A 57,671-nucleotide genomic window follows, 5' to 3' on the forward strand; every position below is an offset into this window, starting at 1 on the left:
GCGCCTGACGGCGCTGTGTCTGGCATGCCTGCAATCCGGGAAACCGGACCAGGAAAAAACTTGCAGGCCATAACAGTATCTACACCGCTCCTGCAATACATTGAATTCTTGCGGTTTCGTAGGCCGGATAAGGCGGTCACGCCGCATCCGGCATGAACAACGCGCACTTTGTCAGTAATCTCGGGGCAACTAAATGTCGCCCCCTGTGGTTATTACCCTACCGCTGGCGTCGGGTCATCGCCTTTGTAGTCGCGTTTGACTTCCGTCACCTCATCGCCCTTCTCGTTGTGCAGATGCACTTCAAGCTGGTTAAAGGCAATGTTGATGTCGTTTTCACGGCACAGCTGATCGATAGTACGGTTCAGCTCATCGACAGTACGACTACGGTCACGCAGTTCACGCACATACAGACGCAGCTCATGATCCAACGTGCTGGCACCAAACGCCGTAAAGAAGACTTCCGGCATTGGTTCGTGCATCACCCTTGGGTGCTCAGTCGCCGCCTTCAGTAACACTTTACGCACTTTTTCCAGATCGGAGCCATAGGCCACGCCGAGACGGATCACCAGACGCGTAGTAGTGTCAGTCAACGACCAGTTGATCAGACGCTCGGTAACAAACGCTTTGTTCGGGATGATCACTTCTTTGCGATCGAAATCGGTAATCGTTGTCGCACGAATACGGATCTTACTTACCGTCCCCGAGAAGCTACCAATGGTTACCGTATCGCCAATACGCACCGGACGTTCGAACAGAATGATCAAACCGGAGACGAAGTTACCGAAAATTTCTTGTAAACCAAAACCAAGACCTACGGATAATGCTGCGGCCAGCCACTGGAGTTTATCCCAAGAGACGCCCAGCGATCCGAACACCGTCATCGCACCAACGGCAATAATGATGTAGTTAAGGATGGTAGTAATGGCATACGACGCGCCCTGACGCATATTCAGTCGCGAGAGCACCAGCACTTCCAGTAAACCAGGCAGGTTGCGAATCAACGCCCAGGCCACCATTGAGGCGATAATCGCAAACAACAGACTGCCCATGGTGACGTTTTTCACCACCGCAGCGCCAGCTTCAGTGCCGTTGTAATGCCAGAGCGTGATGCTGTCGAGATAGCTGAACACGGTGATCAAATCGGACCAAATTGCCCAGAACATGACACCGAACAGCGCAAACATCAGCAACATGGTAATACGCAGCGTCTGCTGGTTAACCTGTTCCAGTGCAATGGTGGGTTCTTCCGGCGGTTCGGCACCTTCTGCGCCCTCTTTCACCAGATTCTGCCGACGCGCCAGCGCACGACGCCAGGCGATACGCCGCGCCGCTACGCTTAAGCCGCGCAATACCGTCTGGTAGAGCAAGTTCCAGATGATCACCAGATAAACGGTTTCAATCCAACGCCCGGAGAGGCGCAGCGTGGTGTAGAAATAACCCGTGGCAGTCAGCACCATCAATGCAATCGGGATAATCGACAGCACGGTAATGGTGACCAGTCGCATGGTGTGCGACTCTTTATCACGCCAGCTTTCGCGGCACATTGGCCATACCAGGAAGGCAATCAGCAGCAGGTTGAAGAAAATCATCGCCTGCCCCAGCACATCATCCATCAGATGCAGCGGGGAAAGTTCTGCCACCACAGACCAGAAATGGATAGGCAGCAACGCGAGACTGATGCGGACAATTTGCCGACGCCAGTGGCTGGTCTGCTGCTCCGGCATGCCGAAGTGACGCACGGCAACGCCATTTTTCTCCAGTACCTTCCAGCACAGGCCAAACACCAGCCAGAAAATCGCCAGTTTTTTACTGAACGACCATAGCAGTTCGCTGATGTTGAGCTGCATGGTCAACAGAATCAGGCCAACCGCGAGAATAATCAGGCACACCGGCAGCGCGCGGATCAGGTCGATAAGGATCGCTTTTGGTGTGTTGAGCTGGCTATCGTTACGCAGGGAACCCACAGCGGAAGCCAGTTTCTGTTGATACGCTTTCAGCCAGCCCAGACGCCAGTGGATCAGCCCGGCAATCAACAGCAGCGGCAAACCGGCGAGGAAAGCGATAAAAACGGCAGGCCAGGCTTTTTCCCAGTTCACCGTGATTTTCATCGACTTAAATTCATCTTTCAGGCTTTGCGGGAACGCTTTGATCCAGTCCCAGTCCATTGGACGGTTACTGTTCACCCAAAAGATTTGCTGAGTCAGGATGGATTTCAGGTTTTTCGATACGCTCATTAACTGCTGCTGGTTGATTTGCAGGTTAATGGCCATCATCAGCTGGTTACCCAACTGTTTGTTGAGTTGATCCAGCAATTCGCGACGCATATCAACCACTTGCAATAACGCATCGTGAACTTCGCTGTTGACTTCGTTGGTGTGACCTTCTTCCAGTTTGTTGACGAATGCATCGCTCTGGAAGAGTGCATCACGCTGCTGGTTAACTTCAAACTGTTCGAGACGCAAATCCGCAATGCGGTTGGTCATGTTTTCCAGTTCATCCGCCGAGGGCAGCGTTTGTTGTTGCTGGTAAAGGATACGAGACAACAGCAGGCTGCCCTTCAGGACGGCAATCTGCTCTTTAATATTGCGTTCCGATTGCAGCGCCCGCTCCAGCCAGTTTTTGACTTTAATGTTTTGCTGCATCAACTGATTACCGTTTTCAGTCGCGGTAATCAGACGCTGACTTAACTGCTGGTTAATTTCCAGTTCCTGTTTCACCAGCGGATTAGCCTGAATACGCGCGGCTTCATCCGGGGAGACGGCTTCCTGCGCCGTTTTTTCAGTTAAAGTCAGGCGCTTGCTGTTTACCGCTTCTTGCAACAGCTGCAACTGGTGCTCCAGACGGGCGCTGTTCGCCGTCACGTAATCACGTTGCTTTTGCAAGGTATCCTGCAAGACGGTGTTCCCTTCCAGGCTTTTACGCTGCTGGTCAATCTCCGCATTCAGCAACGCCTGCTGAGCCTGCATTAACACTTTCTGGCTGGGACGTAAGGCAGTCTCGCCGACATCAGTCCCATCCAGACGACTGCGAATTTGTTGCAGCTGCTGCGAAGCATTATACATCGCATTTTGCACGCGTTCGGGCTGCGTCTGTAACGAAACCAGCTGGCTGTTATAAGACGCCAGATCGTTTTGTGCGTTTTGCAAATCGTCCAGCGCCTGGGCAACGCGAGTTTCCAGCTGGCGCAACGACAGCGTACTCAGAATTTTGCGCGTTTCTTCGTCATTATCGATATCGCTAAGTGCAGTTAACGCCGCGGTCGCCTGGCGCATTTTTTCCGGCGCTTCAGCAACCTTTTGCCGTAGCTGAACTGTCTCTTCTTTTATGCGATCGATTTTATCGAGGGTGGCTAATGTATCTGTCAGATCCTGCTGCACCAGTTTGTCCTGAGCAGAAAGATCTTTTTGTTTATTCAGTGAGTCAAGTTGTGCCTGCAGGTCCGCTTTTGTCGGCAGATCACCATTCGATGACGCCCGCGCAAACGCCGTGTTCTGGCATAACAAGACAAAAACAAAAGCAATAAATGCTGAAAAAACAAAATGCCGTGATCGTTTGTAATACTGGAACATAGTCATGATGAATGAAGGTTTCTGAACCTGAAGAACGACCTGAAAAAGTCAAACCGCAAGAATATCACGACGCAGTGAACCAGAATAGCAACGACGAAAATGTCCAGGAAAAATCCTGGAGTCAGATTCAGGGTTATTCGTTAGTGGCAGGATTACGAAGCGTGGGGCACAGGAGATACATCTCCAGTAAGATGGCGACGTAATCGCGTGCTTCTTTTTTAAGATCAAAAGATTGCGGGGCAAAGAGCCAGTTTTCCATCAGGCCGGAAATATAGCCGCGCATAATAATTGCTGCCCGACGCGTCATTAAATCCGCAGGCAACATTTTCGCTTCAATACAATGTTTTAACGTTTGTTCTATACGGTCATAACTTTCCAGACAGAGATTACGTTGTGCCTGTTGCACAACAGCCATTTCTCCGACAAATTCGCATTTGTGGAATATAATCTCCATCAATAATCGACGCCGTTCTTCTGTCACCGTGGATTCAAGAACATGAATTAATATCTCTCTTAATACTGAGAGTGGATCGCCAGGGAATTTTGCCTGATACTCAAGCTCTAGTTCACCAATATTGGATTCTGACAGTTCCCAGATCTCACTGAACAAATCCGACTTGTCTTTAAAATGCCAGTAGATTGCACCGCGCGTAACGCCAGCTGCTTTTGCAATCTCACCCAGCGAGGTGGATGATACCCCCTGCTGTGAGAAAAGACGTAGAGCCACATCGAGGATGTGTTGGCGCGTTTCTTGCGCTTCTTGTTTGGTTTTTCGTGCCATATGTTCGTGAATTTACAGGCGTTAGATTTACATACATTTGTGAATGTATGTACCATAGCACGACGATAATATAAACGCAGCAATGGGTTTATTAACTTTTGACCATTGACCAATTTGAAATCGGACACTCGAGGTTTACATATGAACAAAAACAGAGGGTTTACGCCTCTGGCGGTCGTTCTGATGCTCTCAGGCAGCTTAGCCCTAACAGGATGTGACGACAAACAGGCCCAACAAGGTGGCCAGCAGATGCCCGCCGTTGGCGTAGTAACAGTCAAAACTGAACCTCTGCAGATCACAACCGAGCTTCCGGGTCGCACCAGTGCCTACCGGATCGCAGAAGTTCGTCCTCAAGTTAGCGGGATTATCCTGAAGCGTAATTTCAAAGAAGGTAGCGACATCGAAGCTGGTGTCTCTCTCTATCAGATTGATCCTGCGACCTATCAGGCGACATACGACAGTGCGAAAGGTGATCTGGCGAAAGCCCAGGCTGCAGCCAATATCGCGCAATTGACGGTGAATCGTTATCAGAAACTGCTCGGTACTCAGTACATCAGTAAGCAAGAGTACGATCAGGCTCTGGCTGATGCGCAACAGGCGAATGCTGCGGTAACTGCGGCGAAAGCTGCCGTTGAAACTGCGCGGATCAATCTGGCTTACACCAAAGTCACCTCTCCGATTAGCGGTCGCATTGGTAAGTCGAACGTGACGGAAGGCGCATTGGTACAGAACGGTCAGGCGACTGCGCTGGCAACCGTGCAGCAACTTGATCCGATCTACGTTGATGTGACCCAGTCCAGCAACGACTTCCTGCGCCTGAAACAGGAACTGGCGAATGGCACGCTGAAACAAGAGAACGGCAAAGCCAAAGTGTCGCTGATCACCAGTGACGGCATTAAGTTCCCGCAGGACGGTACGCTGGAATTCTCTGACGTTACCGTTGATCAGACCACTGGGTCTATCACCCTACGCGCTATCTTCCCGAACCCGGATCACACTCTGCTGCCGGGTATGTTCGTGCGCGCACGTCTGGAAGAAGGGCTTAATCCAAACGCTATTTTAGTCCCGCAACAGGGCGTAACCCGTACGCCGCGTGGTGATGCCACCGTACTGGTAGTTGGCGCGGATGACAAAGTGGAAACCCGTCCGATCGTTGCAAGCCAGGCTATTGGCGATAAGTGGCTGGTGACAGAAGGTCTGAAAGCAGGCGATCGCGTAGTAATAAGTGGGCTGCAGAAAGTGCGTCCTGGTGTCCAGGTAAAAGCACAAGAAGTTACCGCTGATAATAACCAGCAAGCCGCAAGCGGTGCTCAGCCTGAACAGTCCAAGTCTTAACTTAAACAGGAGCCGTTAAGACATGCCTAATTTCTTTATCGATCGCCCGATTTTTGCGTGGGTGATCGCCATTATCATCATGTTGGCAGGGGGGCTGGCGATCCTCAAACTGCCGGTGGCGCAATATCCTACGATTGCACCGCCGGCAGTAACGATCTCCGCCTCCTACCCCGGCGCTGATGCGAAAACAGTGCAGGACACGGTGACACAGGTTATCGAACAGAATATGAACGGTATCGATAACCTGATGTACATGTCCTCTAACAGTGACTCCACGGGTACCGTGCAGATCACCCTGACCTTTGAGTCTGGTACTGATGCGGATATCGCGCAGGTTCAGGTGCAGAACAAACTGCAGCTGGCGATGCCGTTGCTGCCGCAAGAAGTTCAGCAGCAAGGGGTGAGCGTTGAGAAATCATCCAGCAGCTTCCTGATGGTTGTCGGCGTTATCAACACCGATGGCACCATGACGCAGGAGGATATCTCTGACTACGTAGCGGCGAATATGAAAGATGCCATCAGCCGTACGTCGGGCGTGGGTGATGTTCAGTTGTTCGGTTCACAGTACGCGATGCGTATCTGGATGAACCCGAATGAGCTGAACAAATTCCAGCTAACGCCGGTTGATGTCATTACCGCCATCAAAGCGCAGAACGCCCAGGTTGCGGCGGGTCAGCTCGGTGGTACGCCGCCGGTGAAAGGCCAACAGCTTAACGCCTCTATTATTGCTCAGACGCGTCTGACCTCTACTGAAGAGTTCGGCAAAATCCTGCTGAAAGTGAATCAGGATGGTTCCCGCGTACTGCTGCGTGATGTGGCGAAGATTGAGCTGGGTGGTGAGAACTACGACATCATCGCAGAGTTTAACGGCCAACCGGCTTCCGGTCTGGGGATCAAGCTGGCGACCGGTGCAAACGCGCTGGATACCGCTGCGGCAATCCGTGCTGAACTGGCGAAGATGGAACCGTTCTTCCCGTCAGGTCTGAAAATTGTTTACCCGTACGACACCACGCCGTTCGTGAAAATCTCTATTCACGAAGTGGTTAAAACGCTGGTCGAAGCGATCATCCTCGTGTTCCTGGTGATGTATCTGTTCCTGCAGAACTTCCGCGCGACGTTGATTCCGACCATTGCCGTACCGGTGGTATTGCTCGGGACCTTTGCCGTCCTTGCCGCCTTTGGCTTCTCGATAAACACGCTAACAATGTTCGGGATGGTGCTCGCCATCGGCTTGTTGGTGGATGACGCTATCGTTGTGGTAGAAAACGTGGAGCGTGTTATGGCGGAAGAAGGTTTGCCGCCAAAAGAAGCTACCCGTAAGTCGATGGGGCAGATTCAGGGCGCTCTGGTCGGTATCGCGATGGTACTGTCAGCGGTATTCGTACCGATGGCCTTCTTTGGCGGTTCTACTGGTGCTATCTATCGTCAGTTCTCTATTACCATTGTTTCAGCAATGGCGCTGTCGGTACTGGTAGCGTTGATCCTGACTCCGGCTCTTTGTGCCACCATGCTGAAACCGATTGCCAAAGGCGATCACGGGGAAGGTAAAAAAGGCTTCTTCGGCTGGTTTAACCGCATGTTCGAGAAGAGCACGCACCACTACACCGACAGCGTAGGCGGTATTCTGCGCAGTACGGGGCGTTACCTGGTGCTGTATCTGATCATCGTGGTCGGCATGGCCTATCTGTTCGTGCGTCTGCCAAGCTCCTTCTTGCCAGATGAGGACCAGGGCGTATTTATGACCATGGTTCAGCTGCCAGCAGGTGCAACGCAGGAACGTACGCAGAAAGTGCTCAATGAGGTAACGCATTACTATCTGACCAAAGAAAAGAACAACGTTGAGTCGGTGTTCGCCGTTAACGGCTTCGGCTTTGCGGGACGTGGTCAGAATACCGGTATTGCGTTCGTTTCCTTGAAGGACTGGGCCGATCGTCCGGGCGAAGAAAACAAAGTTGAAGCGATTACCATGCGTGCAACACGCGCTTTCTCGCAAATCAAAGATGCGATGGTTTTCGCCTTTAACCTGCCCGCAATCGTGGAACTGGGTACTGCAACCGGCTTTGACTTTGAGCTGATTGACCAGGCTGGCCTTGGTCACGAAAAACTGACTCAGGCGCGTAACCAGTTGCTTGCAGAAGCAGCGAAGCACCCTGATATGTTGACCAGCGTACGTCCAAACGGTCTGGAAGATACCCCGCAGTTTAAGATTGATATCGACCAGGAAAAAGCGCAGGCGCTGGGTGTTTCTATCAATGACATTAACACCACTCTGGGCGCTGCATGGGGCGGTAGCTATGTGAACGACTTTATCGACCGCGGTCGTGTGAAGAAAGTTTACGTCATGTCAGAAGCGAAATACCGTATGCTGCCGGATGATATCGGCGACTGGTATGTTCGTGCTGCTGATGGTCAGATGGTGCCGTTCTCGGCATTCTCCTCTTCTCGTTGGGAGTACGGTTCGCCGCGTCTGGAACGTTACAATGGCCTGCCATCCATGGAAATCTTAGGCCAGGCGGCACCGGGTAAAAGTACCGGTGAAGCAATGGAGCTAATGGAACAACTGGCGAGCAAACTGCCTACCGGTGTTGGCTATGACTGGACGGGGATGTCCTATCAGGAACGCCTCTCCGGCAACCAGGCACCTTCACTGTACGCGATTTCGTTGATTGTCGTATTCCTGTGTCTGGCGGCGCTGTACGAGAGCTGGTCGATTCCGTTCTCCGTTATGCTGGTCGTTCCGCTGGGGGTTATCGGTGCGTTGCTGGCTGCCACCTTCCGTGGCCTGACCAATGACGTTTACTTCCAGGTAGGCCTGCTCACAACCATTGGGTTGTCGGCGAAGAACGCGATACTTATCGTCGAATTCGCCAAAGACTTGATGGATAAAGAAGGTAAAGGTCTGATTGAAGCGACGCTTGATGCAGTGCGGATGCGTTTACGTCCGATCCTGATGACCTCGCTGGCGTTTATCCTCGGCGTTATGCCGCTGGTTATCAGTACTGGTGCTGGTTCCGGCGCGCAGAACGCAGTAGGTACCGGTGTAATGGGCGGGATGGTGACCGCAACGGTACTGGCAATCTTCTTCGTTCCGGTATTCTTTGTGGTGGTTCGCCGCCGCTTTAGCCGCAAGAATGAAGATATCGAGCACAGCCATACTGTCGATCATCATTGATACAACGTGTAATCACTAAGGCCGCGCAAGCGGCCTTTTTTATGCATAACCTACGAACATTAAGGAGTAATTGAACCACCAACTCAGGATCTCATACGAAAACCAGTATTAACCACGGATAAAATTCATAAAAAATACTGATTGTTAGTTAATTTATATTAAGTAGCGCTAATAGATTTAATAATCCATAATCATTTAGAGGCTATTCTTAATTATTTGCGGTAATTCTTTATTCATTCCTCGGTTATTACGTCATATTCAGAGCAATCCTGGTATTAGTGTCACCAATTTCATCTGGCGATAATCCTGAAATGTTATGAACAGTTCGAGCAAACTGCTTTTACCTGCTGCGGGTTAGTGCTAGTATGAAAAAGTGAGTCCTGTCCCGATTCCTTCCTAATTGTAATTTTTCGTAATAATGCGATGAAAACCTGCAAAGAGTGGCTTATAGTTAAGCTAACAAACGAGAGGGCAAGTCCAGGTCAGTAAGTTTTTTCCATCCCGAAAGGTGTCCGTTAGTTCAACCGCTAAGAAGGGGACGCGTTATGGATGAATACTCACCCAAAAGACATGATATCGCACAGCTTAAGTTTCTCTGTGAAACCCTGTATCATGACTGTCTTGCAAACCTTGAAGAAAGCAATCATGGCTGGGTTAACGACCCAACCTCGGCGATCAACCTCCAGTTGAATGAACTGATTGAGCATATTGCGACCTTCGCACTTAATTACAAAATTAAGTATAATGAAGACAATAAGCTCATTGAGCAGATCGACGAATATCTGGATGACACCTTTATGTTGTTCAGCAGTTATGGTATTAATATGCAGGATCTTCAGAAATGGCGGAAGTCAGGTAATCGACTATTCCGTTGTTTTGTCAATGCGACGAAAGAGAATCCTGCGAGTTTATCTTGTTAGAATTATTACAACCATGGGTAGAAGTATGTCCGAAAAACCTTTAACGAAAACCGATTATTTAATGCGTTTACGTCGTTGCCAGACAATTGACACGCTGGAGCGTGTTATCGAGAAAAATAAATACGAATTATCAGATAATGAACTGGCGGTATTTTACTCAGCCGCAGATCACCGCCTCGCCGAATTGACCATGAATAAACTATACGACAAGATCCCTTCCTCAGTATGGAAATTTATTCGCTAATAAATAATTCGCTTTCGGAGCTATAACCGGCTGTTTATTAAGAATTTTATACTTTTTCACCATGAAGACATACCCTATGTGATCTTTATCACACAGATGTAATGGGAACGTTCTCTTCACTGACTTTTCGTCTTACTGTGTTGCCGCATTTTCAGCAACCGGAGGTCAGTAATGAGCACAGAAAAAGAAAAGATGATTGCTGGTGAGTTGTATCGCTCGGCAGATGAGACGTTATCTCGCGATCGCCTGCGCGCTCGTCAGCTTATTCACCGATACAATCATTCCCTGGCGGAAGAGCACACATTACGCCAGCAAATTCTCGCTGATCTATTCGGTCAGGTGACAGAGGCTTATATTGAGCCAACGTTTCGCTGTGACTATGGCTATAACATTTTTCTCGGTAATAATTTTTTCGCCAACTTCGATTGCGTGATGCTTGATGTCTGCCCTATTCGCATCGGTGATAACTGTATGTTGGCACCAGGCGTTCATATCTACACGGCAACACATCCCATCGACCCTGTAGCACGTAATAGCGGTGCTGAACTGGGGAAACCCGTCACCATCGGTAATAACGTCTGGATTGGCGGACGCGCGGTCATTAACCCTGGTGTGACCATTGGTGATAACGTCGTGGTAGCCTCAGGTGCAGTTGTCACAAAAGATGTCCCGGACAACGTTGTCGTGGGCGGTAATCCAGCCAGAATAATTAAAAAATTGTAATCGGTTTTTCGCAACTGTTATGCAAAATTGTGGTAAATCTGTTACTTCCCCTCTACTATTCCCACGTTAAAATAGGGTGTTCCCTGGAAAGTTGCAGATACCACGAAGGCAAACGATGACCGAAATACAACGCCTGCTGACCGAAACGATTGAGTCTCTGAATACCCGCGAAAAACGCGACAACAAACCCCGCTTTAGTATCAGTTTTATCCGTAAACATCCGGGGCTGTTTATCGGTATGTACGTTGCTTTTTTTGCCACCCTGGCGGTGATGTTGCAGTCCGAAACGCTGTCAGGCTCTGTCTGGCTACTGGTTGTATTATTTATCCTGCTTAATGGTTTCTTCTTTTTCGATGTCTACCCACGCTACCGCTATGAAGATATCGACGTGCTGGATTTCCGCGTTTGCTATAACGGCGAATGGTACAACACGCGCTTTGTACCTGCCGCGCTGGTTGAAGCCATCTTGAACTCTCCGCGTGTCGCGGATGTTCATAAGGAACAACTGCAAAAAATGATCGTCCGTAAAGGTGAACTGTCTTTTTACGATATTTTTACCCTCGCTCGCGCCGAATCAACATCTTAAGTTAGGGTTACATACCAGGCGTAAAGCTCTGCGCCTGGTCAAATGACAATGATCGTTTCCACCCATCACTTCATGAAATACCAGCTCTACCTCCTTATCTCCTGCCAGCCTTTTTCCACAATCAGATATACTTTCCCTACACTGTGTTAATAAGGATATGCTGGTGAGAACACGACATCTGGTCGGCCTTATTTCGGGAGTACTGATTCTTTCAGTATTGCTGCCTGTCGGCTTAAGCATCTGGCTGGCCCATCAGCAGGTAGAAACATCGTTTATTGAAGAGCTGGATACCTATTCCTCCCGCGTCGCTATTCGGGCCAATAAGGTGGCGACACAAGGGAAAGATGCGCTGCAAGAGCTGGAAAGATGGCAAGGCGCTGCCTGTAGCGAAGCCCATCTCATGGAAATGCGTCGGGTATCTTACAGTTATCGCTATATTCAGGAAGTGGTTTATATCGATAACAACGTTCCCCAGTGTTCGTCTCTGGAGCATGAAAGTCCGCCCGATACCTTCCCCGAGCCAGGTAAAATTTCGAAAGATGGTTATCGTGTCTGGTTAACATCGCATAACGATTTAGGCATTATCCGTTACATGGTCGCCATGGGAACGGCACATTATGTCGTCATGATCGACCCCGCTTCCTTTATTGATGTCATTCCCTATAGCTCATGGCAAATTGATGCCGCCATTATTGGCAATGCCCATAACGTTGTCATAACCAGCAGCGATGAAATTGCTCAGGGAATTATTACCAGGCTACAAAAAACACCCGGTGAGCATATCGAAAATAATGGAATCATTTACGATATCCTGCCCTTCCCGGAGATGAATATTTCGATCATCACCTGGGCTTCAACGAAAATGTTGCAGAAAGGCTGGCATCGGCAAGTCTTTATTTGGTTACCGCTCGGGTTGGTGATTGGCCTGCTGGCAGCGATGTTTGTGCTGCGTATTTTGCGCCGTATCCAGTCACCGCATCATCGGCTGCAGGATGCTATCGAAAATCGTGATATTTGCGTGCACTATCAGCCGATTGTCTCCTTAGCCAATGGCAAAATTGTCGGTGCTGAGGCACTGGCGCGCTGGCCGCAGACAGACGGTAGTTGGTTGTCACCAGATAGTTTTATTCCGCTGGCACAGCAAACGGGCCTTTCTGAGCCATTGACGCTACTGATTATAAGAAGCGTCTTTGAAGATATGGGCGACTGGCTGCGTCAGCATCCACAGCAGCATATTTCGATCAATCTTGAATCCACCGTGCTCACCTCGGAAAAAATCCCGCAATTGCTGCGTGAAATGATCAATCACTATCAGGTTAATCCCAGACAGATCGCGCTTGAACTCACTGAACGCGAGTTTGCCGATCCGAAAACCAGCGCCCCGATAATTTCTCGCTACCGGGAGGCGGGCCATGAAATTTATCTTGATGATTTTGGTACGGGATATTCAAGTTTAAGTTATTTACAGGATCTGGATGTCGACATTCTGAAGATCGATAAATCTTTCGTTGATGCGCTGGAATATAAAAATGTCACGCCGCATATCATCGAAATGGCAAAAACACTGAAACTGAAAATGGTAGCGGAGGGAATCGAAACCAGTAAACAAGAAGAGTGGCTACGCCAGCATGGCGTGCACTACGGTCAGGGCTGGCTCTACAGCAAGGCATTACCGAAAGAAGATTTCTTACGCTGGGCCGAGCAACATTTGTGAATTTTTGGGCTGACGGCACGCCGCACAGCCCGTCACGCTACCTATTCGTCGATGATTGACTCGAATCCGCCATAGATCATTCGCTTGCCGTCAAACGGCATGGACTCGCCGAACTCTTTCATCCGTGGGTCCGACATCATCTTTTGAGTAGCAGCGTCGCGGACCTCTTTTGAAGGGTATTCAATCCAGCTAAAGACAACCTCTTCATTCTCTTCCGCTTTCACCGCCATACGAAAATCGGTCACTTTGCCATCCGGTACATCGCTGGCCCAGCATTCGACAATACGAAGCGCGCCAAACTCTTTAAACAATGGCGCAGCCTTAGCGGCCATTTCCCGATAGGCATCCTTTTTATCGGCAGGAACGGCAACCACAAAACCATCAACATACTTCATCAGACATACCTCCGAAGCGTACTGCGCAGCCAGACAATTCTTGCGACGTCAGTTGTGGTTAAAGTTTAGCCATGTTGGGGTTTTTTGACGAAACGGTGGGAGGCAGAAATGGGTGGGGGCCCTGCCAGCTACATCCCGGCACACGCGTCATCTGCCTTGGCTGCTTCCTTCCGGACCTGACCTGGTAAACAGAGTAGCGTTGCGGGAGAACCAACAGAGCCCCCATTGAGAGCGTTGAGAACCAACGCGCAGGCGCATTATCACTGCTGCCCCGGCTAATTGCAACCCATCGCGTGCCAGATGCTGGTTTCTTGCGCAATGCGACTTCACTCGGGCGTTTTTCCAGATTATGCTGAAAAATTACCTCAGGAAGAAAAGATGGAAAAAGAAGATTCATTTCCCCAACGCGTCTGGCAAATCGTCGCCGCTATTCCCGAAGGCTATGTCACCACTTACGGTGATGTGGCGAAACTGGCGGGATCGCCCCGCGCCGCGCGCCAGGTGGGCGGTGTGTTAAAGCGTCTCCCTGAAGGCAGCACCTTACCCTGGCACCGGGTGGTTAATCGCCACGGCACAATTTCGCTAACCGGACCGGATTTACAGCGTCAGCGACAGGCATTACTGGCAGAAGGTGTGATGGTATCGGGAAGCGGGCAAATCGACTTGCAGCGTTATCGCTGGAACTACTAACCCTCTCCGGGCGGAGAGGGTTAACGTCGCTTAATATTGCGTAGGAGCTGGAACTGCCGAAGACGGATTCACCTGAGTTGGTGAAGTCGAAGGTACGGTAGTCGTTGCACCACCGCTGGCCTGAACCGGCACGGCGGTTTGCTGCACCGGCACCAATGTCAGGTCGGCTTTAGTTCCGCCCTTGTTGATCACCGGCTGAACGGTATCGGTAATAAATACCACTTTGTCATTCACGGTAATCGCCGCACTCAACAGAATACGCGCGTTCGGCTGAACATCTGCCGGGTTAAATGGCAGAACAAAGCTGAATGGTGACTGTTTACCTTCAGTACGCACCGCTTTCTGCGCCAGCACTTTTGACGGTGCATCGGCTAACGACGCGTCAGAAAGTGTCACGGTCAGCACAGCATCAGGCGGCAGTGCGACTTTCTGACGGATCCAGACGGTACCGGAGACATTCGGTTGCTGGATAGCAGGTTGTTGTGTTGCTGAAATAGACGTATTTGCAGCCGGGGCTGGCGTCTGAATATCCGCGCTTTTATCTGCGCAAGCCGCCAACGCAATCGCAACCGCTAAACCACTGGCCATGTGCACGAGTTTCATTCATTTCTCCTTATTATCAATGCACCAGCGGGCTAACTTTCCTCGCCGGAAGAGTGGTTAACAAAATAGTAACGTCAACAAGTGTGGCACACATCACGCATTTCTGCCTGTAATTAGCCCGTAATTCAGACCATTGCACCCATCGGACCAGTAGCAAATTTGCGTTATACTCAACTCACTTTGGCTTGCTGCGGCAGCTTTGTTACTGGAGAGTTATATGAGTCAGGCGCTAAAAAATTTACTGACATTGTTAAATCTGGAAAAAATTGAGGAAGGACTCTTTCGCGGCCAGAGTGAAGATTTAGGTTTACGCCAGGTGTTTGGCGGCCAGGTCGTGGGTCAGGCCTTGTATGCTGCAAAAGAGACCGTCCCTGAAGAGCGGCTGGTACATTCGTTTCACAGCTACTTTCTTCGCCCTGGCGATAGTAAGAAGCCGATTATTTATGATGTCGAAACGCTGCGTGACGGTAACAGCTTCAGCGCCCGCCGGGTTGCTGCTATTCAAAACGGCAAACCGATTTTTTATATGACGGCCTCTTTCCAGGCACCAGAAGCGGGTTTCGAACATCAAAAAACAATGCCGTCCGCGCCAGCGCCTGATGGCCTGCCTTCGGAAACGCAAATCGCCCAATCGCTGGCGCACCTGCTGCCGCCAGTGCTTAAAGATAAATTCATCTGCGATCGTCCGCTGGAAGTCCGTCCGGTGGAGTTTCATAACCCACTGAAAGGTCACGTCGCAGAACCACATCGTCAGGTGTGGATCCGCGCAAATGGTAGCGTGCCGGATGACCTGCGCGTTCATCAGTATCTGCTCGGTTACGCTTCTGATCTTAACTTCCTGCCGGTAGCTCTACAGCCGCACGGCATCGGTTTTCTCGAACCGGGGATTCAGATTGCCACCATTGACCATTCCATGTGGTTCCATCGCCCGTTTAATTTGAATGAATGGCTGCTGTATAGCGTGGAGAGCACCTCGGCGTCCAGCGCACGCGGCTTTGTGCGCGGTGAGTTTTATACCCAGGACGGCGTGCTGGTTGCCTCGACCGTTCAGGAAGGGGTGATGCGTAATCACAATTAAAAAAATAGCCGGAGGTAAAACCGTCCGGCTATTTTTTGCAGTGCTTGTTACGCGTTATAGGCATTCTCGCCGTGACTGTTGACATCCAGCCCTTCTCGCTCCTGCTCTTCCGGTACACGCAGACCAACCGTCAGATCCGCCAGTTTGTAGCCAATAAATGCCACCACACCGGACCAGACGATCGTAATGGCGATGCTTTCCAGCTGTACCAGCAACTGATGGCCCATCGTCACACCTTCAGCGAAGCCCACGCCACCCAGCGAACTGGCGGCAAAAATCCCAGTCATGATACAGCCGACAATGCCACAAACGCCGTGCACACCGAAGACATCGCAGGGATCATCCACCCGCAGCAAGCGTTTGAGCATAGTAACGCCCCACAAGCCCGCCAGACCAGCTACCACGCCGATAATCAACGCGCCGCCAACCCCAATGTAGCCACACGCTGGCGTCACGCCGACCAGACCGGCAATCGCGCCAGAACACGCTCCCAGCAGAGAAGGCTTACCACGCAGCGCCCATTCACCGAAGATCCAGCCAAGAATTGCCGCCGCCGTTGCGACCACAGTATTCACAAATGCCAGTGCCGCGATTTCATTCGCCGTGCCCGCTGACCCGGCGTTAAAGCCAAACCAACCAATATAGAGAATGGCAGTACCGGTGAAGACCATTGGCAGGTTGTGCGGTTTAAACGCCTCTTTGCCGAAGCCCACGCGTTTGCCTATCAGATACGCGCCCACCAGACCGGCGATTGCGGCGTTAATATGCACCACCGTGCCACCCGCGAAATCCAGCGCACCGTGAGAAGCCAGCAAACCACCGCCCCACACCATATGCGCAATCGGAATGTAAGAGAGCGTCAGCCATACCACCACGAAAATCAACACAGCTGAGAAGCGGATTCGTTCCGCCAGCGCCCCAACGATCAAGCCGACGGTAATGCAGGCAAACGAGCCCTGAAACGCCACGTGGATATACTGATAAATGCTGCCCATCACCGCCGTCAGTTCGATGTTTTTTAGCATCAACCAGTTAATGTTGCCGAAGAAGTTGTTGCCCTCACCAAACGCCAGCGAGTAACCGTAAACCACCCAGAGAATACAGACCAGTGCAAACGTCACCGTCACCTGCGTCAGCATCGACAGCACGTTTTTGCCGCGAATCAACCCACCGTAAAACAGGGCAATCCCCGGAATAGTCATAAACAGCACCAGCGCAGTACAAATCATCATAAACGCATTGTCGGCTTTATCGGCCACCGCAGGTGCAGCCATTACCAGTCCCGGCAGCATCGCCAGTGAAGCAAGCCCAGTTTTTATCGTCGCTATCTTCATTTTTCGTTCCTGTTGCTGTGTGCCAGAGATTACAGCGCCGCTTCGTCGGCTTCGCCGGTACGAATACGAATGACGCGTTGCAATTCAGCGACGAAGATTTTGCCGTCGCCAATTTTTCCGGTGTAAGCCGCCTTACTGACGATATCGATCACTTCATCGAGTTGGTCATCAGCAATTGCCACATCAATTTTTACTTTTGGCAGGAAGTTGACGCTGTATTCCGCCCCCCGGTACAGCTCGGCATGCCCTTTCTGACGCCCGAAACCTTTCACTTCGGTGACGGTCAGGCCCTGAATACCAATGGAAGATAACGCTTCACGAACGTCTTCCAGCTTGAATGGTTTGATTATCACGGTCACCAGCTTCATAGATCCCCTCCGGTCAGAATTCGGTAATGGTTCTGCTACACGAAGAAGGTATTGCAAGCGGTGTGCCAGAAATGAAAAACGAGAAAGAGAGCAGGAAGTTAAGAAGATTGAAAATGAAAACGCACTATGACAGTGCACAGTGCGTTACATTTTTGCACCAACGATGAAATATTGCGCTATTCAGGCGCTCAATGATTCTTCTTCACGCACGCTGGCTGCCAGCTCTTCGCCCGCAAGTTGCAGTTGATACATCTGCCAGTAGCGTCCCTGGGCCGCCAGCAGTTGCTGGTGAGTGCCCTGCTCCACGGCTTGCCCACGATGAAGCACCAGAATGGTGTCGGCATCAACAATGGTCGATAAGCGGTGAGCAATCACCACCAGCGTGGTATGTTCACGCACAGCCGCCAGAGCATGTTGAATCGCCTGTTCAGTACCGGAGTCAATGCTGGCGGTTGCCTCATCAAGGATCAGGATTTGCGGCGTCTCCACCAACACGCGTGCCAGTGCCAGCAGTTGCTTTTGCCCGACGGAGAGATTATTCCCCTGCTCGCCCAGCGGCGTATAAATACCATCACTCATGCTGCGCGCCAGCTCCGCCAGTTGCACGGTTTCCAGCGCCTGCCAGACGCGTTCTTCGGAGATATCACGCCCCAGCGTCACGTTGGCGAGGAAGGTATCCGCCAGCACCACCGGATCTTGCTGCACCATTGCCACGCCCTGGCGCAGCGCGCTGTGACTTAGCGAACTTAATGGACGACCATCAAGGCGAATCTCACCTTCCGTTAGCGGGTAATAGCCCATCAATAAACTGGCGAGGGTGCTTTTGCCACTGCCGGTATGCCCGACCAGTGCCACAAAGTTACGCGAAGGCACAGAGAGATTAATGTTCTTTAGCACCAGATTGTCATCGCGATAAGCAAATGACACGTTATCGACTTCGATGGTGCCACTCTGTAACGGGCGATCATCATTGCCATATTGCTGGCGCGGTCCGTCCATCAGTTCAAACACGCGCTCACCAGCAACAACAGCCTGTTGCAGCATCGCCTGTTGCGTGGTCAGTTCGATTAATGGTTCGTTAAGTCGCCCAAGATAGCTGATAAACGCATACAGCACGCCCACTTCAATGGTGCCGCTAGCGGAGAAGCCAAACAGCATCAACAAGCCACAAAGAATGAGCGATGAAAACAGACTCAGCAGCGGACGCAGCAGAAAACCGTCGAGGCGCAGGGTTTGCATCCTGGCCATATAGTGTGAACGACTGGCCTCCCCCATACGTTCGCCAAATCGCGCCTGCTGACGGAACTGCTGGATAACGCTCATGCCATTGATGATTTCGTTAAAGCCGTCGTTGATATCCGCTAGATAGGCGCGCACACGACGGACAATCGGCGTGCTGTAACGCTGGTATATCACCATTACCACCAGCACCACCGGGAAAATCATTATCGCCACCAGCGCCATTCGCCAGTCGAGGCTGAACATCGCCACCAGCATCGCGCCCACCAGTGCGGCGCTACGCAGGACAGTTGCCACTACGGTAACGTAGAGATCGCGGATCACTTCAGTGTCATTAGTGACGCGGGAAATCACCTGCCCGACGGGTTGGGTATCAAACTCGCTTAATGGCTGGCGCAATGCGGCATCCATCACGTCGGTACGCAACTGTTGCACTACGCCTACTGCCGCCCGATTAAACAGCAGCGACTGCGCGTAATGTAGCCCGGCGGCAAACAGTTGTAGCCCAACATACGCCGCAGCCAGCCCTGCAACCATTTTCAACGGCAGGTTATTTTTCGCTACCATATTGTCGATAAAATAGCTGATAAGCAGCGGCCCACTGACTTCTGCCGCTGCCGCAACCCACATCATCAGGACCGCAATCCCCAGCGGTTTACGCCACGGCGAACCGTACGCTAACAGACGCTTGAGAGTCGGCCACAGTTGGCTAAAACTACGCATCGACGGCCTCCTCGCGAATTTCCGGAGCGTCGTCGAGCGCCGCCTCCAGTTGTTGATAGCGATACATATCGCGATACCAGCCGCTTTGTTGCGCCAGCTCATCATGATTGCCACGCTGGGCGATATGTCCGTGCTGCATCACAATAATTTCACTGGCTTCCGTCAGTGCCGAAAGGCGATGGGCACTGATGATTACCGTTCTTCCCTGTCCCCACTGACGCAGGTTATGCAGGATCTGGTGCTCTGTGCGTCCGTCCACCGCCGAAAGCGCATCATCAAGGATGAGGATTTCCGCGTTGACTAATAACGCACGAGCAATAGAGATACGCTGTTTTTGCCCGCCGGAAAGCATCACGCCGCGCTCGCCCACCTCTGTATCGTAACCTTGCGGTAAACGCAAAATATCGTCATGTACGCTGGCTAACCGCGCGACATGCTCAATCTCTTGCTGGGTGGCATTCGGGCAACCCAACGCGATGTTGTTCGCTACGGTGTCGGAAAAAAGGAACGGTGTCTGGCTAACTACCGCCAGGCGGCTACGCCAGCTATCGAGTTGTAACTTCGTCAGAGGAATATCATGAAAGCGAATATCCCCCTCGCTGACGTCGAAATGACGCTGAATGAGCGACAACAGGGTACTTTTGCCGGAACCAGTCGGCCCGCAGATACCCAGCATCTGACCGGGTTTCAGGGCGAAATTGACGTTTTCCAGCGCAGGATGGTCAGTCTGCGGATACGTGAACTGGTGAATATTTACATCAAGTTCGCCACGCCCTTCCGGCACGGGTTCGCTACCATCGTTCACCACCGGCGCTTCCGCCAGCATCGCACGAATACGGCTGTACGCAGCACTACCACGTTCCACAATGTTAAACATCCATGCCAGCGCCAGCATTGGCCAAATCATCAGACCTAAATACATCATAAAACTGGTGAGCTGGCCCAGCGTTAAACTGCCCTGCACCACCATCCAACTACCGCCGCCAATCGCCAGCAAGTTCGCCATACCAATCGCGATATAGATTGTCGGGTCGAAACGAGCATCAATACGCGCCACCCGCATGTTTTTTTTGCCGGTATCTTCGGCATCCGCGGCAAATAACGCCGACTGGCGATCTTCCAGACCAAAGGCTTTGATCATGCGGATACTGGTGAGGCTTTCCTGGGTGCGGTCATTAAGACTGGAAAACGCCGCCTGTGCCAGCTTAAAGCGTTCATGCAAGGCATCGCCGTTGCGCTTAATCATGATCGCCATCACTGGCATCGGCAACAGGGCAAATAAGGTCAACTGCCAGCTAATTTGCGTAGACATCATAATCAACACAGCGCAGCCCATCACCAGTGAATCCACCAGCGTCAGCACCCCTTCTCCGGCGGCAAACACGACGCGATCGACGTCATTGGTCGCACGAGCCATGAGGTCACCCGTGCGATGACGCAGGTAAAACTCAGGATGCTGCCGGCTTAGCTGACGGTAATAATCTTCACGCAGTTCAACAGCCAGTTGATAAGACGCACCAAACAGCAATACCCGCCAGACGTAACGCAGGAAATAAACCACAACGGCAATCAGCACCATGGTGGCGATCCACATCAGGATCTGCCCGGTAGTAAAGTGTTGTTCTGTCACGCCATCGACAACAATACCAACCACTTTTGGCGGAACCAGTTGCAGCATCGCGATAATGACAAGCAAGGCGACAGCCCCGAGATAGCGACGCCATTCCCGACGGAAATACCAGCTTAATTGAGCAAATAATCGCACGCGTTGTGTCCTGACCTGATTCTGGATATTTATTCGATGGGTAAAGAAGTGGTGTATTTAATCTGTTCCATCGCGAAGCTGGAAGTGACGTCCGACAGCCCCGGCACGCTGTTTACCAGACGCTTATAAAACTCGTCGTAGCGTTTCATGTCGGCAACCTGGACGCGCATCAGATAATCGTATTCACCAGCCATGCGCCAGAACCCCAGCACTTCTGGCATTTCGGTAACCACCGTGACAAAGCGGCAATACCATTCGCTGCTGTGATGTTGCGTTTTTATCAGCACAAAGGCGGTCAGGCCGAGGCCTATTTTTTCCGGATCCAGCAGGGCGACTTTGCCGATAAGGATACCGTCATCCTCCAGCCGTTTCAGGCGCTTCCAGCAAGGGGTGGTTGTCAGATTAACGGCTTCAGCCAGTGCCTGCAAAGAGAGGGTGCAATCCTGCTGCAGTAAGGCCAGCAGCTTACGGTCAATTTTATCTAACATAGCCCTTCCACGGAGAATTTTTTTCTCTTTTAATTCTATTTTAAAGGTGAAATCGCGACAATTTATTCTGTGCGGTTTAAACACCACGGCACAAAATGACAAATTCAACGCAAAAAAAACCGGGCAATTGCCCGGTGCTGGAAGGGATCTCGTTATTCGGGGGAATAAGGTAGATGTGGATAGTCCAGCCAGTGCGTCAAATAGTGAGAGACAGCCTGATTTCGGCAATGTCCAATCACCGGTAAATGCGGGAGCTCCGCGCGCAGTTGCGGCATCGCATTGCCCATAATAAACCCGCTACCGACGCTGCCTAACATTTCGCGATCGTTCATCGCATCACCAAAGGCCATGCAATCGCGCAACGATAAACCTAAATGTTGGGTCAGCACCGTCAATGCAGCGCCTTTATTGCAGCCCACCGGCAGCACTTCGAGGCAATCCGTGGCGGAAAAACACAAATGTGCACGCTCGCCTAATGCTTCGTATAGCTGGATCTGCAAGCGTGTAAGATCGTCGTGATCGCCACAGAAGCAGATCTTGGTGACGCTGCCGAGTGGCATTTTTTTGACATCGATTATCTGATAACGAAAACCGCTATAGACAAATGCCTGCAACAACGCAGGGATCTCTTTCCCGGTAAACCAACCGTCGTCATTGAAGATATGCATGCTGGCTCGGGTATCCCATTGCTGATACAGCACCAGCTCCGCGACATCCGCAGGTAAATCATCACGATGTAAAAGTTCACCTTCCAGAGAATGCACGCGCGTTCCGTTGCCGGTAATCAAATATGCATCCAGCGATAGCGCCCCGAGAATATGCTGCATCTCCAGCGCATGACGCCCCGTGGCAAAAGTGAGGGTAATGTCGCGTTCACGCAGTCGCGCCAAAGTAGAGAGGGTTTTCTCACCTAAATGATGGTCAGGCATCAATAAAGTGCCATCCATATCAAATGCTGCCAGACGAGCCATTTCTTTCTCCACTCTGTGACACGGTTAATGGTGATTGAGTATCACCTGATATATACGGAAGTAATAGTGAATAGTTAAATAATATTGTTCCGGGTTTATATGCGATTGCTCAACCGTCTTAACCAGTATCAACGTCTGTGGCAACCTTCAGCCGGAAAGCCGCAAACCGTCACCGTCAGCGAACTGGCCGAACGCTGTTTTTGCAGCGAACGCCATGTTCGTACGCTGTTGCGTCAGGCACAGGAGGCGGGATGGCTGGAGTGGCAGGCGCAGTCAGGACGCGGAAAGCGCGGACAATTACGCTTTCTGGTCACGCCGGAATCGCTACGCAATGCGATGATGGAACAGGCACTGGAAACCGGAAAGCAGCAAGATGTGCTGGAGCTGGCGCAACTGGCCCCAGGTGAGCTGCGCACTCTGTTACAGCCGTTTATGGGCGGACAATGGCAAAACTATACACCCACGTTGCGTATTCCCTACTATCGCCCGCTCGAACCGCTACAACCAGGCTTTTTGCCCGGCCGTGCCGAGCAGCATCTCGCCGGGCAGATATTTTCCGGCCTGACCCGCTTCGATAATAATACTCAGCGCCCGATTGGCGATTTAGCGCATCACTGGGAAACCTCTACTGACGGGTTACGCTGGGACTTTTATCTTCGTTCAACCCTACACTGGCATAACGGCGATGCAGTAAAAGCCTCACACTTACACCAGCGATTATTGATGCTGTTACAACTGCCAGCACTGGATCAATTATTTATTAGCGTGAAGCGTATTGAAGTCACCCATCCGCAGTGTCTGACCTTCTTTTTACATCGCCCCGATTACTGGCTTGCGCACCGGCTGGCGAGCTATTGCAGCCATCTGGCGCATCCGCAATTCCCACTGATCGGCACTGGTCCTTTTCGCTTAACACAATTCACAGCGGAGCTGGTGCGCCTGGAGAGCCATGATTATTACCATTTGCGTCATCCGCTGCTTAAAGCGGTTGAGTACTGGATAACTCCGCCGCTTTTCGAAAAAGATTTGGGAACCAGTTGTCGGCATCCCGTGCAAATCACCATCGGCAAACCGGAGGAGCTGCAACGGGTCAGCCAGGTCAGTAGTGGCATCAGTTTAGGTTTTTGCTATTTAACGTTGCGCAAAAGTCCCCGACTCTCCCTCTGGCAGGCGCGAAAAGTGATCTCCATTATTCATCAATCCGGTTTATTACAAACGTTAGAAGTCGGAGAAAACCTGATCACCGCCAGTCATGCATTACTGCCAGGCTGGACTATTCCGCACTGGCAAGTACCGGATGAAGTCAAACTACCGAAAACCTTGACGCTGGTTTATCACCTACCGATAGAACTTCATACCATGGCAGAACGCCTACAGGCGACACTGACAGCGGAAGGCTGTGAACTCACAATTATTTTTCATAACGCAAAAAACTGGGACGACACGACCCTACTGGCACACGCAGACCTCATGATGGGCGACAGATTAATTGGCGAAGCACCGGAATATACTCTGGAGCAATGGCTACGTTGCGATCCACTATGGCCACATGTTTTCGACGCTCCAGCATATGCACATCTGCAATCGACGCTGGACGCGGTGCAAGTAATGCCTGATGAGGAAAACCGATTTAATGCCCTGAAAGCGGTTTTTAGCCAGTTAATGGCAGACGCGACGCTGACGCCGCTGTTCAACTATCACTATCGCATTAGTGCCCCTCCCGGCGTGAACGGTGTGCGACTGACACCGCGCGGCTGGTTTGAATTTACCGAAGCCTGGCTTCCCGCGCCGTCGCAATGAATAGCTGGTCCGGGTTAATCGCAGGCGTTACCATAACGCTTTTATTGTTCAAGCAGGATTATCTATGAAACGTGCTGTCGTTGTGTTCAGTGGAGGCCAGGATTCCACCACCTGTCTGGTGCAGGCATTACAACAATATGATGAAGTCCATTGCGTGACGTTCGATTACGGTCAGCGACATCGCGCAGAAATCGACGTGGCACGCGAACTGGCGCTGAAACTGGGAGCACGCGCGCATAAGGTTCTTGATGTAACGCTGCTCAACGAGCTGGCGGTCAGCAGCCTGACACGTGACAGCATTCCGGTGCCTGATTATGAACCTGAAGCCGATGGCATCCCGAATACGTTTGTCCCAGGGCGTAATATTTTGTTCCTGACGCTGGCGGCAATATATGCGTATCAGGTAAAAGCAGAAGCCGTAATTACCGGCGTCTGTGAAACGGATTTCTCCGGCTACCCGGATTGCCGCGATGAGTTTGTGAAAGCACTAAACCATGCCGTCAGTTTGGGCATGGCGAAAGATATTCGTTTTGAAACGCCGCTGATGTGGATTGATAAAGCGGAAACCTGGGCGCTGGCAGATTATTACGGCAAACTGGATTTAGTCCGTAACGAAACGTTGACCTGCTATAACGGCATTAAAGGCGACGGTTGCGGTCATTGTGCGGCATGTAATTTACGCGCCAACGGTTTGAATCATTATCTGGCCGATAAACCGACGGTGATGGCAGCGATGAAGCAGAAAACCGGGTTGAGGTAATTATTCCGGGTGTCGCCGGATGCGGCTTGAGCATCCGGCACCACAAAACGTTTACTTAACCATCTGCTCCAGCTTTTCGCGCAATTCCCCTTCCAGAGCTAATGCTTTCTGCGTTTTAAGATCAATACAAACAAACGTAATAAGCGCATCCGCTACCACCTGCCCTTCCGGCTCCAGTGTAATGACCTGGCTTAAGATGCCGCTTTTACCGTTTAATTGCTGCAACTGACTGGTAATAGTTAACAGGTCGCTTAATACCGCTGGGCGACGATAGTTAATATTGATATTGACCACGACGAAGGCGATGTTATGGGCCGTCATCCACTGAAAACTGTCGCTATTTTCCAACCCATCCCAGCGGGCTTCTTCGAGAAATTCAAGGTAGCGGGCGTTGTTGACGTGCTGGTAAACGTCGAGATGATATCCACGAACTTTGATTTGTGTTTGCATAGCGCAATAACCTTACGTTGTTGTTATAAGTACAGAGGTCATAACTGGTATGACCTCTTCAGTCTGGCAAAAAATTGCCACTATGCAAATTAATTACAGGGTTAATACCGCCAGATTACGTTCCACCAGCGAATTGCCCATCCCCGGCACCTGCTTTAGATCCTCCACCGTTTTAAACGGACCGTACTCTTCGCGATAACTGACAATCGCCTGCGCTTTCTTCAGGCCAACGCCATTCATCGCGCGGGCTAGCTCTTCCGCGCTGGCATTATTAATGCTGACCCGGGTGCCTTCTTCGTCACTGGCTTTCGCCGGTACTGCTGCTTTACTTTGTGCTGCAGGAGCTTCCGCTTTGGTTTCTACCGTTGTCGGTTTCGCCACAGAAGCTGCCGCCAGCGCGCTATGAGACATTCCGGCACAGGCCAGGGACAGGGTAATGAGCAGTGCTTTAATTCCGTGTTTCATACTGTTTTCTCCTTGTTTGTTAACAGTGGAATCACCTTAACGGCAGTGAAAACAGTAAACAAATGGCAATGTTCAGAAATGGAAAAGGCCGCGAAAGCGACCTTTTCTTGTTACAGTTGCAACGCATTTTTTTGCGAGGCGGCTTCAGGATTATTGCTGTTCCAGCGCATCGCCAATTTTGATTTTCGCCTCTTTACGCAGGTTACTCATCAGAGCTTCAAAGACGATTTGTGCGTTGTTCTGGGTGATACCCTGCACCATCGCTTTTTTCTGATCTTCCGGCATTGAACCTTGTTTCACTTCATCCAGCGCCAGCAGAACCACATTACCTTGCATATCGGTCGCCATACCGTAGCTCGGTTTGTCTTTCGCTGGCAGTGGCAGTGCAAACGCCGCCTGGCTAATCGGGTCACGACCGGAACGGCTTAAGGTTTTCGGCTCGCCAAATTTCAGACCGGCAGCCTGCATAGCTTCCGCACCTTTGCCGGCTTTCAAATCAACCAGCAGTTTCTCAGCATCCACTTTCGCCTGTTGTTCAGCTTTGTTGTGCTGAACCAATGCCTTAACTTGTTCCTGAACATCTGCCAACGGTTTCACCGCTTCCGGTTTGTGCTCGCTGATGCGCAGCACGAATGCGCGGTCGCCGTCTACGGTGATGATGTCAGAGTTGATGCCCGGCGCGCCGTTTTCACCTACCAGACCGCCGTTAAAGATAGCGTCGGCAACCGGCTTGAAGTTCAACTCTTCCGGCAGGTTATCTTTGCTGAACCAACCCGTCTGAGTGGCTTTAACGCCGGCAGCTTGCTCTGCACCGGCCAGAGACTCGGTGTCGTTGCTTGCCGCATCGCTCACTTTCTGCTGCAGCGCATAGTACGCATCGAGGGCTTTTTCGTGTTTTACTTTCGCCGCAATGTCGTCACGTACTTCGTCTAACGATTTCACTTTCGCTGGCTGAATGTCGTCCAGACGTACAATCAGGAAACCGACCGAAGATTTGATGACACCAGACAGTTGCCCTTTTTCTTTCAGACCAGCATTTTTCAGTTCGTCGGGGATAGTGGCATCTTCTAACCAACCCATATCGCCGCCGTTACGGGCAGAGATAATATCGGCAGATTTTTCTTTGGCTAATGCAGCAAAATCACCGCCTTTATTCAGCTCATCAAGTACCGCTTTCGCTTCATCTTCAGTTTTGGTCTGGATGATGCTGTAGCGGGTACGCTGCGGCTGGGTGAATTGATCCTGATGCTGATCGTAGTAGCTCTGGATATCCGCATCGCTAACCGGTTGCTGCATCGTTGCGGCATCCAGCTTGATGTAACTCACGCGGAATTGTTCCGGCGTCATGAAATTGTTTTTGTTTTGTTCGTAGTAGCTGGCAATCTCCTGTTCGGTCACAGGCTGCTTCGCCGCCAGCGCGTTAACATCGATAGTCGCCTCACGCACCACGCGTTGTTGCGCGACCAGTGCCGCCAGCTCGTCGGTTTCACCTTTCAGCATAAAATCGGTACCGGCAACACCGTTAATCAGCTGTTGGGTAGTGAGCTGGTTACGCAGCGCCTGGGCGTACTGATCGGCGGTCATCCCCATCTGGTTGAGGATACCGTTATAGCGGCTGTTATCAAATTTGCCGTCAACCTGGAAGGCTGGGGTCGCGAAAATCGCCTGTTTAACCTGCTCATCACTGATACCCAGTTTCAGCTCACGAGCGTACTGATCCAACAGCGCCTCGTCGATCAGACGATTCAGCACCTGTTGACGCAGGGTTTTCATATAGCCTTCGTTCGCTGCCAGCTCGGAGTATTGATCGCCCAGCTGTTGCTGCATGCGATTACGCTCGCTGTTAAAGGCGTTCTCGAACTGCCCACGGCTGATTTCCTGGTCATTCACTTTTGCGGCGTAGTTATTGCCTCCGCCAATCAGGTAACCACTCACGCCGGTCAATATGAACGACACGATAATGATACCGAAAATAATCTTGAGCACGAGACTGTTTGCAGCCGTGCGTAAGCTGTCCATCATGGTGTAACAACACTCCGCTGTAGATGACTGTGTACCTCACGCAACGTATCGATGCGCGCAAAGGCCTATTGTGACAAGAAACGGGGGCAATTGTCAGCCCACAAGACGCAGAAAGTCACCGAATACAAATAAAAAAGGCACATCAGTAGATGCGCCCTTGAACTTCGTCACATCCCCACCGGGGACAACGCTTAGTTTACCGCGTCTTTCAGTGCTTTACCTGCACGGAAGCTCGGTACTTTAGCAGCAGCGATGGTGATCTCTTTACCGGTCTGCGGGTTGCGGCCAGTACGGGCAGCACGCTCTTTAACGGCAAAAGTACCAAAACCTACCAGTGCTACATCATCCCCTTCTTTCAGAGATTCAGTTACGGAAGCAATAATAGCATCTAACGCACGGCCAGCCGCAGCTTTAGAGATATCAGCCCCTGCAGCAATCTTGTCGATCAATTGAGATTTATTCACTCTTCTCTTCCTCTTTATAATTTATATCGCACTTGAATCCTTCAAGGTACGAACGCGCAGCAGTTATATCAGGCCAGCCATCCCCTTACAACACCCCTTAATAAGGGCAAGCCCGATCCGCCATCTAACTTAGCGAGACAAAAAAAGGCTGGCAAGCCCGAATTAGCCTGCCAGCCCTGTTTTTATTAGTGCATTTTGCGCGAGGTCACTATTTTGCAGTCACAACCTGCATGCCAGACGGTTCATTTTGCAGCGCCAGAGTCAGAACTTCCTCAATGCGCTTCACAGGATGAATGTCCAGATCGGCAATTACGTTGTCAGGAATCTCTTCCAGATCGCGTTTATTTTCGAACGGAATTAGCACTGTTTTAATCCCGCCGCGATGCGCTGCCAGGAGTTTTTCTTTCAAACCACCGATCGGCAGTACCTGACCACGCAGAGTGATCTCACCGGTCATTGCCACATCGGCACGAACCGGGTTACCGGTCAGGCAAGAAACCAGCGCGGTGCACATAGCAATACCGGCACTCGGACCATCTTTCGGCGTCGCACCTTCCGGTACGTGGACGTGGATGTCACGTTTTTCGTAAAAATCAGGGTTGATCCCCAGTTTTTCCGCACGCGCACGAACCACCGTTAACGCCGCCTGAATAGACTCCTGCATCACTTCGCCGAGCGAACCGGTATAGGTCAGTTTGCCTTTACCCGGAACACATGCGGTTTCAATGGTCAGCAAGTCACCGCCCACTTCCGTCCACGCCAGACCGGTTACCTGACCGACACGGTTTTCGTTATCAGCGCGACCATAGTCGAAACGCTGAACACCGAGGTAGTCATGCAGGTTATCGCCGTTAATTTCGATATGTTTTAATGACTTATCGAGCAGTAACTGCTTAACCGCTTTGCGGCACAGTTTGGAGATTTCACGCTCCAGACCACGCACGCCCGCCTCACGGGTGTAGTAACGAATAATACCGATAATGGCGCTATCGTCGACGGTCAGCTCACCTTTTTTCAGTGCATTACGTTCAATCTGCTTCGGCAGCAGGTGACGTTTGGCGATGTTCAGTTTTTCATCTTCGGTATAACCGGAGAGGCGAATCACTTCCATACGATCCAGCAGCGGTGCCGGAATGTTCATGGAGTTCGACGTCGCGACAAACATCACGTCGCTGAGATCGTAATCCACTTCCAGGTAGTGGTCGCTGAACGCTACGTTCTGCTCTGGATCCAGCACTTCAAGCAGTGCAGAGGCCGGATCGCCTCGCATGTCAGAAGACATTTTGTCGATCTCATCGAGCAGGAACAGCGGGTTTTTCACGCCCACTTTCGCCATTTTCTGGATCAGTTTACCCGGCATAGAACCGATGTAAGTACGGCGGTGACCACGGATTTCCGCTTCATCACGCACGCCGCCCAGCGCCATACGGACATATTTACGCCCGGTGGCTTTGGCAATGGACTGACCAAGAGAGGTTTTACCTACCCCCGGCGGCCCTACCAGGCAGAGGATCGGTCCCTTGATTTTGTTGACACGGCTTTGAACCGCAAGGTACTCAAGGATGCGATCTTTCACGCGCTCCAGACCATAATGGTCGGTATCAAGGATTTCCTGCGCCTGACGCAGGTCTTTTTTGACCTTGCTGCGCGCATTCCACGGTACCTGTACCATCCAGTCGATATAACCACGCACTACGGTCGCTTCTGCCGACATCGGAGACATCATTTTCAGCTTCTGCAACTCTGCTTCCGCTTTCTCTTTTGCCTCTTTCGGCATCTTCGCCGCGTCGATTTTGCGCTTCAGGGCTTCGTTTTCGTCCGGCGCGTCGTCCATTTCACCGAGTTCTTTCTGAATAGCTTTCATTTGCTCGTTCAGATAGTACTCACGCTGGGATTTCTCCATCTGCTTTTTAACGCGGTTGCGAATGCGTTTCTCAACCTGCAGCAGATCGATTTCCGATTCCATCATTGCCATCAGATATTCCAGACGTTCGTTAACGTCGGACATCTCCAGAACGGACTGTTTGTCAGCCAGTTTCAGCGGCATATGTGCAGCAATGGTATCCGCCAGACGCGCCGGATCGTCGATGCTATTCAGCGACGTCAGCACTTCTGGTGGGATTTTTTTGTTCAGCTTGATGTAGCCTTCGAACTGGCTGATTGCAGTACGCACCAGCACTTCCTGTTCCCGCTCATCAATGGTCGGCGACTCCAGATACTCCGCCTTCGCAGAAAAGTGTTCGCCATTGTCAGAGAGCGCAGAAATACGCGCGCGCTGTAACCCCTCGACCAGCACTTTGACGGTGCCGTCAGGCAGTTTCAGCATCTGCAATATAGAGGCCACGGTCCCGACGGTGAAAAGATCGTTTACACCCGGCTCATCCGTTGAAGCTTCTTTCTGCGCGACCAGCATAATTTTTTTATCATGGTCCATCGCCGCTTCCAGACAACGGATAGATTTTTCCCGCCCGACAAATAAGGGGATGACCATGTGCGGATAAACCACCACATCGCGCAGCGGCAATACGGGGATTTCAATGCGTTCAGAACGCTCAGGATTCATAGAGCTCTCTCTTAGTTTAATTTCCGCCAGGTAATCAGATGACACGACTGTGCTTCACGCCATCTATTAACATGTACGTCAGTATATGGGGATGTTTCCCCCACATTCAACGCCGAGAATAGAGGAAAAATTAAAGGGGAGATAAAATCCCCCCTTTTTGGTTAACTAATTGTATGGGAATGGTTAATTATTCACCAGATGCCTGTTGCGCTTCCGGCTTACCATAAATCAGCAACGGTTTGCTTTGACCATCAATTACCGACTCGTCGATAACCACTTTTTCGACGTCTTCCATGGACGGCAGATCGTACATGGTATCGAGCAGTGCGGCTTCTACGATGGAACGCAGGCCACGGGCACCGGTTTTACGCGCCATCGCTTTCTTAGCGATAGCATCCAGCGCCTCGTCACGGAATTCCAGATCCACGCCTTCCAGATTAAACAGCGCCTGATACTGCTTGGTCAGGGCGTTTTTCGGCTCTTTGAGGATCTGAATCAGAGCTTCTTCGCTCAGTTCATTCAACGTTGCGACAACCGGCAGACGACCAATGAACTCAGGGATAAGACCAAACTTGATCAGATCTTCCGGTTCAACCTGCGCCAGCAGCTCGCCTTCGCTTGCTTTGTCGGACTTCGCTTTTACCGTCGCGCCAAAACCAATGCCGGAGCCGGTTTCTACACGGTGGGAAATCACTTTATCCAGACCGGCAAACGCACCGCCACAAATAAACAGGATCTTGGAGGTATCAACCTGCAAAAATTCCTGCTGCGGATGCTTACGCCCGCCCTGCGGTGGAACGGCAGCAACAGTACCTTCGATCAGTTTCAACAGTGCCTGCTGTACGCCTTCACCGGAAACGTCACGGGTAATAGACGGGTTGTCCGACTTACGAGAAATCTTGTCGATTTCATCGATGTAGACAATACCACGCTGTGCTTTCTGGACATCGTAGTCGCATTTCTGCAACAGTTTCTGAATGATGTTTTCAACGTCTTCGCCCACATAACCGGCTTCGGTCAGCGTGGTTGCGTCGGCCATGGTGAACGGGACGTCCAGCAGGCGCGCCAGCGTTTCAGCCAGCAGCGTTTTACCGGAACCGGTCGGACCGATCAGCAGAATGTTACTTTTGCCCAACTCGACACCATTGCTGGTATCGCCGTTGCGCAGACGTTTGTAATGGTTGTATACCGCGACCGCCAGCACTTTTTTCGCCTGTTCCTGGCCGATAACGTAATCGTCCAGGTGGTTGCGAATTTCATGCGGCGTCGGTAGCGCACTGCGTTCACGATGCGGTGCAACTTCTTTAATCTCTTCGCGAATGATGTCGTTACATAAATCAACACATTCGTCGCAGATATACACGGATGGACCGGCAATCAGCTTGCGCACTTCATGCTGGCTTTTGCCGCAAAAAGAGCAATACAGCAATTTGCCTGAGCCATCTTTGCGTTTATCTGTCATGGGTCAAAACCTCTTCTTTGTTCTTTGTGCCGCACACGACGACGCAAATGCCATTCTCAGGCGCAAGCCGCTTACAGCGTTGTGCCGCCCTGGATAAGTATAGCGGCACAGTTGCGCCTCTGGCATCAATTACGATGGGTCAGAATCGAATCGACCAGACCGTATTCCACCGCTTCAGGGGCGGAAAGGAAGCGATCGCGCTCGGTATCACGTTCAATCTGTTCTAATGATTGACCCGTATGAAGCGCCATAAGTTCATTCATGCGCCCTTTAACTTTCAGAATTTCACGGGCATGAATTTCGATATCGGTCGCCTGGCCCTGGTAGCCGCCCAACGGTTGGTGAATCATCACGCGCGAATTCGGCAGGCAAAAACGTTTACCTTTTGCCCCTGCGGTCAGCAAGAAAGCGCCCATCGAGGCCGCCTGGCCCATACAGATGGTGCTGACATCAGGCTTGATAAACTGCATGGTGTCATAGATAGACATCCCGGCAGTGATCACCCCGCCTGGGGAGTTAATGTACAGATAGATATCTTTTTCTGGGTTTTCTGCTTCCAGGAACAGCATCTGCGCCACAATCAGGTTAGCCATGTGGTCTTCAACCTGGCCAGTCAGAAAAATGACGCGTTCCTTAAGTAGACGAGAATAGATATCAAAAGAGCGCTCACCACGTGAGGTCTGTTCAATGACCATCGGCACCAGCGCCATATGGGGTGCAAAGTTATCTCGTTCGCCGCTGTATGACATTTCCGTCTCCTGGATAAAATTGAAAAAACCTGCTGTACCGATTGTAACCTTATGGACGGATTATCAGCTAGTCCCTGTGTTATGGGTACGGCATCACCATATTTCAAGCATAACAATCTTTTGTTGTTACGCTAACACCGAAAGAGGCTTTTCGCACGGTTCCATGCAAAATTCATGACAAAAAAAAGCCCACCACCTGGCGGTGACGGGCCTTTGTGCGAATTTAGCGCGTTATGCTGCGTAAATTACGCCTGCTGGTTCATCAGCTCGTTGAAAGTGGTTTCTTTTTCAGTCACTTTCGCTTTCGCCAGTACAGCTTCAACAGCCTGTTCTTCCAGAGCAACATTGCGCATGTTGTCCATCAGTTCTTTGTTTTTGCTGTAGAACTCGATAACTTCTTTCGGATCTTCGTACGCAGAAGCCATCTCTTCGATCAGGCCTTTCACGCGCTCTTCGTCAGCTTTCAGCTCGTTGGTGCGGATAACTTCGCCCAGCAGCAGGCCAACAACTACGCGACGTTTAGCCTGTTCTTCGAACAGTTCGCGCGGCAGTTCCAGAGCTTGTTTTTCGTTGCCACCGAAACGCTGTGCAGCCTGGCGACGCAGAACGTCGATTTCGCTGTCGATCAGCGCAGCCGGTACGTCGATGTCGTTAGCTTTTACCAGACCTTCGATCGCCTGAGACTTAACGCGGTTACGGATGGCGCTCTTCAGCTCGCGCTCCATGTTTTTACGCACTTCAGCGCGCAGACCTTCTACGGAACCATCTTCAACGCCGAAACGTTTGATGAATTCTGCAGTCAGTTCCGGCAGTTCACGCTCTTCAACTTTCTTCAGGTTGATAGCGAATTTCGCTGCTTTACCTTTCAGGTTTTCTGCGTGGTATTCTTCCGGGAAGGTCACGTCGATGGTGAACTCTTCGCCAGCTTTGTGGCCTTTGATACCGTCTTCAAAGCCCGGGATCATACGACCCTGGCCCATCGCCAGTACGAAATCAGACGCTTTACCGCCTTCGAACTCTTCGCCGTCTACAGAACCGGTGAAGTCGATGGTTACGCGGTCTTCTGCTTCAACAGCGCCGTCTTTTTCTTTCCAGGTTGCCTGCTGTTTACGCAGAGTATCCAGCATGCCGTCAACGTCAGCATCGGTCACTTCAACGATCGGTTTTTCAACTTCGATCGCTTCCAGACCCTGCAGTTCAACTTCCGGATAAACTTCAAACTCTACAGAGTAGGTGAAGTCTTCACCCAGCTTGTATTCGCCCGGAACATAAGTCGGTGCGCCAGCCGGATTGATTTTTTCTTTAATGATGGCGTCAATGAAGTTACGGCTCATCAGGTCACCCAGAACGTCCTGGCGTACAGACGCGCCATAACGCTGAGCAACGATATTCATTGGCACTTTGCCTTTGCGGAAGCCGTCAATACGTACTTTTTTCGCAACGTTGACCAGCTCGCTTTTAACAGCGGTCTCGATGCTGTCAGCAGCGATAGTAATCGTTACACGGCGGCCAAGGCCTTGAGTGGTTTCAACTGAAACTTGCATCTTGTTACCTCAAAAAATCACAGTGCTCGGTCAACTCTTACCCCGCAAGCACAGGTTGTTGGCTTCGCGGAACCGGGATGTTCTTATAATCAATCACATTCCCTGTTACCAGAATCATCCCGAAAGCATTCAAATAGGACGCGGCATTATAGCGGCATCACTTTTATGAGTCGAGAACGGTTATTGCGCGCTGTCGCGTATTTTTTCACAATTCCCGGGCAATTTTCGTCTGAATGCTGGGCAAAAAGCGCAAAATCCAGACAAAACAAAACGGCCCGCAGGCCGTTTTTCATAAAATCTTTAGCAACATACTGGAAAAGCGCCGACAGTTGCAAATGCGTTTTTACGCGATGCTTCCTGCTCCACGACAGGGAGGAGAGGCAAAGACGGTGTCCTGCAACCCTTCCCACTCCTTAATAGTGTAAGTATGCAGAGCCAGCGCATGAACGGTAGTAGAGAGTTCCTCCGCTAAAGTACTGTAAATCATTCGATGACGATTCAGAAAACGTTCACCCGTAAAACGATCGCTGACCAGCACAACTTTAAAATGGCTTTCAGAGCCGGCTGGGACATTGTGACGATAGCTTTCATCCACTACTTCGAGGAATACGGGTTGGAACGCCGCCCTTAATTTTTCTTCTATCCGCTCACGTATCATCATGAAATATCTCCTCCGACAACGCTGAGATGTCATCCATCCCTTTAAATACTAGCCGCTTTTACCGTTTCCATTGCAGCTTAACAACAAATATTTAGGTTTCGTCCTGGTTTTTCCGTCAAGCGTATGAAGTTTACTGATTTAAAGATTGAAACACAGGCCTCGCATCAGTGTTTCTTTTGCCAGGGGCGATTATTTCGTCAACATGATGAATTTACATGCCTTACCCACTTCCCCTCGCCGTTGGCAATGTTATGATGGCGGGAATTTTTACCAAACACGCTTAAGAGTCTCTGAGAGCCCGAACATGTTCAAAAAAATCCTCTTCCCGTTAGTTGCTCTGTTTATGCTTGCAGGATGCGCAAAACCGCCAACAACTATTGAAGTTTCCCCGACGATTACACTGCCACAGCAGGATCCAAGCCTGATGGGCGTCACCGTAAGCATTAATGGTGCCGATCAGCGTACCGATCAGGCGCTGGCAAAAGTCACCCGCGATAATCAAATCGTTACCCTGACCGCCTCCCGCGATCTGCGTTTCCTGCTGCAAGAAGTGCTGGAAAAACAGATGACCGCGCGTGGTTACATGGTTGGTCCGAATGGCCCGGTTAATCTGCAAATCATCGTTAGCCAACTGTATGCTGACGTGTCCCAGGGCAACGTGCGCTATAACATCGCTACCAAAGCGGATATCGCCATCATCGCTACCGCGCAGAATGGCAACAAAATGACCAAAAACTATCGTGCCAGCTACAACGTTGAAGGTGCGTTCCAGGCCTCCAACAAAAATATCGCCGATGCGGTTAACAGTGTGCTGACCGATACCATCGCTGATATGTCTCAGGACACCAGCATTCACGAATTTATCAAGCAGAACGCGCGTTAATTTCTGCCCTCTGGCCCGGTGCAAACCGGGCCTGTAGACGCCCATGTCCAGTCAATATTTACGTATTTTTCAACAGCCGCGTTCAGCCATATTGCTGATCCTGGGTTTTGCTTCCGGGCTACCGCTCGCCCTGACATCCGGTACCTTACAGGCCTGGATGACGGTCGAGAATATCGATCTCAAAACCATTGGTTTCTTCTCTCTGGTAGGCCAGGCTTACGTTTTTAAATTCCTCTGGTCACCGCTGATGGACCGCTACACGCCCCCATTTTTTGGGCGGCGGCGCGGTTGGCTGCTCGCCACGCAAATCCTGTTATTAGTCGCCATTGCGGCGATGGGTTTTCTCGAACCTGGCACCCAACTCCGCTGGATGGCGGCACTGGCGGTGGTGATCGCTTTTTGCTCGGCCTCCCAGGATATTGTCTTCGATGCGTGGAAAACCGATGTGCTCCCGGCAGAAGAACGTGGTGCGGGCGCGGCAATCAGCGTGCTGGGTTACCGTTTAGGGATGCTGGTTTCCGGCGGCTTAGCCCTGTGGCTGGCAGATAAATGGCTGGGCTGGCAGGGCATGTACTGGTTGATGGCGGCGCTGTTGATCCCTTGTATTATCGCGACGTTGCTTGCACCAGAACCGACCGACACCATTCCTGTGCCAAAAACGCTGGAACAAGCGGTTGTTGCACCTCTGCGAGATTTCTTTGGTCGCAATAATGCCTGGCTTATTTTGCTTCTTATCGTGCTGTATAAGCTGGGCGACGCATTCGCCATGAGCCTGACAACCACGTTTTTGATTCGCGGCGTCGGGTTTGATGCGGGTGAAGTAGGCGTGGTTAACAAAACGCTTGGCTTACTGGCGACCATTGTGGGCGCATTGTACGGTGGGATTTTGATGCAGCGCCTGTCGCTGTTCCGGGCGCTGCTGATTTTCGGCATTTTACAAGGTGCGTCTAACGCTGGTTACTGGCTGCTGTCGATTACTGATAAGCATCTCTACAGCATGGGCGCAGCCGTCTTTTTCGAAAACCTCTGTGGCGGGATGGGCACATCAGCCTTTGTCGCGCTGTTAATGACGCTGTGTAATAAGTCATTTTCCGCAACTCAATTTGCCCTGCTCTCAGCGCTTTCCGCTGTAGGGCGAGTTTATGTCGGCCCCGTGGCGGGTTGGTTTGTTGAAGCACACGGCTGGTCGACATTCTATCTATTCTCCGTCGCCGCTGCCGTACCGGGGCTTATTTTGCTGCTGGTTTGCCGCCAGACGCTTGAATATACACGAGTAAATGACAACTTTATCTCCCGTACCGAATATCCGGCAGGTTATGCCTTTGCCATGTGGACACTGGCGGCGGGCGTCAGCCTGTTGGCCGTGTGGTTACTGCTGTTGACGATGGACGCGCTGGATTTGACGCACTTCTCTTTCCTGCCTGCTCTGCTGGAAGTCGGGGTTTTAGTCGCCCTTTCTGGCGTCGTGCTTGGTGGTTTGCTGGATTATCTGGCGCTACGAAAAACGCATCTGACGTAATCTGTAAATATTATTTAGCTGTAGTAATCACTCGCCGTAATTATTACGGCTAAATAAACATCAGTATCGCTTAATAATATTTGTTCTTTTGTGCGGCTTAGCGTTTGGAAATTATTGACGCAATTTATGAATTCTATTTTTTCTTACACGATTCAGCTAATGAGTCTTTATTTTCCCCCCCACCCAATTGTCACCATAATGATAATTATTTGTTAAACAATTGTTTTATTCCAGATTGGTTATACCAATTGCCCGTCCAAACTCCTTCTGCACTCCCCTTTCGTTATAACGCCCTTTTGCAACAGCTTCTTAAAATCAACTTGATATGTTTTGCAACATATGTGACCTGACAGCCAAATCCAAGTAACAGGAATTTAATCATGTTTACAGTAATGTAACCTTCCCGTAAAATGCCCACACACTTTAAACGCCACCAGATCCCGTGGAATTGAGGTCGTTAAATGAGACTCAGGAAATACAATAAAAGTTTGGGATGGTTGTCATTATTTGCAGGCACTGTATTGCTCAGTGGCTGTAATTCTGCGCTGTTAGATCCCAAAGGACAGATTGGTCTGGAGCAACGTTCACTGATACTGACGGCATTTGGCCTGATGTTGATTGTCGTTATTCCCGCAATCTTGATGGCTGTTGGTTTCGCCTGGAAGTATCGTGCGAGCAATAAAGATGCTAAGTACAGCCCGAACTGGTCACACTCCAATAAAGTGGAAGCTGTGGTCTGGACGGTACCTATCTTAATCATCATCTTCCTTGCGGTACTGACCTGGAAAACCACTCACGCTCTTGAGCCTAGCAAGCCGCTGGCACACGACGAGAAGCCCATTACCATCGAAGTGGTTTCCATGGACTGGAAATGGTTCTTCATCTACCCGGAACAGGGCATTGCTACCGTGAATGAAATCGCTTTCCCGGCGAACACTCCGGTGTACTTCAAAGTGACCTCCAACTCCGTGATGAACTCCTTCTTCATTCCGCGTCTGGGTAGCCAGATTTATGCCATGGCCGGTATGCAGACTCGCCTGCATCTGATCGCCAACGAACCCGGTACTTATGACGGTATCTCCGCCAGCTACAGCGGGCCGGGCTTCTCAGGCATGAAGTTCAAAGCTATTGCAACACCGGATCGCGCCGAATTCGACCAGTGGGTCGCAAAAGCGAAACAGTCGCCGAACTCCATGTCTGACATGGCAGCGTTCGAAAAACTGGCCGCGCCTAGCGAATACAACCAGGTGGAATATTTCTCCAACGTGAAACCAGACTTGTTTGCTGATGTGATTAACAAGTTTATGGCTCACGGTAAGAGCATGGACATGACCCAACCAGAAGGTGAGCACAGCGCACACGAAGGTATGGAAGGCATGGACATGAGCCACGCGGAATCCGCCCATTAAAGGGGTTGAGGAAGAATAAAGATGTTCGGAAAATTATCACTTGATGCAGTCCCGTTCCATGAACCTATCGTCATGGTTACGATCGCTGGCATTATTTTGGGAGGTCTGGCGCTCGTTGGCCTGATCACTTACTTCGGTAAGTGGACCTACCTGTGGAAAGAGTGGCTGACCTCCGTCGACCATAAACGCCTCGGTATCATGTATATCATCGTGGCGATTGTGATGTTGCTGCGTGGTTTTGCTGACGCCATTATGATGCGTAGCCAGCAGGCTCTTGCCTCGGCGGGCGAAGCGGGCTTCCTGCCACCTCACCACTACGATCAGATCTTCACCGCGCACGGCGTGATTATGATCTTCTTCGTGGCGATGCCTTTCGTTATCGGTCTGATGAACCTGGTGGTTCCGCTGCAGATCGGCGCGCGTGACGTTGCGTTCCCGTTCCTCAACAACTTAAGCTTCTGGTTTACTGTTGTTGGTGTGATTCTGGTTAACGTTTCTCTCGGCGTGGGCGAATTTGCGCAGACCGGCTGGCTGGCCTATCCACCGCTATCGGGAATAGAGTACAGTCCGGGAGTCGGTGTCGATTACTGGATATGGAGTCTCCAGCTATCCGGTATAGGTACGACGCTTACCGGTATCAACTTCTTCGTTACCATTCTGAAGATGCGCGCACCGGGCATGACCATGTTCAAGATGCCAGTATTTACCTGGGCATCACTGTGCGCGAACGTACTGATTATTGCTTCCTTCCCAATTCTGACGGTTACCGTCGCGTTGTTGACCCTGGATCGCTATCTGGGCACCCATTTCTTTACCAACGATATGGGTGGCAACATGATGATGTACATCAACCTGATTTGGGCCTGGGGCCACCCGGAAGTTTACATCCTGATCCTGCCTGTTTTCGGTGTGTTCTCCGAAATTGCGGCAACCTTCTCGCGTAAACGTCTGTTTGGTTATACCTCGCTGGTATGGGCAACCGTCTGTATCACCGTGCTGTCGTTCATCGTTTGGCTGCACCACTTCTTTACGATGGGTGCGGGCGCGAACGTAAACGCCTTCTTTGGTATCACCACAATGATTATCGCCATCCCGACCGGGGTGAAGATCTTCAACTGGCTGTTCACCATGTATCAGGGCCGCATCGTGTTCCATTCTGCGATGCTGTGGACCATCGGTTTTATCGTCACTTTCTCGGTGGGCGGGATGACTGGCGTGCTGCTGGCAGTACCGGGCGCGGACTTCGTTCTGCATAACAGCCTGTTCCTGATTGCGCACTTCCATAACGTGATCATCGGCGGCGTGGTCTTCGGCTGCTTCGCAGGGATGACCTACTGGTGGCCTAAAGCCTTCGGTTTCAAACTGAATGAAACCTGGGGTAAACGCGCGTTCTGGTTCTGGATCATCGGCTTCTTCGTTGCCTTTATGCCGCTGTATGCGCTGGGCTTCATGGGCATGACCCGTCGTTTGAGCCAGCAGATTGACCCGCAGTTCCACACCATGCTGATGATTGCAGCTAGCGGTGCAGTACTGATTGCGCTGGGTATTCTCTGCCTCGTTATTCAGATGTACGTTTCTATTCGCGACCGCGACCAGAACCGTGACCTGACTGGCGACCCGTGGGGTGGCCGTACGCTGGAGTGGGCAACCTCTTCCCCGCCTCCGTTCTATAACTTTGCCGTTGTGCCGCACGTTCACGAGCGTGATGCATTCTGGGAAATGAAAGAGAAAGGCGAAGCGTATAAAAAGCCTGACCACTATGAAGAAATTCATATGCCGAAAAACAGCGGTGCAGGTATCGTCATTGCAGCTTTCTCCACCATCTTCGGTTTCGCCATGATCTGGCATATCTGGTGGCTGGCGATTGTTGGCTTCGCAGGCATGATCATCACCTGGATCGTGAAAAGCTTCGACGAGGACGTGGATTACTACGTGCCGGTGGCAGAAATCGAAAAACTGGAAAACCAGCATTTCGATGAGATTACTAAGGCAGGGCTGAAAAATGGCAACTGATACTTTGACGCACGCGACTGCCCACGCGCACGAACACGGGCACCACGATGCAGGCGGAACCAAAATCTTCGGATTTTGGATCTACCTGATGAGCGACTGCATTCTGTTCTCAATCTTGTTTGCTACCTATGCCGTTCTGGTGAACGGCACCGCAGGCGGTCCGACAGGTAAGGACATTTTCGAACTGCCGTTCGTTCTGGTTGAAACTTTCTTGCTGTTGTTCAGCTCCATCACCTACGGCATGGCGGCTATCGCCATGTACAAAAACAACAAAAGCCAGGTTATCTCCTGGCTGGCGTTGACCTGGTTGTTTGGTGCCGGATTTATCGGGATGGAAATCTACGAATTCCATCACCTGATTGTTAACGGCATGGGTCCGGATCACAGCGGCTTCCTGTCAGCGTTCTTTGCGCTGGTCGGCACGCACGGTCTGCACGTCACTTCCGGTCTTATCTGGATGGCGGTGCTGATGGTACAAATCGCTCGTCGCGGCCTGACCAGCACTAACCGTACCCGCATCATGTGCCTGAGCCTGTTCTGGCACTTCCTGGATGTGGTTTGGATCTGTGTGTTCACTGTTGTTTATCTGATGGGGGCGATGTAATGAGTCATTCTACCGATCACAGCGGCGCGTCCCATGGCAGCGTAAAAACCTACATGACAGGCTTTATCCTGTCGATCATTCTGACGGTGATTCCGTTCTGGATGGTGATGACAGGGGCTGCCTCTCCGGCCGTAATTCTGGGAACAATCCTGGCAATGGCAGTGGTACAGGTTCTGGTGCATCTGGTGTGCTTCCTGCACATGAATACCAAATCAGATGAAGGCTGGAACATGACAGCGTTTGTCTTCACCGTGCTAATCATCGCTATCCTGGTTGTAGGCTCCATCTGGATTATGTGGAACCTCAACTACAACATGATGATGCACTAAGAGCGGCGGTTATGATGTTTAAGCAATACCTGCAAGTAACGAAACCAGGCATCATCTTTGGCAACCTGATCTCGGTGATTGGGGGATTCCTGCTGGCCTCAAAGGGCAGCATTGATTATCCCCTGTTTATCTACACGCTGGTTGGGGTGTCACTGGTTGTGGCGTCGGGTTGTGTGTTTAACAACTACATCGACAGGGATATCGACAGAAAGATGGAAAGGACGAAGAATCGGGTGCTGGTTAAAGGCCTGATCTCTCCTGCTGTCTCGCTGGTGTACGCCACCTTGCTGGGTATTGCTGGCTTTATGCTGCTGTGGTTTGGCGCGAATCCGCTGGCCTGCTGGCTGGGGGTGATGGGCTTTGTGGTTTATGTCGGCGTCTATAGCCTGTACATGAAACGCCACTCAGTCTACGGCACATTGATTGGTTCGCTCTCCGGCGCTGCGCCGCCGGTGATTGGCTACTGTGCAGTAACCGGCGAGTTCGATAGCGGCGCAGCGATCCTGCTGGCTATCTTCAGCCTGTGGCAGATGCCTCACTCCTATGCCATCGCCATTTTCCGCTTTAAGGATTACCAGGCGGCAAACATTCCGGTATTGCCAGTGGTAAAAGGCATTTCGGTGGCGAAGAATCACATCACGCTGTATATCATCGCCTTTGCCGTTGCCACGCTGATGCTCTCTCTTGGCGGTTACGCTGGATATAAATATCTGGTGGTCGCCGCGGCGGTTAGCGTCTGGTGGTTAGGTATGGCTCTGCGCGGTTATAAAGTTGCTGATGACAGAATCTGGGCGCGCAAGCTGTTCGGCTTCTCTATCATCGCCATCACTGCCCTCTCGGTGATGATGTCCGTTGATTTTATGGTACCGGACTCGCATACGCTGCTGGCTGCTGTGTGGTAACAAAACCTCTCTATTAAAAAGGTGCTACGGCACCTTTTTTATTGTCTGAGATCAGAGATACGGCTAATAACCGTATGTCTTGACAGAGTGAGCAGATGAACATAAATTAATCATACGGTTGATAGCCGTATTATGTATGAGATCGACTCCCTACGATTTCATTCAGTTAATCAAAGAGGTCATAATGCCTGGAAAAACAGCCACTCTACCCGATGTCGATAAAACGCTGAAAAATGCGCGGGTCGAACTCAAAACCAGTCCCGACGCCAAAAACAAACTTCGTGAAGCTGCGCAAGCCGTTGGGGTAGATTTAAGCGCTTTTATTTTGAGCGCTGCTATGGAACGCGCCGAAAGTGTGCTTGATAACCAACGTCGCCGTGAGCTTTCGAATCAAAGCTGGGAACTGATGAACCAACTCATCGCTGAACCTGCTCAACCGACGCTCGCCCTCAAGGCGTTAATGAAAAGGAAAAACAGCGATGGTCGACAAGCATGAAGAGATTACTCTGCCCATAGTCCTCTCCTGTAATTATCAGTCTGATATTACTTATCCTGGGCAAAAACAGTTTGATTGCGGTAACCCTGTTATCGATAAATTTGTACGCGCATCGCTAAAGAAAAGTGTGCGTAATAGCGACTGTGCGGCTAAAGCACTTATTGACAGACAAAGTGGTGAACTGATCGGCATCTGTACTTTTACGGCATATTCGCTGGAAAAACAACGCGTTTCTGGCGTCCTTCAGGGTTCACAACCTTCAGAAATTGGTGTTGTCAGATTAGTCATGTTGGGGGTAGCACGGAAGTATCAAAAGCGGGGCTTTGGTCAGGACCTACTATGTGATTTTTTTGAACATGTAAAAATAATTCACCAGGCATTACCAATTAAAGGGGTTTATCTTGATGCTGACCCTGCCGCCATTAATTTTTATGCTCGTCTCGGCTTTGTTCAGCTTTCAGCGACACCAAATGCTTTTGGTGCTGTACCTATGTTTTTGGCGATTCAGCATATTCTCGCGGCTTAGATTATTATCGCCACCCGCCAGGGCAAGTTTTGCCTCAGCCGGGGGCTGAGCAGCGTTACCACTTTTGTTCAATTGCCCCCGCTTTCAGCAACTCCACATCCTTGCCGTTAATGGTTGCCGTTGCGGCAACGATTGTGGTCCTTACAGTTGCACAAGATTTTCGCTCAAATTCCGGTTTATAAAGAATAAGAGACGAATTACTGGTAAATGAACCAAATAGGTAATCAGTAAAGCTAATATTCAGCCGGTTTAAACCGAAAGGCGCGAAGCCAACCGTTTGGTTAATCTCCTTACCGGATGGGCGACGAATGCTGAATGTCACGCGAAGATTGGCCACTTCGCCTAATTTATTGGTGGTGGCGAAGAGGCTATCCATGCAGGAAAAACCTTTATCTAAAAAATTATCTCGCATCCCAGAACGGGTAACCGTAATCACGGGTAACGTATCGTCAACCGTTTTTCTGTCAATCATGTCTTTTCGACAAGTAGCCAGAAAGTCTTCCGGGCCACCATAAATGTGGACACCTTTATCAAGATATTCCTTCGCTTTCTTACAATCTACCTCAACATACTGACCATTGGCGTACATAATGCCCAACCTGGACCATGCTAAATTCACACCGTGCTGCGCGGCCTGATTAAATAGTGCATACGCTTTGGCATAATCCACCCGCACCTGCTCACCGTCGTAGTAGATACCCCCCAGCGCTAACGGAGCTTCTCTGTCACCTTGTTTAGCCGCTAACTCGAACCATTTAATCGCTTCCTGAACATCAGGTTTGGTATCATAACGAGGCTGATAATATTCCCAGCCTAACAGGCTCTGCGCGTCGATATCTCCCGATTCAGCCATTTTATGCAGTGTATTTATAACATCGGGAGCAGGTTTACCACCGTATATGCTGTCATACAATTCATGCGCTTTCTCGCTGGCCACCACGCTTGGTGAAACTATCAGCATTACAGAAAATAATATTCTTTTAGTTAACATGTATACCTTTATGTCCTCACTGTCATATATTTCCATAATAATTAACCACCAAATATCCATTTAATGAATAAATACAGTGCCATAAAGGTCCAAGTAATAAGCACACATTTAGCCTGAAACATTATCATCCATGTCACCAAATCGTTTATTTAGTGAGATAAAACTAGCATATTCGTAAGATAAAAAATGCACATGGCAATCAAGAAATGATATTATTACTTTTTTGATGTAAAACTATTTAGTTTTAAAATTCATTTTTTCAACATATAGAGCATTCATTTTATGAATGCAAAAAAACATACCTGACACACAAATTACTCTCCTCTGTAATATTTTCTCATTAACACTCTGTTTACCCAACATGCGCTCCGCACTACACTATGTGGGCATTTTTTTAAGGGGTGGTAATGAACGATTATAAAATGACGCCAGGTGAGAGGCGCGCGACCTGGGGTTTAGGGACCGTATTCTCGTTGCGCATGCTGGGCATGTTTATGGTTCTGCCGGTTCTGACCACGTACGGCATGGCTCTGCAAGGTGCCAGCGAAGCATTAATCGGTATTGCCATTGGTATTTATGGTCTGACTCAGGCCGTTTTTCAGATTCCGTTTGGCCTGCTTTCCGACCGCATTGGTCGCAAACCATTAATTGTCGGTGGGCTGGCGGTGTTTGCCGCCGGTAGCGTTATCGCTGCGCTTTCCGACTCCATCTGGGGAATTATTCTGGGCCGGGCGCTACAAGGCTCTGGAGCAATTGCCGCCGCCGTTATGGCGCTGCTTTCCGATCTCACGCGCGAACAAAACCGCACCAAAGCGATGGCGTTTATCGGCGTGAGCTTTGGCATTACCTTTGCCATTGCGATGGTGCTTGGCCCGATCATCACTCACAAACTTGGGCTGCACGCGCTGTTCTGGATGATCGCTATTCTGGCAACAACCGGCATTGCGTTGACCATTTGGGTTGTGCCCAACAGTAGCACTCACGTACTTAATCGTGAGTCCGGAATGGTGAAAGGCAGTTTCAGTAAAGTGCTGGCGGAACCGCGGCTGCTGAAACTCAACTTTGGCATTATGTGTCTGCACATGCTTCTGATGTCTACGTTTGTTGCCCTGCCCGGACAGCTAGCTGATGCGGGGTTCCCGGCGGCTGAACACTGGAAGGTCTATCTGGCGACGATGTTAATCGCCTTTGGCTCGGTCGTGCCTTTCATTATCTACGCTGAAGTTAAGCGCAAAATGAAGCAAGTCTTTGTCTTCTGCGTCGGGTTGATCGTGGTTGCGGAAATTGTGTTGTGGAACGCACAAACGCAGTTCTGGCAACTGGTGGTCGGCGTGCAGCTTTTCTTTGTGGCGTTTAATTTGATGGAAGCCCTTCTGCCCTCACTTATCAGTAAAGAGTCGCCAGCAGGTTACAAAGGTACGGCGATGGGTGTCTACTCCACCAGCCAGTTTCTTGGCGTGGCGATTGGCGGTTCGCTGGGCGGCTGGATTGACGGCATGTTTGACGGTCAGGGGGTATTTCTCGCTGGCGCAATGCTGGCCGCAGTGTGGCTGGCAGTCGCCAGTACCATGAAAGAACCGCCGTATGTCAGCAGTTTGCGCATTGAAATCCCGGCGGACATTGCCGCAAACGAAGCGTTAAAAGTGCGTTTGCTGGAAACTGAAGGCGTCAAAGAAGTGTTGATTGCAGAAGAAGAGCATTCAGCTTATGTGAAAATCGACAGCAAAGTGACAAATCGCTTTGAGGTTGAACAGGCAATTCGTCAGGCATAAAAAACGCGGCGAATTGCCTGCTGCGCTACGCTTACCAGGCCTACAAAGTTCTTGAGTTACAAACCGTTGTAGGCCGAATCAGGCGTTCATGCCGCATCTGACATGAACAAAACGCACATTGTCGCGATTAATCGCGGAAGTTTTTGAACTGGAACGGCTGGCCGAGATCGCCACCACGTACCATCGCCATGACAGCCTGCAAATCATCACGAGATTTGCCAGTCACACGGATCTCATCGCCCTGAATTTGCGCCTGCACTTTCAGTTTGCTGTCTTTAATCATCTTGACGATTTTCTTCTGGGTCGCGCTCTCAATGCCCTGTTTCAGTTTCGCTTCCACAAACCAGGTTTTACCGCTATGAACGATATTTTCCGGTACATCCAGTGAACTGCCTTCAATGCCGCGCTTCAGCAGCTTGGCACGCAGAATATCCAGCAACTGATTGACCTGGAAGTCGGACTCGCTCAACACTTTGATGGTTTTGCTGGCGTCGTTCAGCTCAAATGAGGCTTCAACGTTACGGAAGTCAAAACGGGACTCCACTTCGCGACTCGCGTTATCGACCGCGTTACGTGCTTCCTGAAGATCAACTTCAGAGACAATATCGAAAGATGGCATCTTTTCCTCTCCCTTCATTTTTGATGCGAAGCATAATACCTGCAAAGTTAAATAACCAACAGTCCTGCACCAGGACGTATCCCTTAATTGTGCATAGTCGCAACAGCATGCACAATTAAGGGATAGCCTTATTGAACACCCGGAGTGGTTGCGGGTGAGGAGGAACAATGAAAATTACCGTATTGGGATGCGGTGCCTTAGGGCAATTATGGCTTACAGCACTTTGTAAACAGGGTCACGAAGTTCAGGGCTGGCTGCGCGTACCGCAACCTTATTGTAGTGTGAATCTGGTTGAGACTGATGGTTCGATATTTAACGAATCGCTGACCGCCAACGATCCCGATTTTCTTGCCACCAGCGATCTGCTCCTGGTGACGCTGAAAGCATGGCAGGTTTACGATGCCGTCAAAAGCCTCGCGTCCACACTGCCTGTAACCACGCCAATACTGTTAATTCACAACGGCATGGGCACCATCGAAGAGTTGCAAAACATTCAGCAGCCATTACTGATGGGCACCACCACCCATGCCGCCCGCCGCGACGGCAATGTCATTATTCATGTGGCAAACGGAATCACGCATATTGGTCCGGCACGGCAACAGGATGGCGATTACAGTTATCTGGCGGATATTTTGCAAACCGTGTTGCCTGACGTTGCCTGGCATAACAATATTCGCGCCGAGCTGTGGCGCAAGCTGGCCGTCAACTGTGTGATTAATCCACTGACCGCCATCTGGAATTGCCCGAATGGTGAATTACGTCATCATCCGCAAGAAATTATGCAGATATGCGAAGAAGTCGCGGCAGTGATCGAGCGCGAAGGGCATCATACTTCAGCAGAAGATTTGCGTGATTACGTGATGCAGGTGATTGATGCCACAGCGGAAAATATCTCGTCGATGTTGCAGGATATCCGCGCGCTGCGCCACACCGAAATCGACTATATCAATGGTTTTCTCTTACGCCGCGCCCGCGCGCATGGGATTGCCGTACCGGAAAACACCCGCCTGTTTGAAATGGTAAAAAGAAAGGAGAGTGAATATGAGCGCATCGGCACTGGTTTGCCTCGCCCCTGGTAGTGAAGAGACTGAAGCCGTCACCACTATCGATCTGCTGGTTCGCGGCGGTATCAAAGTCACCACTGCCAGCGTCGCCAGCGATGGCAACCTGGCCATTACCTGCTCGCGCGGCGTGAAGCTGCTGGCGGATGCGCCGCTGGTCGAGGTGGCTGATGGCGAATATGACGTGATCGTACTGCCTGGTGGCATTAAAGGCGCAGAGTGTTTTCGCGATAGTACCCTGCTGGTTGAAACCGTTAAACAGTTCCACCGTTCCGGGCGTATCGTCGCGGCTATTTGCGCCGCGCCAGCCACCGTGCTGGTGCCGCACGATATCTTCCCGATTGGTAATATGACCGGCTTCCCGACGCTGAAAGACAAAATTCCCGCTGAACAATGGCAGGACAAGCGCGTCGTCTGGGATGCACGGGTAAAATTGCTGACCAGCCAGGGGCCGGGGACAGCTATCGACTTTGGTCTGAAAATTATCGACCTGCTGGTTGGGCGCGAGAAAGCCCATGAAGTGGCATCACAACTGGTGATGGCGGCAGGGATTTATAATTATTACGAGTAGTGTCGGATGCGGTAAGCGTCGCATCTGACCAGATGCGACGTTACAACCACAAATTACGGGCGATATACCTTCACATTGTTAAAGCCCTGCTCGCGCAGATAGAGCGCCTGCAGACGGCTCATCACCCCGCGCTCACACCACAGTAGCCAGGTTCTGTTCTGGTCGAGATCGCCAAACTTGGTGCTCAGTTTATAGAACGGCAGAGAAACTACATCAATCCCTTCGACTTTCAGTGGCTTATCTTCCTGTTCATCGATAGAACGGATATCGAGGATCACGTCGTTCGGGCCGAAGCCATTGACGGTTTCCACTTCCACCACTTCCTGCTCGGTCTGCTGGGCGATTTCGCGGATATCAACGTTATTCGCTTCTTCAACCACTTTATCGAGAATGCTGAAGTCGAATTTCTCTTCTTCCGCTTCAATCTTCGACTTAACCGCTTTCACCGTCGGGCTTTTGGAGATAACACCGCAATATTCCGGCATCGTGCGAGCAAAGTCTTCGGTGCCAATCTGGCGAGCCAGGTTGATGATGTGCTCTTTGTCGTAAGAAATCAGCGGACGCAGGATCAGCGTATCGGAGACGTTATCAATCAGGCGCAGGTTGGTCAGCGTCTGACTGGACACCTGGCCGAGCGCTTCGCCGGTGACCAGCGCCTGTACGCCGTAACGTTCAGCCACTTTAGACGCGGCACGCACCATCATACGTTTGAGGATAACGCCCATCTGACCGTCGTCGATTTTCTCGAGAATTTCCCCGACGACCGGTTCGAAATTAATAGCGACAAAACGCACGCGGTGGGAGCTGCCAAAACGGTTCCACAGATAATGCGCCACCTGACGCACGCCAATTTCATGCGCCGCGCCGCCAAGGTTAAAGAAACAGTAATGCACGCGGCAGCCGCGACGCATCAACATATAACTGGAAACACCGGAGTCGAAACCACCGGAAATGAGCGACAGCACATCTTCCTGGGTGCCGATCGGGAAACCGCCAATACCTTCGTAGCGGCCTTTAATCAGCAGGAGACGATCGTCTTCCACTTCCAGATGGACAGTCACTTCCGGATTGGTCAGCTTCACGCGCGCGGACTCAATATGCTGATTTAAACCGCCGCCGACGTAACGTTCCACATCAATCGAGCTAAAATCATGTTTGCCACGGCGCTTCACGCGTACGCAGAAGGTTTTGCCTTCCAGCTGATCGCGATACTGAACCAACGCTTTCTCAAAAATATCGTGCATGTCGGTAAACGGCACGTCTTCGACTTCGAGAATATGGTGGATACCCGGAATACGGGTCAGGGCGTCGCGAATAGCCAGACGCTGGTTTTCATCTTTTGCGCGAACTTCGATGTTATCCCAGTGGCGGACGACAGCGAGCGTCTCATCATAGTGCTTTAAAACGTTACGAATGTTCCCGGTAAGGATTTTTATAAAGCGCAAGCGCACAGATTGGCTTTTGATGGTGATTTCCGGGAACAATTTAATGATAAACTTCATGGCGGCAATGGTTCGTTGGCAAGCCTTAAGCGACTTGTATAGGGAAAAATACAGCAGCCCACACCTGCGGCTGCATCCAGGCGCGGAAGTATACCACTAACATCGCTTTGCTGCGCACATCACCTTACCATTGCGCGTTATTTGCTATTTGCCCTGAGTCCGTTACCATGACGGGGCGAAAAATATTGAGAGTCAGACATTCATTATGCCGAAGAAAAATGAGGCTCCCGCCAGCTTTGAAAAGGCGCTGAGCGAGCTGGAACAGATTGTAACCCGTCTGGAAAGTGGCGACCTGCCGCTGGAAGAGGCGCTGAACGAGTTCGAACGCGGCGTGCAGCTGGCACGTCAGGGGCAGGCCAAATTACAACAAGCCGAACAGCGCGTACAAATTCTGCTGTCTGACAATGAAGACGCCTCTCTAACCCCTTTTACACCGGACAATGAGTAATGGACTTTCCGCAGCAACTCGAAGCCTGCGTTAAGCAGGCCAACCAGGCGCTGAGCCGTTTTATCGCCCCACTGCCCTTTCAGAACACTCCCGTGGTCGAAACCATGCAGTACGGCGCATTATTAGGTGGTAAGCGCCTGCGACCTTTTCTGGTTTATGCCACCGGTCATATGTTCGGCGTTAGCACAAACACGCTGGACGCACCCGCTGCCGCCGTAGAGTGTATCCACGCTTACTCATTAATTCATGATGATTTACCGGCGATGGATGATGACGATCTGCGTCGCGGTTTGCCGACCTGCCATGTGAAGTTTGGCGAAGCAAACGCGATTCTCGCTGGCGACGCTTTACAAACGCTGGCGTTCTCGATTCTAAGCGATGCTGATATGCCGGAAGTGTCGGATCGCGACAGAATTTCGATGATTTCTGAACTGGCGAGCGCCAGCGGTATTGCCGGAATGTGCGGTGGTCAGGCATTAGATTTAGACGCGGAAGGCAAACACGTACCTCTGGACGCGCTTGAGCGTATTCATCGTCATAAAACCGGCGCATTGATTCGCGCCGCCGTTCGCCTTGGTGCATTAAGCGCCGGAGATAAAGGGCGTCGTGCTCTGCCAGTACTCGACAAGTACGCAGAGAGCATCGGCCTTGCCTTCCAGGTTCAGGATGACATCCTGGATGTGGTAGGAGATACTGCAACGTTGGGAAAACGCCAGGGTGCCGACCAGCAACTTGGTAAAAGTACCTACCCTGCACTTCTGGGTCTTGAGCAAGCCCGGAAGAAAGCCCGGGATCTGATCGACGATGCCCGCCAGTCGCTGAAACAACTGGCTGAACAATCACTCGATACCTCGGCACTGGAAGCGCTAGCGGACTACATCATCCAGCGTAATAAATAAACAATAAGTATTAATAGGCCCCTGATGAGTTTTGATATTGCCAAATACCCGACCCTGGCACTGGTCGACTCCACCCAGGAGTTACGACTGTTGCCGAAAGAGAGTTTACCGAAACTCTGCGACGAACTGCGCCGCTATTTACTCGACAGCGTGAGCCGTTCCAGCGGGCACTTCGCCTCCGGGCTGGGCACGGTCGAACTGACCGTGGCGCTGCACTATGTCTACAACACCCCGTTTGACCAATTGATTTGGGATGTGGGGCATCAGGCTTATCCGCATAAAATTTTGACCGGACGCCGCGACAAAATCGGCACCATCCGTCAGAAAGGCGGCCTGCACCCGTTCCCGTGGCGCGGCGAAAGCGAATATGACGTATTAAGCGTCGGGCATTCATCAACCTCCATCAGTGCCGGAATTGGTATTGCGGTTGCTGCCGAGAAAGAAGGCAAAAATCGCCGCACCGTCTGTGTCATTGGCGATGGCGCGATTACCGCTGGCATGGCGTTTGAAGCGATGAATCACGCGGGCGATATCCGTCCTGATATGCTGGTGGTCCTCAACGACAATGAAATGTCGATTTCCGAAAATGTCGGCGCGCTCAATAACCATCTGGCACAGCTGCTTTCCGGTAAGCTTTACTCTTCGCTGCGCGAAGGCGGGAAAAAAGTTTTCTCTGGCGTTCCGCCCATTAAAGAGCTGCTCAAACGTACCGAAGAACATATTAAAGGCATGGTAGTGCCTGGCACGTTGTTTGAAGAGCTGGGCTTTAACTACATCGGCCCGGTTGACGGTCACGATGTGCTGGGGCTTATCACCACGCTGAAGAACATGCGCGACCTGAAAGGCCCGCAGTTCCTGCATATCATGACCAAAAAAGGTCGTGGTTATGAACCGGCAGAAAAAGACCCCATCACTTTCCACGCCGTGCCTAAATTTGATCCCTCCAGCGGTTGTTTGCCGAAAAGTAGCGGCGGTTTGCCGAGCTATTCAAAAATCTTTGGCGACTGGTTGTGCGAAACGGCAGCGAAAGACAACAAGCTGATGGCGATTACTCCGGCGATGCGTGAAGGTTCCGGCATGGTCGAGTTTTCACGTAAATTCCCGGATCGTTACTTCGACGTGGCAATCGCCGAGCAACACGCGGTGACCTTTGCCGCCGGTCTGGCGATTGGTGGGTACAAACCCATTGTCGCGATTTACTCCACTTTCCTGCAACGCGCCTATGATCAGGTGCTGCATGACGTGGCGATTCAAAAGCTCCCGGTCCTGTTCGCCATCGACCGCGCGGGCATTGTTGGTGCTGACGGTCAAACCCATCAGGGCGCTTTTGACCTCTCTTACCTGCGCTGTATACCGGAAATGGTCATTATGACCCCGAGCGATGAAAACGAATGTCGCCAGATGCTCTATACCGGCTATCACTATAACGACGGCCCGTCCGCGGTGCGCTACCCGCGCGGTAACGCGGTTGGCGTGGAACTGACGCCGCTGGAAAAACTGCCAATTGGCAAAGGCATTGTGAAGCGTCGTGGCGAGAAACTGGCGATCCTTAACTTTGGTACGCTGATGCCAGACGCGGCGAAAGTCGCTGAATCGCTGAACGCTACGCTGGTCGATATGCGTTTTGTGAAACCGCTTGATGAAGCGTTAATTCTGGAAATGGCCGCCAGCCATGAAGCGCTGGTCACCGTAGAAGAAAACGCCATTATGGGCGGCGCAGGCAGCGGCGTGAACGAAGTGCTAATGGCCCATCGTAAACCAGTACCCGTGCTGAACATTGGCCTGCCTGACTTCTTTATTCCACAAGGAACTCAGGAAGAAATGCGCGCCGAACTCGGCCTCGATGCCACCGGTATGGAAGCCAAAATCAAGGCCTGGCTGGCATAATCCCTACTCCACTCCTGCTATGCTTAACAAATTATTCATAGACTCTAAATAATTCGAGTTGCAGGAAGGCGGCAAACGAGTGAAGCCCCAGGAGCTTACATAAGTAAGTGACTGGGGTGAACGAATGCAGCCGCAGCACATGCAACTTGAAGTATGACGAGTATGGCAGGAGTGGCAGCATGCAATACAACCCCTTAGGAAAAACCGACCTTCGCGTTTCCCGACTTTGCCTCGGCTGTATGACCTTTGGCGAGCCAGATCGTGGTAATCACGCATGGACACTGCCGGAAGAGAGTAGCCGTCCCATCATTAAACGCGCGCTGGAAGGCGGCATAAATTTCTTTGATACCGCCAATAGCTATTCCGATGGCAGCAGCGAAGAGATCGTTGGTCGCGCACTGCGGGATTTCGCCCGTCGTGAAGACGTGGTCGTTGCCACCAAAGTGTTCCATCGCGTTGGTGATTTACCGGAAGGATTATCCCGTGCACAAATTTTGCGCTCTATCGACGGCAGCCTGCGACGTCTCGGCATGGATTATGTCGATATCCTGCAAATTCATCGCTGGGATTACAACACGCCGATCGAAGAGACGCTGGAAGCTCTGAACGACGTGGTAAAAGCCGGGAAAGCGCGTTATATCGGCGCGTCATCCATGCACGCTTCGCAGTTTGCTCAGGCCCTGAAGCTACAAAAACAGCACGGCTGGGCGCAGTTTGTCAGTATGCAGGATCACTACAATCTGATTTATCGCGAAGAAGAGCGCGAGATGCTGCCACTGTGTTATCAGGAGGGCGTGGCGGTGATTCCGTGGAGCCCGCTGGCGCGGGGGCGACTGACGCGTCCGTGGGGAGAAACTACCGCACGACTGGTGTCTGATGAGGTGGGGAAAAATCTCTATAAAGAAAGCGATGAAAATGACGCGCAGATCGCAGAGCGGTTAACGGGCGTCAGTGAAGAACTCGGTGCAACACGAGCACAAGTTGCGCTGGCCTGGTTGTTGAGTAAACCGGGCATTGCCGCACCGATTATCGGTACATCGCGGGAAGAACAGCTTGATGAGCTATTGAACGCGGTGGATATCACTTTGAAGCCGGAACAGATTGCCGAACTGGAAACGCCGTATAAACCGCATCCGGTAGTAGGATTTAAATAAGAGTCCAGGCCTGATGAGACGCAACAAGCGTCACATCAGGCATCGGTGCACAACTACGACAGAATGCCCAGCGGCCAGTGATGACCAATAAAGTACAGGATGCCAGCGGAGATCACCCCGGCGACAATATCATCTATCATGATCCCCATGCCGCCATGCACATTGCGATCAAACCAGCGGATCGGCCACGGTTTCCACATATCCAGAATACGGAAAATCACAAACCCGGCGGCAACCCACTGCCAGTCATTGGTCGGCAGCGCCATGAGCGTGATCCACATACCAATAAATTCGTCCCAGACAATGCTGCCGTGATCGTGCACGCCCATATCTTTTGCGGTCTGATGACAAAGATAGACGCCGATACAGATCCCCAGCATCACCACCAGCGAGTAGAGCTGCCAGGGCAAAAAGGTCATCAGATACCAGAACGGAATCGCTGCCAGCGAGCCCATCGTCCCAGGAACGATCGGGCTTAATCCACTTCCGAATCCGACAGCAAGCAGATGCCACGGATTACTCATCTTCAGGCGACTTTTCGCGACATCTTTATGGCGTGGCAAAATGGTCATATCCTTTCCAGTCAAACGTGACAGGTTCGCCGTCACGAATAAAACAAAGCCCTTCGATATCGGCGGTCATTTGCCCGATACAGGTAAACGGTACGCCAAGGTGTCCGAGAGCAACATCCAGCGCGCCACGGTTCAGTTCCGGCACCGTGAAACACAACTCGTAATCTTCACCGCCAGAGAGCGCCCAGCGCAGCGCCTGTTCCGGTTCAACATGGCGAGAAAGCGCATCAGAAAACGGCAGCAATGCCAGGTCAATACGTGCGCCGCAGTCGCTGGCTTTCACGATATGCCCGAGATCGGAAATCAGACCGTCAGAGAAATCGATAGCTGAATTTGCCAGATCGCGCAGTGCCTGCCCCTGTAAAATACGCGGCGATGGACGGAGATGACGTTTGATCAAGTAGTCAGCATCTTTAGCATCGGCAACCTGCAAACGGTTTTGCAAAATCGCCAGCCCGGCGGCGCTATCGCCCGGTGTACCGGTCACATAGATCCAGTCACCCGGTTTCGCCCCAGAGCGCGTTAAGGCTCGTCCCATCGGAACAAAGCCGTGGATACCCAACGTCATTGATAATGGCCCACGCGTGGTATCGCCGCCAATGAGTTGCATATCGTAATAATTGAGAAGATCAAACAAACTGTCGCTGAAGGACTCAAGCCACGCTTCGTCTACGTCCGGTAAGGTTAATGCCAGCGTCAGCCAGGCCGGATCGGCCCCCATCGCTGCCAGATCGCTTAGGTTCACCGCCAGTGCTTTATAAGCCAGATCAGCAGGATCGATATCAGGGAGGAAATGGTTACCCGCCACCAGCGTATCAGTGCTGATCGCCAGGGTCTGTTTCTCGGGGATATTGAGAAGTGCGCAATCGTCGCCGATGCCCAGTTCGACATCAAGACGAGAACTTCTTACACGGTCAAAATAACGGGCAATCAGGGAGAACTCGCCACATGCCATACGTTATGCCTCAGCAGGTAAAAAAGAAAAGGCCGGCGATCATGGAACGGTCTTCCGTGAATCTACCGGCCTGGATATCACTTTTTGTTAGGGCGAATCACAGGTGCTGCTTTATCGAGTACGCCGTTGACGAACTTATGGCTGTCTTCTGCGCCGAACGATTTCGCCAGTTCGATCGCTTCGTTAATGGCCACTTTGTATGGCACATCGCTACGTTTAGACAGTTCGTACAGCGCAATGCGCAGTACTGCTTTTTCTACCTGTCCCAGTTCTTCCAGCAGGCGGGACAGGTATGGCTTCATCAGTCCGTCGAGGTATGCGGTATTAGTCGCCACCCCGGCCAGCAGCTCACGGAAGTACAGGACGTCAACGTCTTTTACATCCTGTTCAGCCAGGAACTGGTATTCAACATCAGCGATGTCGTTCTGGGACAACTGCCAGGAGTAGAGCGCCTGGACGGCACACTCACGAGCGCGGCGACGAGCAGCAGGTTTCACGGATTTCCCCTTACTAATTTCAGGCCTTGATGGCTTTCAATACATTAATCATTTCAAGCGCGGTCAGTGCAGCTTCTGCACCTTTGTTGCCAGCTTTGGTGCCAGCACGTTCGATCGCTTGTTCAATGCTTTCAGTGGTCAGAACCCCAAAAGCAACCGGAATTTCGCTGTCCTGGGCAACATGCGCCAGGCCGTTGCTTGCACCACCAGCGACATATTCAAAGTGGGCAGTGCCACCACGAATAACCGTACCCAGCGCAATCACCGCGTCGTATTTACCGGTTTTAGCCAGTGCACCCGCCGCCAGCGGCAGCTCATAGGCACCAGGCACCCAAACAACGGTAATGTTTTCATCTTTTACCTGACCGATACGTTTCAGTGCGTCAATTGCACCTTCCAGCAGGCTGTCATTGATAAAGTTGTT

Annotated in this window: 53 protein-coding genes and 1 other RNA gene (1 of these 54 running past the window's edge); 27 read left to right on the forward strand and 27 right to left on the reverse strand. The window is 51.2% G+C overall.

All coding sequences use genetic code 11. From position 1 onward, the window contains the following. Positions 1 to 212: 212 nt before the first annotated feature. Positions 213 to 3,575, reverse strand: coding sequence for a mechanosensitive channel MscK (gene mscK, locus FTE26_RS07245; RefSeq protein WP_000177712.1), 3,363 nt, complete (start codon positions 3,573 to 3,575; stop codon positions 213 to 215). A 127-nt stretch (positions 3,576 to 3,702) separates the two neighbouring features. Further along, on the reverse strand, positions 3,703 to 4,350 hold the full coding sequence (gene acrR / locus FTE26_RS07250; protein WP_000101737.1) for a multidrug efflux transporter transcriptional repressor AcrR: 648 nt from the start codon (positions 4,348 to 4,350) through the stop codon (positions 3,703 to 3,705). Positions 4,351 to 4,491: 141 nt separating this feature from the next. On the opposite strand from acrR, the gene acrA reads away from it, so the two are divergent. The 7 genes from acrA (at position 4,492) to pdeB (ending at position 13,044) form a co-directional block, all read left to right on the forward strand. Then, positions 4,492 to 5,685 (forward strand): multidrug efflux RND transporter periplasmic adaptor subunit AcrA, encoded by a 1,194-nt coding sequence (gene acrA / locus FTE26_RS07255; RefSeq protein ID WP_001295324.1) that lies wholly within the window; start codon positions 4,492 to 4,494, stop codon positions 5,683 to 5,685. Between the two features lie 22 nt (positions 5,686 to 5,707). Then, complete coding sequence (acrB, locus tag FTE26_RS07260) at positions 5,708 to 8,857, forward strand: efflux RND transporter permease AcrB (protein WP_001132469.1); 3,150 nt, start codon at positions 5,708 to 5,710, stop codon at positions 8,855 to 8,857. Positions 8,858 to 9,402: 545 nt separating this feature from the next. Next, positions 9,403 to 9,777, forward strand: a complete 375-nt coding sequence (gene tomB, locus FTE26_RS07265) for an Hha toxicity modulator TomB (protein ID WP_000344800.1) — start codon at positions 9,403 to 9,405, stop codon at positions 9,775 to 9,777. 25 nt (positions 9,778 to 9,802) lie between these two features. Further along, positions 9,803 to 10,021 (forward strand): HHA domain-containing protein, encoded by a 219-nt coding sequence (locus FTE26_RS07270; protein ID WP_001291435.1) that lies wholly within the window; start codon positions 9,803 to 9,805, stop codon positions 10,019 to 10,021. A gap of 171 nt (positions 10,022 to 10,192) precedes the next feature. Next, positions 10,193 to 10,744 (forward strand): maltose O-acetyltransferase, encoded by a 552-nt coding sequence (gene maa / locus FTE26_RS07275; protein WP_000102564.1) that lies wholly within the window; start codon positions 10,193 to 10,195, stop codon positions 10,742 to 10,744. 115 nt (positions 10,745 to 10,859) lie between these two features. Then, positions 10,860 to 11,330, forward strand: a complete 471-nt coding sequence (locus FTE26_RS07280; RefSeq protein WP_000136192.1) for a YlaC family protein — start codon at positions 10,860 to 10,862, stop codon at positions 11,328 to 11,330. Between the two features lie 163 nt (positions 11,331 to 11,493). Then, complete coding sequence (gene pdeB / locus FTE26_RS07285) at positions 11,494 to 13,044, forward strand: cyclic-guanylate-specific phosphodiesterase PdeB (RefSeq protein WP_001299455.1); 1,551 nt, start codon at positions 11,494 to 11,496, stop codon at positions 13,042 to 13,044. A gap of 41 nt (positions 13,045 to 13,085) precedes the next feature. Here pdeB and FTE26_RS07290 read toward each other — a convergent pair whose 3' ends face one another. Then, positions 13,086 to 13,439 (reverse strand): DUF1428 domain-containing protein, encoded by a 354-nt coding sequence (locus FTE26_RS07290; protein ID WP_000878141.1) that lies wholly within the window; start codon positions 13,437 to 13,439, stop codon positions 13,086 to 13,088. A gap of 119 nt (positions 13,440 to 13,558) precedes the next feature. Continuing rightward, positions 13,559 to 13,655, reverse strand: an RNA gene (gene ffs / locus FTE26_RS07295) — signal recognition particle sRNA small type. 162 nt (positions 13,656 to 13,817) lie between these two features. Here ffs and FTE26_RS07300 point away from each other — a divergent pair. Then, on the forward strand, positions 13,818 to 14,129 hold the full coding sequence (locus tag FTE26_RS07300; protein ID WP_000409911.1) for an MGMT family protein: 312 nt from the start codon (positions 13,818 to 13,820) through the stop codon (positions 14,127 to 14,129). A 30-nt stretch (positions 14,130 to 14,159) separates the two neighbouring features. On the opposite strand, the gene FTE26_RS07305 is transcribed toward FTE26_RS07300, so the two are convergent. Then, positions 14,160 to 14,732: a YbaY family lipoprotein gene (locus FTE26_RS07305; protein WP_000779839.1), complete on the reverse strand. Its 573-nt coding sequence runs from the start codon at positions 14,730 to 14,732 to the stop codon at positions 14,160 to 14,162. Positions 14,733 to 14,949: 217 nt separating this feature from the next. Between FTE26_RS07305 and tesB the strand changes: the two genes are divergently transcribed. Continuing rightward, entirely contained in the window at positions 14,950 to 15,810 is an 861-nt protein-coding gene (gene tesB, locus FTE26_RS07310; RefSeq protein WP_000075876.1) for an acyl-CoA thioesterase II, read from the forward strand. Between the two features lie 47 nt (positions 15,811 to 15,857). Here tesB and amtB read toward each other — a convergent pair whose 3' ends face one another. From amtB to cof, 6 genes are all read right to left on the reverse strand, one after another. Next, on the reverse strand, positions 15,858 to 17,144 hold the full coding sequence (gene amtB / locus FTE26_RS07315) for an ammonium transporter AmtB (protein ID WP_000685029.1): 1,287 nt from the start codon (positions 17,142 to 17,144) through the stop codon (positions 15,858 to 15,860). 29 nt (positions 17,145 to 17,173) lie between these two features. Beyond that, a complete protein-coding gene (gene glnK, locus FTE26_RS07320; protein WP_000780338.1) occupies positions 17,174 to 17,512 on the reverse strand; it encodes a P-II family nitrogen regulator in 339 nt (112 codons plus the stop codon). Positions 17,513 to 17,692: 180 nt separating this feature from the next. After that, entirely contained in the window at positions 17,693 to 19,474 is a 1,782-nt protein-coding gene (locus FTE26_RS07325) for a SmdB family multidrug efflux ABC transporter permease/ATP-binding protein (protein WP_001256174.1), read from the reverse strand. Further along, positions 19,467 to 21,239 (reverse strand): SmdA family multidrug ABC transporter permease/ATP-binding protein, encoded by a 1,773-nt coding sequence (locus tag FTE26_RS07330; protein WP_001235585.1) that lies wholly within the window; start codon positions 21,237 to 21,239, stop codon positions 19,467 to 19,469. Before FTE26_RS07330 ends, FTE26_RS07325 begins: the two co-directional genes overlap by 8 nt. A gap of 29 nt (positions 21,240 to 21,268) precedes the next feature. Further along, complete coding sequence (gene decR / locus FTE26_RS07335) at positions 21,269 to 21,727, reverse strand: DNA-binding transcriptional regulator DecR (protein ID WP_000884589.1); 459 nt, start codon at positions 21,725 to 21,727, stop codon at positions 21,269 to 21,271. Positions 21,728 to 21,879: 152 nt separating this feature from the next. Then, complete coding sequence (cof, locus tag FTE26_RS07340; RefSeq protein WP_000113027.1) at positions 21,880 to 22,698, reverse strand: HMP-PP phosphatase; 819 nt, start codon at positions 22,696 to 22,698, stop codon at positions 21,880 to 21,882. Positions 22,699 to 22,797: 99 nt separating this feature from the next. Between cof and FTE26_RS07345 the strand changes: the two genes are divergently transcribed. Together FTE26_RS07345 and queC are read left to right on the forward strand one after the other, a co-directional pair. Then, on the forward strand, positions 22,798 to 24,498 hold the full coding sequence (locus tag FTE26_RS07345) for an SgrR family transcriptional regulator (protein ID WP_272457532.1): 1,701 nt from the start codon (positions 22,798 to 22,800) through the stop codon (positions 24,496 to 24,498). A 64-nt stretch (positions 24,499 to 24,562) separates the two neighbouring features. After that, entirely contained in the window at positions 24,563 to 25,258 is a 696-nt protein-coding gene (queC, locus tag FTE26_RS07350; RefSeq protein ID WP_000817229.1) for a 7-cyano-7-deazaguanine synthase QueC, read from the forward strand. 51 nt (positions 25,259 to 25,309) lie between these two features. On the opposite strand, the gene fadM is transcribed toward queC, so the two are convergent. From fadM to bolA, 9 genes are all read right to left on the reverse strand, one after another. After that, a complete protein-coding gene (gene fadM, locus FTE26_RS07355) occupies positions 25,310 to 25,708 on the reverse strand; it encodes a long-chain acyl-CoA thioesterase FadM (protein WP_001194534.1) in 399 nt (132 codons plus the stop codon). A gap of 93 nt (positions 25,709 to 25,801) precedes the next feature. Next, positions 25,802 to 26,173, reverse strand: coding sequence for a helix-hairpin-helix domain-containing protein (locus tag FTE26_RS07360; protein ID WP_000680314.1), 372 nt, complete (start codon positions 26,171 to 26,173; stop codon positions 25,802 to 25,804). A gap of 150 nt (positions 26,174 to 26,323) precedes the next feature. After that, positions 26,324 to 28,195, reverse strand: a complete 1,872-nt coding sequence (ppiD, locus tag FTE26_RS07365; RefSeq protein ID WP_000969372.1) for a peptidylprolyl isomerase — start codon at positions 28,193 to 28,195, stop codon at positions 26,324 to 26,326. A 191-nt stretch (positions 28,196 to 28,386) separates the two neighbouring features. Continuing rightward, positions 28,387 to 28,677, reverse strand: a complete 291-nt coding sequence (hupB, locus tag FTE26_RS07370; RefSeq protein ID WP_254892905.1) for a nucleoid-associated protein HU-beta — start codon at positions 28,675 to 28,677, stop codon at positions 28,387 to 28,389. A gap of 190 nt (positions 28,678 to 28,867) precedes the next feature. Then, complete coding sequence (gene lon / locus FTE26_RS07375; protein ID WP_001295325.1) at positions 28,868 to 31,222, reverse strand: endopeptidase La; 2,355 nt, start codon at positions 31,220 to 31,222, stop codon at positions 28,868 to 28,870. A gap of 187 nt (positions 31,223 to 31,409) precedes the next feature. Continuing rightward, complete coding sequence (gene clpX, locus FTE26_RS07380) at positions 31,410 to 32,684, reverse strand: ATP-dependent protease ATP-binding subunit ClpX (protein ID WP_000130305.1); 1,275 nt, start codon at positions 32,682 to 32,684, stop codon at positions 31,410 to 31,412. A gap of 125 nt (positions 32,685 to 32,809) precedes the next feature. Further along, complete coding sequence (gene clpP / locus FTE26_RS07385) at positions 32,810 to 33,433, reverse strand: ATP-dependent Clp endopeptidase proteolytic subunit ClpP (RefSeq protein WP_000122253.1); 624 nt, start codon at positions 33,431 to 33,433, stop codon at positions 32,810 to 32,812. A gap of 245 nt (positions 33,434 to 33,678) precedes the next feature. Beyond that, on the reverse strand, positions 33,679 to 34,977 hold the full coding sequence (gene tig / locus FTE26_RS07390) for a trigger factor (RefSeq protein WP_001198386.1): 1,299 nt from the start codon (positions 34,975 to 34,977) through the stop codon (positions 33,679 to 33,681). A gap of 343 nt (positions 34,978 to 35,320) precedes the next feature. Beyond that, a complete protein-coding gene (gene bolA / locus FTE26_RS07395) occupies positions 35,321 to 35,638 on the reverse strand; it encodes a transcriptional regulator BolA (RefSeq protein ID WP_000973448.1) in 318 nt (105 codons plus the stop codon). A 304-nt stretch (positions 35,639 to 35,942) separates the two neighbouring features. Between bolA and FTE26_RS07400 the strand changes: the two genes are divergently transcribed. The 9 genes from FTE26_RS07400 (at position 35,943) to FTE26_RS07440 (ending at position 44,319) form a co-directional block, all read left to right on the forward strand. Continuing rightward, entirely contained in the window at positions 35,943 to 36,521 is a 579-nt protein-coding gene (locus FTE26_RS07400; protein WP_001295326.1) for a lipoprotein, read from the forward strand. A 43-nt stretch (positions 36,522 to 36,564) separates the two neighbouring features. Continuing rightward, on the forward strand, positions 36,565 to 38,040 hold the full coding sequence (gene ampG / locus FTE26_RS07405) for a muropeptide MFS transporter AmpG (protein ID WP_000098438.1): 1,476 nt from the start codon (positions 36,565 to 36,567) through the stop codon (positions 38,038 to 38,040). Positions 38,041 to 38,501: 461 nt separating this feature from the next. Continuing rightward, on the forward strand, positions 38,502 to 39,449 hold the full coding sequence (gene cyoA, locus FTE26_RS07410) for a cytochrome o ubiquinol oxidase subunit II (RefSeq protein ID WP_001239440.1): 948 nt from the start codon (positions 38,502 to 38,504) through the stop codon (positions 39,447 to 39,449). Between the two features lie 21 nt (positions 39,450 to 39,470). Beyond that, positions 39,471 to 41,462 carry a cytochrome o ubiquinol oxidase subunit I gene (cyoB, locus tag FTE26_RS07415; RefSeq protein WP_000467180.1) on the forward strand — a complete coding sequence of 664 codons (1,992 nt, stop codon included), beginning with the start codon at positions 39,471 to 39,473 and terminating at the stop codon, positions 41,460 to 41,462. After that, positions 41,452 to 42,066, forward strand: coding sequence for a cytochrome o ubiquinol oxidase subunit III (locus tag FTE26_RS07420; RefSeq protein ID WP_000179814.1), 615 nt, complete (start codon positions 41,452 to 41,454; stop codon positions 42,064 to 42,066). Before cyoB ends, FTE26_RS07420 begins: the two co-directional genes overlap by 11 nt. Then, complete coding sequence (locus FTE26_RS07425) at positions 42,066 to 42,395, forward strand: cytochrome o ubiquinol oxidase subunit IV (RefSeq protein ID WP_000019869.1); 330 nt, start codon at positions 42,066 to 42,068, stop codon at positions 42,393 to 42,395. Before FTE26_RS07420 ends, FTE26_RS07425 begins: the two co-directional genes overlap by 1 nt. Positions 42,396 to 42,406: 11 nt before the next feature. Further along, the gene (gene cyoE, locus FTE26_RS07430) at positions 42,407 to 43,297 is read left to right on the forward strand and encodes a heme o synthase (protein WP_000971336.1); all 891 of its coding nucleotides are present in this window, start codon (positions 42,407 to 42,409) and stop codon (positions 43,295 to 43,297) included. Positions 43,298 to 43,481: 184 nt separating this feature from the next. Further along, on the forward strand, positions 43,482 to 43,793 hold the full coding sequence (locus FTE26_RS07435) for a type II toxin-antitoxin system TacA family antitoxin (RefSeq protein ID WP_001297137.1): 312 nt from the start codon (positions 43,482 to 43,484) through the stop codon (positions 43,791 to 43,793). Further along, positions 43,777 to 44,319 carry a GNAT family N-acetyltransferase gene (locus FTE26_RS07440; protein ID WP_000227784.1) on the forward strand — a complete coding sequence of 181 codons (543 nt, stop codon included), beginning with the start codon at positions 43,777 to 43,779 and terminating at the stop codon, positions 44,317 to 44,319. Before FTE26_RS07435 ends, FTE26_RS07440 begins: the two co-directional genes overlap by 17 nt. Positions 44,320 to 44,374: 55 nt before the next feature. Here the strand turns inward: FTE26_RS07440 and FTE26_RS07445 are convergent, their stop codons facing one another. Continuing rightward, on the reverse strand, positions 44,375 to 45,310 hold the full coding sequence (locus FTE26_RS07445) for a tetratricopeptide repeat protein (protein ID WP_001297127.1): 936 nt from the start codon (positions 45,308 to 45,310) through the stop codon (positions 44,375 to 44,377). A gap of 407 nt (positions 45,311 to 45,717) precedes the next feature. Between FTE26_RS07445 and FTE26_RS07450 the strand changes: the two genes are divergently transcribed. Continuing rightward, entirely contained in the window at positions 45,718 to 47,082 is a 1,365-nt protein-coding gene (locus FTE26_RS07450; RefSeq protein WP_001000978.1) for an MFS transporter, read from the forward strand. A 127-nt stretch (positions 47,083 to 47,209) separates the two neighbouring features. Here the strand turns inward: FTE26_RS07450 and yajQ are convergent, their stop codons facing one another. Next, positions 47,210 to 47,701 (reverse strand): nucleotide binding protein YajQ, encoded by a 492-nt coding sequence (yajQ, locus tag FTE26_RS07455; protein WP_001138904.1) that lies wholly within the window; start codon positions 47,699 to 47,701, stop codon positions 47,210 to 47,212. A gap of 167 nt (positions 47,702 to 47,868) precedes the next feature. Here yajQ and panE point away from each other — a divergent pair, with 167 nt between their 5' ends. Together panE and yajL are read left to right on the forward strand one after the other, a co-directional pair. Next, the gene (gene panE / locus FTE26_RS07460; protein ID WP_000705874.1) at positions 47,869 to 48,780 is read left to right on the forward strand and encodes a 2-dehydropantoate 2-reductase; all 912 of its coding nucleotides are present in this window, start codon (positions 47,869 to 47,871) and stop codon (positions 48,778 to 48,780) included. Next, a complete protein-coding gene (gene yajL / locus FTE26_RS07465) occupies positions 48,743 to 49,333 on the forward strand; it encodes a protein deglycase YajL (RefSeq protein ID WP_001276309.1) in 591 nt (196 codons plus the stop codon). The genes panE and yajL overlap by 38 nt, the downstream gene beginning before the upstream one ends. 53 nt (positions 49,334 to 49,386) lie before the next feature. On the opposite strand, the gene thiI is transcribed toward yajL, so the two are convergent. Continuing rightward, positions 49,387 to 50,835: a tRNA uracil 4-sulfurtransferase ThiI gene (gene thiI, locus FTE26_RS07470; protein ID WP_000668685.1), complete on the reverse strand. Its 1,449-nt coding sequence runs from the start codon at positions 50,833 to 50,835 to the stop codon at positions 49,387 to 49,389. Between the two features lie 205 nt (positions 50,836 to 51,040). Here thiI and xseB point away from each other — a divergent pair, with 205 nt between their 5' ends. From xseB to yajO, 4 genes are all read left to right on the forward strand, one after another. After that, on the forward strand, positions 51,041 to 51,283 hold the full coding sequence (gene xseB, locus FTE26_RS07475; RefSeq protein WP_001124935.1) for an exodeoxyribonuclease VII small subunit: 243 nt from the start codon (positions 51,041 to 51,043) through the stop codon (positions 51,281 to 51,283). Then, positions 51,283 to 52,182, forward strand: a complete 900-nt coding sequence (ispA, locus tag FTE26_RS07480) for a (2E,6E)-farnesyl diphosphate synthase (RefSeq protein ID WP_000347217.1) — start codon at positions 51,283 to 51,285, stop codon at positions 52,180 to 52,182. Before xseB ends, ispA begins: the two co-directional genes overlap by 1 nt. Positions 52,183 to 52,206: 24 nt before the next feature. Continuing rightward, entirely contained in the window at positions 52,207 to 54,069 is a 1,863-nt protein-coding gene (dxs, locus tag FTE26_RS07485) for a 1-deoxy-D-xylulose-5-phosphate synthase (protein WP_000006807.1), read from the forward strand. Positions 54,070 to 54,248: 179 nt separating this feature from the next. Beyond that, positions 54,249 to 55,223: a 1-deoxyxylulose-5-phosphate synthase YajO gene (gene yajO, locus FTE26_RS07490; RefSeq protein WP_001199827.1), complete on the forward strand. Its 975-nt coding sequence runs from the start codon at positions 54,249 to 54,251 to the stop codon at positions 55,221 to 55,223. A 53-nt stretch (positions 55,224 to 55,276) separates the two neighbouring features. On the opposite strand, the gene pgpA is transcribed toward yajO, so the two are convergent. From pgpA to ribH, 4 genes are all read right to left on the reverse strand, one after another. Continuing rightward, positions 55,277 to 55,795 carry a phosphatidylglycerophosphatase A gene (gene pgpA / locus FTE26_RS07495; RefSeq protein WP_000154044.1) on the reverse strand — a complete coding sequence of 173 codons (519 nt, stop codon included), beginning with the start codon at positions 55,793 to 55,795 and terminating at the stop codon, positions 55,277 to 55,279. Beyond that, complete coding sequence (gene thiL / locus FTE26_RS07500; RefSeq protein WP_000742103.1) at positions 55,773 to 56,750, reverse strand: thiamine-phosphate kinase; 978 nt, start codon at positions 56,748 to 56,750, stop codon at positions 55,773 to 55,775. The genes pgpA and thiL overlap by 23 nt, the downstream gene beginning before the upstream one ends. Before the next feature lie 77 nt (positions 56,751 to 56,827). Further along, positions 56,828 to 57,247, reverse strand: coding sequence for a transcription antitermination factor NusB (gene nusB / locus FTE26_RS07505; RefSeq protein ID WP_000801125.1), 420 nt, complete (start codon positions 57,245 to 57,247; stop codon positions 56,828 to 56,830). 19 nt (positions 57,248 to 57,266) lie between these two features. Next, positions 57,267 to 57,671 carry the 3' portion of a 6,7-dimethyl-8-ribityllumazine synthase gene (ribH, locus tag FTE26_RS07510; protein WP_001021161.1) on the reverse strand. Its footprint extends 66 nt past the window's final position, so the window shows 405 of its 471 coding nt (coding positions 67–471); its start codon lies off the right edge, out of view; its stop codon occupies positions 57,267 to 57,269.

It is taken from the genome of Escherichia sp. S10b (genome assembly GCF_028421345.1).
Taxonomy (GTDB): domain Bacteria; phylum Pseudomonadota; class Gammaproteobacteria; order Enterobacterales; family Enterobacteriaceae; genus ECMA0423.

Coding starts and splice junctions, on each gene's coding strand:
- mscK (WP_000177712.1), bottom strand. CDS start 3,575: ATGACTATGTTCCAGTATTACAAACGATCACGGCATTTTGTTTTTTCA.
- acrR (WP_000101737.1), bottom strand. CDS start 4,350: ATGGCACGAAAAACCAAACAAGAAGCGCAAGAAACGCGCCAACACATC.
- lon (WP_001295325.1), bottom strand. CDS start 31,222: ATGAATCCTGAGCGTTCTGAACGCATTGAAATCCCCGTATTGCCGCTG.
- cyoA (WP_001239440.1), top strand. CDS start 38,502: ATGAGACTCAGGAAATACAATAAAAGTTTGGGATGGTTGTCATTATTT.
- FTE26_RS07360 (WP_000680314.1), bottom strand. CDS start 26,173: ATGAAACACGGAATTAAAGCACTGCTCATTACCCTGTCCCTGGCCTGT.
- bolA (WP_000973448.1), bottom strand. CDS start 35,638: ATGATGATACGTGAGCGGATAGAAGAAAAATTAAGGGCGGCGTTCCAA.
- thiI (WP_000668685.1), bottom strand. CDS start 50,835: ATGAAGTTTATCATTAAATTGTTCCCGGAAATCACCATCAAAAGCCAA.
- FTE26_RS07305 (WP_000779839.1), bottom strand. CDS start 14,732: ATGAAACTCGTGCACATGGCCAGTGGTTTAGCGGTTGCGATTGCGTTG.
- FTE26_RS07440 (WP_000227784.1), top strand. CDS start 43,777: ATGGTCGACAAGCATGAAGAGATTACTCTGCCCATAGTCCTCTCCTGT.
- clpX (WP_000130305.1), bottom strand. CDS start 32,684: ATGACAGATAAACGCAAAGATGGCTCAGGCAAATTGCTGTATTGCTCT.
- amtB (WP_000685029.1), bottom strand. CDS start 17,144: ATGAAGATAGCGACGATAAAAACTGGGCTTGCTTCACTGGCGATGCTG.
- FTE26_RS07270 (WP_001291435.1), top strand. CDS start 9,803: ATGTCCGAAAAACCTTTAACGAAAACCGATTATTTAATGCGTTTACGT.
- acrA (WP_001295324.1), top strand. CDS start 4,492: ATGAACAAAAACAGAGGGTTTACGCCTCTGGCGGTCGTTCTGATGCTC.
- FTE26_RS07445 (WP_001297127.1), bottom strand. CDS start 45,310: ATGTTAACTAAAAGAATATTATTTTCTGTAATGCTGATAGTTTCACCA.
- FTE26_RS07280 (WP_000136192.1), top strand. CDS start 10,860: ATGACCGAAATACAACGCCTGCTGACCGAAACGATTGAGTCTCTGAAT.
- cof (WP_000113027.1), bottom strand. CDS start 22,698: ATGGCTCGTCTGGCAGCATTTGATATGGATGGCACTTTATTGATGCCT.
- yajQ (WP_001138904.1), bottom strand. CDS start 47,701: ATGCCATCTTTCGATATTGTCTCTGAAGTTGATCTTCAGGAAGCACGT.
- yajO (WP_001199827.1), top strand. CDS start 54,249: ATGCAATACAACCCCTTAGGAAAAACCGACCTTCGCGTTTCCCGACTT.
- decR (WP_000884589.1), bottom strand. CDS start 21,727: ATGTTAGATAAAATTGACCGTAAGCTGCTGGCCTTACTGCAGCAGGAT.
- thiL (WP_000742103.1), bottom strand. CDS start 56,750: ATGGCATGTGGCGAGTTCTCCCTGATTGCCCGTTATTTTGACCGTGTA.
- FTE26_RS07435 (WP_001297137.1), top strand. CDS start 43,482: ATGCCTGGAAAAACAGCCACTCTACCCGATGTCGATAAAACGCTGAAA.
- ppiD (WP_000969372.1), bottom strand. CDS start 28,195: ATGATGGACAGCTTACGCACGGCTGCAAACAGTCTCGTGCTCAAGATT.
- clpP (WP_000122253.1), bottom strand. CDS start 33,433: ATGTCATACAGCGGCGAACGAGATAACTTTGCACCCCATATGGCGCTG.
- tomB (WP_000344800.1), top strand. CDS start 9,403: ATGGATGAATACTCACCCAAAAGACATGATATCGCACAGCTTAAGTTT.
- glnK (WP_000780338.1), bottom strand. CDS start 17,512: ATGAAGCTGGTGACCGTGATAATCAAACCATTCAAGCTGGAAGACGTT.
- xseB (WP_001124935.1), top strand. CDS start 51,041: ATGCCGAAGAAAAATGAGGCTCCCGCCAGCTTTGAAAAGGCGCTGAGC.
- acrB (WP_001132469.1), top strand. CDS start 5,708: ATGCCTAATTTCTTTATCGATCGCCCGATTTTTGCGTGGGTGATCGCC.
- ispA (WP_000347217.1), top strand. CDS start 51,283: ATGGACTTTCCGCAGCAACTCGAAGCCTGCGTTAAGCAGGCCAACCAG.
- queC (WP_000817229.1), top strand. CDS start 24,563: ATGAAACGTGCTGTCGTTGTGTTCAGTGGAGGCCAGGATTCCACCACC.
- tig (WP_001198386.1), bottom strand. CDS start 34,977: ATGCAAGTTTCAGTTGAAACCACTCAAGGCCTTGGCCGCCGTGTAACG.
- FTE26_RS07420 (WP_000179814.1), top strand. CDS start 41,452: ATGGCAACTGATACTTTGACGCACGCGACTGCCCACGCGCACGAACAC.
- yajL (WP_001276309.1), top strand. CDS start 48,743: ATGAGCGCATCGGCACTGGTTTGCCTCGCCCCTGGTAGTGAAGAGACT.
- FTE26_RS07325 (WP_001256174.1), bottom strand. CDS start 19,474: ATGCGTAGTTTTAGCCAACTGTGGCCGACTCTCAAGCGTCTGTTAGCG.
- maa (WP_000102564.1), top strand. CDS start 10,193: ATGAGCACAGAAAAAGAAAAGATGATTGCTGGTGAGTTGTATCGCTCG.
- FTE26_RS07290 (WP_000878141.1), bottom strand. CDS start 13,439: ATGAAGTATGTTGATGGTTTTGTGGTTGCCGTTCCTGCCGATAAAAAG.
- cyoB (WP_000467180.1), top strand. CDS start 39,471: ATGTTCGGAAAATTATCACTTGATGCAGTCCCGTTCCATGAACCTATC.
- dxs (WP_000006807.1), top strand. CDS start 52,207: ATGAGTTTTGATATTGCCAAATACCCGACCCTGGCACTGGTCGACTCC.
- fadM (WP_001194534.1), bottom strand. CDS start 25,708: ATGCAAACACAAATCAAAGTTCGTGGATATCATCTCGACGTTTACCAG.
- FTE26_RS07425 (WP_000019869.1), top strand. CDS start 42,066: ATGAGTCATTCTACCGATCACAGCGGCGCGTCCCATGGCAGCGTAAAA.
- cyoE (WP_000971336.1), top strand. CDS start 42,407: ATGATGTTTAAGCAATACCTGCAAGTAACGAAACCAGGCATCATCTTT.
- FTE26_RS07450 (WP_001000978.1), top strand. CDS start 45,718: ATGAACGATTATAAAATGACGCCAGGTGAGAGGCGCGCGACCTGGGGT.
- tesB (WP_000075876.1), top strand. CDS start 14,950: ATGAGTCAGGCGCTAAAAAATTTACTGACATTGTTAAATCTGGAAAAA.
- FTE26_RS07345 (WP_272457532.1), top strand. CDS start 22,798: ATGCGATTGCTCAACCGTCTTAACCAGTATCAACGTCTGTGGCAACCT.
- pgpA (WP_000154044.1), bottom strand. CDS start 55,795: ATGACCATTTTGCCACGCCATAAAGATGTCGCGAAAAGTCGCCTGAAG.
- panE (WP_000705874.1), top strand. CDS start 47,869: ATGAAAATTACCGTATTGGGATGCGGTGCCTTAGGGCAATTATGGCTT.
- FTE26_RS07300 (WP_000409911.1), top strand. CDS start 13,818: ATGGAAAAAGAAGATTCATTTCCCCAACGCGTCTGGCAAATCGTCGCC.
- ampG (WP_000098438.1), top strand. CDS start 36,565: ATGTCCAGTCAATATTTACGTATTTTTCAACAGCCGCGTTCAGCCATA.
- FTE26_RS07400 (WP_001295326.1), top strand. CDS start 35,943: ATGTTCAAAAAAATCCTCTTCCCGTTAGTTGCTCTGTTTATGCTTGCA.